Origin of the sequence: Nonomuraea sp. NPDC050404 (genome assembly GCF_040655495.1) — a bacterium.
Taxonomy (GTDB): domain Bacteria; phylum Actinomycetota; class Actinomycetes; order Streptosporangiales; family Streptosporangiaceae; genus Nonomuraea.
Window position 1 is genome coordinate 167,394 of record NZ_JBFAKB010000018.1, and the last position, 54,375, is coordinate 221,768.

Consider the following 54,375-nt stretch of genomic DNA (forward strand, 5'->3'; position numbering starts at 1 on the left):
GTGTACTCGCCGATGCCGGGCAGCGCCAGCAGGGTCGCGTGGTCGGAGGGAACCTCGCCGCCGTGCTCGTCGGTGATGGCGCGGGCGCAGGCGTGCAGGCGCAGTGCCCTGCGCGGGTAACCGAGACGGCCCCAATGGCGTACGGCCTCGCCGGGCTGCTCGGCGGCCAGCGCCTTGGGGGTGGGCCAGCGCTGCATCCAGTCGTGCCAGATGGGCAGGACGCGTACGACCGGAGTCTGCTGGAGCATGATCTCGCTGACGAGCACGCCCCACGGGGTTGCGTCGGCGGCGCGCCAGGGAAGGTCCCGGGCGTTGCCCTCGTACCAGTCAAGAACGGGGGTGTGCAGGAGATTCGGCTCTACCACACGGTCAAGCGTATGGGGTGTGCGAGAGGCTCGGATCAACCGCGCGGTCAAGCGTTTGAGGAGTTGACAGGTCTCGGCGTGTCGTCACTCTAAGTCGCCGCCCGCTCACCATGCTTGCTGTATGGACCCGGATACGATGCGTGGCGACGGCGGTGACATCTACTGGCGCCGCCGGATGAGCGTCCTGGTGGCGGTGCTCGTCGTGGTGGCCGTTGTGGCATGGGCGTGCTCCACCACCGGCAGCGGCCCCCAGCGCACGTCCAGCGCACAGTCCTCACCGAGCAACAGCACCAGCAGCACCGGCTCCGGTACGAGCAGCGAACCGGCCCCCGATCCGCTGCTGGCCGGACTGCGCACGCTCGCCATGGGCACCGCCGCCCCTTCGCCCAGCCCCACCCCGAAGTCTTCCCCCGTGGAACGCCACAGGAACCCCGGGGAGCCGTGCGTGGAGGAGGAACTGGTGCTCAGCCTGCAGGGCGGCAGGGAGCAGATCTACGCGGGCGACGCCCGTCCCGGCTTCATGGTCACCCTGGTGAACACGGGTTCGGTGATGTGCACGGCCGACGTCGGGCCACGGGCGATGGAAGTCCGCATCACCTCGGGCGCCGACCGCATCTGGTCCACGGCCGACTGCGTGAGCGGTGAGGGCGCGGAGGTCAAGGAGTTGCAGCGGGGGGTGCCGTACGTGCGGTCGCTTGAATGGGACCGGCGACGCTCCAGTTCCGACTGCCGGGCCGAGCCTGCCGCCGCGCTGCCGGGGACTTATGTGGCTGTGGCGCGGATGGGGAAGATGCGTACCCCCAAAGGGGTGTTCCACCTGCGTTGACGTCTGCGTTGACGTCTGCGTTGACGTCTGCGTTGACGTCTGCGGTGCGACGTGTCGGCCATGGTGCCGGGCCGTTGGCTCGGGCCTGCTGCGACACCAGGAAACCTGTGGGGTGTGCACCGTTCGGGCCTCCGTTCGGGATGGTTTCAAAACGTTGGACCGCAGGGCTGTGGTGTCACTTGCCGAGGGCGTGGCGGGCGGCGGTCTTGGCGGTGACGGTCTCGATGGCCTTGACGGCGACGTCGGGGGTGTCGTTGTGGATGTAGTGGCCGGCCTTGGCGGCGGTGGTCAGCTTGCTGTCGCGGGACAGGGCGAGCCAGTTGCGCTGGCCGGCGGTCCAGGCCTGCTCCAGCTTCTTGCCGTAGGCGGGGATGGCGGCGAGGTAGGGCTGGCCGTGCTTGAGGACGGCGACCGGGATGTCGCCGGCGGAGCGCACCTTGCCGTCCTTGATGACGAGCTGCTCGGGGTTCTGGCCCTGGAAGATGGCCAGGTTCTGGGCGCGTACCTGGGCGGCGGGGCCCTTGGCGGTCTTGGGGATGATGGTGGAGATGTCGTTGATCATGGTGGAGGGGGTGGCGTCCAGCAGGACCAGGCCCTTGACCTTGTCGGTGTGGGCGGGGGCGTAGCGGGCGGCGATGAGGCCGCCGAGGGAGTGGCCGGCCAGCACTACGGGGCTGTCGTCGGTGATCTGGTCGAGGACGCCGGTGAGGATCTTGCCGGTGGCGGCGAAGTCCTGCGGGCCGGTGGGCTTGTCGCTGGCGCCGGCGCCGAGGCGGTCGTAGGAGCAGACGCGGTTGTTGGCGCTGAGGCTCTTCTGCAGGGCGGCCATCTTGGTGAGGTCGTCGCCGCCGCCGTGCAGCAGGACGATGGTCGGCTGGCCGACGTCGGGGCCGCCGGAGCAGGACACGTTCACCGACTTGCCGTCGACCTGGATCTTCTTGGTGCCGGAGAAGGGGTCCCAGGTCTGCGCCGAGGCGGTGCCGGCGAGTTCGACGCCGACGGCGGTGCAGGCGAGGGTGGCGACGGCGGTGGCCTTGAGAAGCTTGCCGAGCATGGTGAACTCCTGAGTGTTAAGGGGGAGGGCCGCTTGGGCGCTGCGGCCATGACCTAAACACTAGGGATCCGACCACCCCGTGATCGTCACCGCACGGTGGACATTCGCCGGTAGCTCGCATGGGGGACAAGCGAGGAGGGGACCCGGCGCTGAAGGTAAGGCGTGAGAGTCCGGACAGTCCCTTGCCGCTCTCGCTGTGTAGCTGTATCGTCACGTTACGCGGACTGGTCGAGAGTTTCGCGAAGGAGTCCCTACGTGGGCCACAAAGGCGACCCGAAGAAGGACAAACCTCACAAGCCTGACCCGATCACTCCAGAGCAGGGCGACAAGAATCCGAGCGGCGGGCGTCGTGGCGGCGGCAAGGGCGGCAACGGTGGTAGCGGCGGCGGCGGGAAGTGACCCGGCCAGAAGTCGAGTGGCGGATCGAGCGCATGATCGAGGAGATCCCGCTAGCCACTCACCGCACCGAGCACATCAAAGCCGCGATCCGGGCCGTACCGCGACACCCCTTCATCCCAGTCCGCGCCCAAGCACTCCTTGGCGCGGATGAGACCGAGCAGATCATCGACCGCGATGCCGACCCGAAGGCATGGTGGGCCGCCGTCTACAGCGACTCCGTGATCGTCACGCAGATCGCTGACGGGACGGGCGAGATCAGGGCAGGCGCCCGAGAGCCCACGTCTTCGGCGTCCGCACCGAGCACCGTCGCGGACTTGCTGGGGTGGCTGGAACCAGAACCCGGCCACCGGGTGCTGGAAGTCGGCACAGGAACCGGCTGGACAGCGGCGCTGCTGTCACATCTGGTGGGCGACGAGGGGGTGGCGACCTCGATCGAGGTAGATCCTCAGGTCGCCGAGCGCGCCGCGAAGAACCTGAGCGATGCCGGGGTCCAGGCGCAATTGGTCGTCGGCGACGGCGCGGCCGGTTGTCCCGGCCGCGCTCCGTTCGATCGAGTCCACGTCACCTGCGGTATCCGTCAGGTGCCGCACAACTGGATCGAGCAGACCAGGCCGGGCGGCACGATCGTGTTGCCGTACTGCCCCGGCCTCGGGAACGGGCACGGACTGCGTCTCACGGTGTTTCCCGATGGCACCGCTTCCGGGCGGTTCCAAGGCTTCGCCGCGTACATGATGATGCGCAGTCAACGCCCGGCCCATGCCACACGGGACGACGGCAGCGGTCAGTACTCCAGCACCCGAATAGACCCGCGCACGATCGCCTATGCTCCCCCCGGGGCGCTGGTGGCGATGGCGGGGCTGACCGGGTTCCAGGTCACCAGCCGGCAGCAGGGCGATCAGTTCTATGTGTGGGTGGTGGACCAGGATCATCCCGAGGTGTGGACGCTGGTCACCCATGAGCCCGGTCAACCGGAGTTCGAGGTGTACCAACTCGGCGAGCGCTCCCTGTGGGAGGAGGTCACCGACGCCTACTTCCGCTGGGTGGGCTGGGGTGAGCCGAGCCGAGAGCGCTTCGGCATGACGGTCACCCCGGAGTGGCAGCGCATCTTGCTGGACAGCCCGGACCATCATCTGAGCTGACCGGCAGCAAGACGAGAGCCCCCGGCCCTACGGTGCCGGGGGCGATCGGTCGACGCTTCCTTCATCTGCGCTTGACATCACCATCGGTCTGCCAAAGAGGGACGTACGCCAGGCACCAGGAGGAGTGATCTCATGCAACCGTCCAACGCTCACAGGGCTTCGCGGCTTACCTTCTACTGCAAGGACCCCGACTCACACGGGGCTGACGAATGCGAGACGTTCTACTCAACTGACGGAGACTCTTGGATCGCCCAGGGTAAGAGGCGGGGTCCGAAGATCGCTGCTCAGCTTGTGAGCCTGGCGAGTGATGAGACCTTCGTGGAGATCTCAGGCCGCACGATCGACGCGTTCGTCCGAAAGTATGCCAAGGAGCATTATGGAGTTGATCTCAGCCGAGCAGAGATCGGCACTGATCTGGGCGGGCCGGCCATTCCTGAAGCTTGAGCTTCGCGATGGCTATGCCTTCGACGCCGAGTTGTTCAGCGCATGGCAGAGGAGGGACGGAGCAGCCATTGCTCGCTTCGTCGACCCGTGGCGTGACAAGGTGGCGGCCGAGGTTGCGGCCGGAAGGCGTATACGCCGGGTGCGGGTCGTTTCGGAACCGCTCTCTAAATACCAGCGGATGGCCGTCGCCATCGCGGGGCCCGCGGTAGAGGCGGGAGAAGAACTCCGCTGGCTTCCCCGCCGCTCGGTTTCGACCCTCCCGCTTCCTGGCAACGACTGCTTCGTCCTCGACGATCTGGTCATCTTCAACGTGCTCGGCGGGAGCGATGAGCGGACGGAGATTCAGCTCTACCGTGATTCTCATGTCGTGAAGTTCTGCCGGGACGCCTTTGAGGCGGCCTGGAGCATCGCCACCCCGCACAACGTATACAAGCCCTTCTAGACGTACGGTGTCCGACCTCAAGCCGTCGAACGCCGCCAAAATGGCGTTCGGCATCCGTCTCCGCGATCTTCGGCTGGACGCCGAGCTGACCGGCGTGGAACTGGCGGGCCGGTGCGGTTGGCACAAGACCAAGGTCTCCAAGATCGAGCACGGTACGCAGAAACCCACCGAATCAGACGTCAGGGTGTGGGCTACGGCCTGCGGCGCTGTGGGTCAGGTAATGGAGTTGATAGCCACACACCGCGAAGTAGAGCAGATGTGGCTTGAGTATCGGCGCGAGCTTCGGGCAGGTCAGAAGCACATTCAACTCCGCAGCATGGCTCTCTACGAGAGGACCAGGCTCCTGCGCGCTTATGAGGCCCTGTTCATTCCTGGATTCCTGCAGACCTTCCGCTACGCCTTGGTCCAGTTCGAGATACATGCACGGCTGCATGGCCTGCCCACGGAAGACCTTGAGCAGGCTGCGCGTAACCGGCTGGTGCGTCAGCGCCTGCTGGGGACGGGGACGAACTCGTTCTCGTTCGTCCTGGAGGCATCAGCGCTTTATACCGGCATCGGTGGCGCCGAGGTTATGAGTGAGCAGTTCGACCGGCTTCTTGAGGTGACCGCGATGCCGTACGTATCCATCGGGGTCATCCCTCTCGGGCATCAGAGAAGCCTTTATCCCGGCGAAGCGTTCTATTTGTTCGATGAGCAGCATGTCCGGCAGGAGTTCTGGACCGGACTGCTCCGGTCGTCCCGTCCTGATGACATCTCCTACTTCGTTCGAGCGTTCGCGGCGCTTCGAGATCAAGCCGTTTACGGGAGGGCGGCGCGCGAGGAGATCGAAACGGCGCGTAGGCATCTTCGGGGAACTTGAAGCAACCCTCTCACAGCGCGGGCGACGCCGTCCCTAACGTGGAGGCATGGCACTCACGCACCCGATTCCCTTCCCCGGCACGGCGTAAGGACGGGTGCCTCGCTTATGAACGGCCCTGGCTGGGTTTCATGACCAACTCGACCGGTCCGCATCTCAGTCAGGGTTGCAGGTTCGCCAGGTGATCCCTTCTGAAGGGCTGGGGGTGGGAGCCCTGGTCGTTCTTCCGGCCAGGGCCCCGTCATGTTCGTCGACACGATTGGAGTGGTGAGGACCACCACGGTTGCCATCGAGACGCCTGGTTTCGGAGAACGAGGTCGGCCCTGCCGAGGAGCTTGAGGGGTGACGGGTGTTGCGTCCGGGGAGTGTGAGGGGCTGGCAAGCCCCTCACTTCAGGGTGGGGTCCCGCAGGCCAAGCCGGTAACCAGGATTGGGGTGGGTGCTGAGGGCTTTGGACTTCAGACGTAGCGTTCGAGGATTGAGGATTCGGCGAGGCGGGACAAGCCCTCGCGGACGCTGCGGGCTCGGGATTCGCCGACGCCGCCTACCGCCTGGAGGTCGTCGATGCTGGCCGCCAGGAGTTTCTGCAGGCCGCCGAAGTGGTTGACCAGGCGGTCGACCACCGTGGCGGGGAGGCGGGGGACCTTGGCCAGGAGGCGGAAGCCGCGGGGGCTGACGGGGCTGTCCATCTGGTCGCCGCCGCTGTGGCCCAGGACGCGGGCCACGGCCGACAGGTCGAGCAGGTCGTTGCCGGAGAGCTTGTCCAGCTCGTGCATGGCCTCAAGGAGGCGGCGCTGGCGGCGGCCGGAGGAGGCCGGGAGGTAGTCGCGGATGACCAGCTCGCGTTCGGAGTCGACGCCGGCCACCAACTCGTCCAGCTGGAGGGACAGGAGGCGGCCGTCCGTGCCCAGTTCGACGACGTAGCCCTTGATCTCGTCGGAGATGCGGCGGACCATCTCCAGGCGCTGCGCCACGGCGGCCACGTCTCTGACCGTGACCAGGTCTTCGATCTCCAGGGCGGACAGGGTGCCCGAGACCTCGTCGAGGCGGTGTTTGTAGCGTTCGAGCGTGGCCAGGGCCTGGTTGGCCTTGGACAGGATGGCCGCCGACTCCTCAAGGACGTAGCGGATGCCGTCGAGGTAGAGGGCGATGATGCGCATCGACTTGCTGATCGCGATGATGGGCAGGCCCGTCTGCCTGGCCACGCGCTGGGCGGTGCGGTGGCGGGTGCCGGACTCGTCGGTGGGGATGGCGTTGTCGGGCACCAGGTGTACGGCGGCGCGGACGATCTTCTGCTCGCCGTTCACCACGATCGCGCCGTCCATCTTGGCCAGCTCGCGCAGCCGGGTGGCGGAGAACTCGACGTCGAGCTCGAAACCGCCGCTGCACAACTCCTCGACGACCTTGCTGTAGCCGAGCACGATCAGCCCGCCGGTCTGCCCGCGCAGGATCCGTTCCAGGCCGTCGCGCAGAGGTGTGCCCGGCGCTACCGCGGCCAGAGCTTCGCGACGGCGGTCATCCAGACTCCTATCCACCTGACCCCCGTGTCGATCGGTCACGCTCAGCTTAGCCGCGCTAAGTGGCATGCGTGAGGGCGTCCCAGACGTTCTCCGCCTGGACGACCTCGAACCCGGGCGCGAACGCCACGGGCCCCACGGGCACCAGAGAGCGCTGCCCGCCGCGTCTGCGGCCGCCCTCTTCGAGCGATCCGGCCGGTACGAGGGCACGTTTGAAACCGAGCCTGGCCGCTTCGGTCAGCCGCCTGCGTACGTCCTTGACGGGACGCAACTCGCCCGCCAGTCCCACCTCGCCCAGCGCCACCAGCCCCGGCGGCAGCGGTTTGTCACCGGCGGCGCTGGCGACGGCGAGCATGACCGACAGGTCCACGGCGGGGTCGGCGAGTTTGATGCCGCCGACGGTCGCGGTGAACACGTCGCATCCGCCGAGCCGGGCGTTGAGCCTGCGCTCCAGGACGGCGAGGACCATCTGCACGCGGTAGGTGTCCAGGCCGGAGGACGTGCGGCGGGGCTGCTGCGCGTCCGTACGGGCGACGAGGGCCTGGACCTCGGCCGGCAGCGGGCGCGTGCCCTCGACGGTGACGGTGACGCAGGTGCCGGGCACCGGCTCGCTGCGCCGGGAGACGAACAGGCCGCTCGGGTCGGTGATGCCCTCGATGCCCCGCTCGTGCAGGTCGAAGCAGCCGATCTCGTCGGTGGGGCCGAACCGGTTCTTGATCGCGCGGACCATGCGGAGCCTGGAGTGGCGGTCGCCCTCGAAGTTGAGCACCACGTCGACCAGGTGCTCCAGCGTGCGGGGGCCGGCGATGGAGCCCTCCTTGGTGACGTGGCCCACCAGGACCGTGGCCATGTTGCGCTCCTTGGCCAGCCGTACGAGGTTGGCCGCCACCTCCCGCACCTGCGTCACCCCGCCGGGCACGCCGGTGGCCTGCGCCGAGCCGATCGTCTGGACCGAGTCGACCACCAGCAACTGGGGCTGGACCTTCTCCACGTGCGTGACCAGGGCCGACAGCTCCGTCTCCGCGGCCAGGTAGAGCTGGTCCTGGATCGCGCCGATGCGGTCGGCCCGCAGGCGTACCTGGGCCGCGGACTCCTCGCCCGTCACGTAGAGCACGGTCGCGCGCTCGGCGATGCGCGCCGCGGCCTCCAGCAGGAGCGTGGACTTGCCGATGCCCGGCTCGCCCGCCAGCAGCACCACCGCGCCGGGCACCAGCCCGCCGCCCAGCACCCGGTCCAGCTCGGACACCCCGGTCGTGCGCGCGGTCGCCACCTCGGCCTTGACCTGGCCGATGGGCAGCGCGGGAGCGCTGGTCGCGCCCGCCTGGACGACGTTGACGCCCGCGCGGGCGCCATCCTCGTCGACGGTGCCCCACGCCTGGCACTCACCGCACCTGCCGACCCATTTGGTGGTGCGCCAGCCGCATTCGGCACAGCGGTATCCGGGCTTAGGGGCAGTCTTGGCCATGCGGTGCAGGCTAGCGGGTGGCACCGACAATCGACGAGATCCCGGCCTCTCGAAACCGGGTTGCTACAGGCCGAGTTCGGAGACGAGCATGCGCTTGGGCTTGGCGCCGACGATCTGCTTGACCGGCTCGCCGTTCTCGAACAACATCATCGTCGGAATCCCCATCACCCCGTAGCGGGCCATGATCTCGGGATTCTCGTCGGTGTTCAGCTTGCCGATCGTCAGGCCGTGCTCGGACTCGATCTGCTCCAGGACGGGCGCCACCATCCGGCACGGTCCGCACCACTCGGCCCAGAACTCGACCAGCACCGGCTTGTCGCTCGTCAGCACCTGCTCCTCGAAATTGCCCGTGGTCAACGTGATCATCTTCATCCCCTTACGAAGCATCCTGGGCACGCTTGGGAGAGCTGGGCGGCCACCTCTGCGCGGCGGTTGAGCAGCACGCGGATCTCCTGGTCGATCTCGCTGAGCTTGCGCTCGTAGACCTCGACCGACGCGGCGCAGGAGCCGCCGGTGCTGTGGCCCTGGCGCAGGCAGTCCACGAACGGCCGGGTCTCCTCCAGCTTGAAGCCGATGGCGAGCAGGGCTCTGATCTCAGAGACCAGCCTGACGTCGTCCTCGCTGTAGGAGCGGTAGCCGTTGGTGGAGCGGCGGGCCCGTAGGAGCCCGTGCTGTTCGTAGTACCGGAGCGAGCGGGTGCTCACTCCGGTGCGTTCCGCCAGCTCACCGATGCGCATGCCTCCACGGTAAACGTTGACGCCCGTGTCAAGGTCAAGCCCCCGAAGCCCCGAAGCCCCGAAGCCCCGAAGCCCCGAGTCTCAGTAATGGCGCCAGCGCAGGACGTTCGGATAGGGCAGGTCGAGGCCGGGCGTCTCGGCGATGGCCTGCTCGGCCACCTCGGGCGTGAACTCGATGCGCAGCACCGCCTCCAGGTCGGCGCGCCGCTGGAAGGTCATGCGCAGGTCCAGCTCCTTGCGCTGCCAGCCCTGACGGACCCAGAACGCCTCGACCTCGCGGGGCGAGTACGTCGGCACGGTACGCGAGAACCACCGCCCGAACGCCCCCCGCGTCGCGTCCAGGTCCACGACGAAGGCCGCGCCGCCGCGCCGTACCACTCTGGACAACTCCCGCAGGCCCGGCTCGCAACCGGGACCGAAGAAGTACGCCCAGCGCGCGATGACCACGTCCACCCCGGCGTCGGGCACCGGCAGGTTCTGCGCCGTGGCGGCGTGCACGCTCACGTTGGCCAGGCTCGCGCAGCGGCGGCGCGCCAGCGTGGCCAGATCGCCGTGCGGCTCCACGCCGATCACCCGCGCCGCGTCGGCGGCCAGGATCGGCAGGTGGTAACCGGTGCCGCAGCCGATGTCGAGCACGGTGGCGTCGTCCCAGGGGCGCAGGGCGCGCATCGCCGTGTCGGCCGCGCCTTCGGGATCGACGGCGCGGTTCTCAAGCTCGTAGATCTGGGGCGTATTCCAGATATTCGGGCTCGGGATCGCACCTTTCGCTATCCGTGTCATGCCATAACGCTAGGGGCTGACGCGCCAGATCGGCTTCTCCGGCTTAGGCTGGCAACGTGGCTGATGTCATCCGCGTGCCCAATGCGAAGATCGCGTTGTCCACCGCTTCTGTATATCCGGAACGCACTCCTGACGCGTTCGAGCTGGCTGCCCGCCTGGGGTACGACGGCGTCGAGATCATGGTCGGCGCCGATCCGGTGAGCCAGGACATCGACGTGATCGAGCGGCTGTCCGAGCACTACGAGGTACCGGTGCTGGCCATCCACGCGCCCTGCCTGCTGGTCACCCAGCGCGTATGGGGCCGTGACCCGTGGGCCAAACTGGTCAAGGCGCAGAAGGCGGCCGAGCGGCTGGGCGCGTCCACGGTCGTGGTCCATCCGCCGTTCCGCTGGCAGCGCGAGTACGCCCGCGACTTCGAGACCGGGCTGGCCAGAATGCGTGATGAGACAAATGTCACGTTCGCGGTCGAGAACATGTTCCCGCTGCGGGCCAGGGGCAATGACGTGGTGCCCTACTCGCCCGACTGGAACCCGATCGACTACGACTTCCCGCACGTCACGCTCGACCTGTCGCACACCGCCGTGTCCGGCTCCGACGCGATGGAGATGGCCGTCAAGCTCGGCGACAGGCTCGCGCACCTGCACCTGGCCGACGGCGTCGGCATGACGAACAAGGACGAGCACCTGGTGCCGGGCCGGGGCAACCAGCCGTGCGCGCAGATGCTGGAGCGGCTGGCCGGCACCGCCTATTCGGGCCTGGTGGTCCTGGAGATCAACACCCGCAAGGCGGCCAGCCGTACCGAACGAGTCGACGACCTGGCGGAGGCGCTGGCCTTCGCCAGATTGCACCTGGCAGCAAGCACATGAGCAGTACGGGGCCGACCCACCTGGCGGCAAGCACATGAGCAGTACGGGGCCGACCCACCTGGCGGCAAGCACATGAGTACGGGGCCGATCCACCTGGCGGCAGGCACATGAACACAGGGCCGATCAAGAATCTGGGCAGGTCCTTCGACCGCGTGGCGGACGCCTACGACGCGGCCAGGCCCGCCTACCCCGACGAGGTCTACCGCGCCGTGACCGAGGTGTCCGGCGTCGAGTTCGACGGCGCGACCACGGTGGACGTCGGCGCGGGCACCGGCATCATGACGCTGGCGCTGCGGGCGCGCGGCTCGCAGGTCATCGCGGTGGATCCGGGCGAGGCGATGCTGGCCCGCCTGGTGAGCAAGGCCGGCGGCGAGCAGGGCAGGCGGGTCGAGGCCGTGCTGGCGGACGGCAACGCGCTGCCGCTGGCCGACGGGGTGGCCGACCTGGTGACGTACGCCCAGTCGTGGCACTGGCTGGATCCGGCGATCTCGATCGCCGAGGCCAGGCGTGTCCTGCGGCCCGAGGGCGCCATCGTGGGCTGCTGGAACCTCAACCACGCGGCCCAGGCCGAATGGCTGGCCGCCTACGAGGCCAGGCTGGCGCGGGAGGTGCCCGCGTACTGGGGGCCGGCGGTGGAGCAGTGGTCGGTGCCGCCGATCGCCTCGGCCTTCGAGGTGATCGAGGAGCGCTGGATCCCGTGGACCCGGCTGATCGGCATCGACGACTTCCTGCTCGACCTGCGCTCGCACTCCTACATGGCGGCGCTGTCGCAGGAGCGCGCCGACGAGGTGGTCGAGCGGCAGCGCGCCGAGCTGCGCAGGGAGTTCCCGGAGGGCGTGCTGTCGGTGCCGATGCGCGTCTACCTGGCGGTGGGCAAATGAGAGCGGGCAGGATGATGGCCAGGGTGGGCGAGTGACGGTCAAGAGGCGGCCGGGGCGCAGGCCGGGCTCCGCCGACACGCGCGGCGAGATCCTCACCGCAGCCAGGCGGGTGTTCGCGGAGAAGGGCTTCGACAAGGCGACGGTACGCGGCATCGCCAGGGAGGCCGAGGTCGATCCCGCCCTCGTCCACCACTATTTCGACACCAAGGAGGGCATGTTCGCGGCGGCCATGCAGCTCCCGATCAACCCTCAGGAGATCATCCCGATCCTGCTCGAAGGCCCGCGCGAGGAGATCGGCGTGCGGCTGGTACGCCTGATCCTGCGCGTCACCGCCTCCGAGGAGACCCGCGCGCCGGTCCTGGCACTGCTCCGCTCGGCGATGAGCAACGACCAGGCGATCGCCATGATCAGGGAGTTCTTCACCTCGGCCCTGCTGTACCAGGTGGCCGACCGGCTGGAGGTGCCGCACCTGAGGATCGAGGCGGCCTTCTCGCAGATGCTCGGCATCGTCATGGCCAGGTACGTGCTCAAGCTGGAACCGCTGGCCAGCGCCGATCACGACGAGCTGGTCGAACTGCTGGCGCCCACCATCCAGCGGTACTTCACAGGGTAGAGCATTGTTCTGGAGACGGCGATGACCTTAGGGTATGTCGCGTAGTTCAGCAAAGTTACTCGTGGGTAGGATTGCGGTCGTATGCCTGCGCGGCGGGTGACCGTACGCTGACAGCCAAACGTCTCTGTGGGAGGACCCCGTGCTCTGGGTAGCCATCATCGGGCTCGTCATGACCGTCGCGGCGGTGGCGGTGGCCGGCCGCAGGGTCGCGTGGTTGTACAAGCTCGCGACCGTGGGCCCACCCGCGCCGGAACGCACCGAATACGCCAGAACGCACGTCGGCGACGAGATCAAGGCCCAGCTCGTCGAGGTCTTCGGGCAGAAGAAGCTGCTGAAGTGGACGCCGTCGGGCGTGGCGCACTTCTTCGTCATGTGGGCGTTCTTCATCCTGCTGACCGTCTACATCGAGGCGTACGGCGCGATCATCCAGGGCGCGATCACCGGCACGCCCGACTTCCACATCCCGCTCATCGGGACCTGGGGCGTGCTCGGCTTCCTCCAGGACTTCATCGCGGTGGCCTGCGTGCTCGGCCTGGTCGCCTTCGCCGCCATCCGGATCAAGAACTCGCCCAAGACGCTCGGGCGCGGCTCCCGCTTCTCCGGCTCGCACCTCGGCGGCGCGTGGCTCGTCCTGTTCATGATCTTCAACATCATCTGGACGCTCTTCCTGGCCAGGGGCGCGGCCGCGGCCAACGGGAACTTCCCCTACTCCTCCGGCGCGTTCGTCTCGCTCGCGCTCGGCGACGCGCTGCCGCGGAGCGCGCTGCTGGAGGAGATCGCGCTGCTCCTGCACATCGGCTTCATGCTGGTGTTCCTGGTCATCGTGGTGAACTCCAAGCACCTGCACATCTTCACCGCCCCGCTCAACGTGCTGTTCTCGCGCCGCCCTGACGGCCTCGGCGGCGCGCCCGAGATGCGCGTGGACGGCAAGCCGGTCGATTTCGAGGACGAGGACCTCGACCCCGAACGGCTCGGGCGCGGCAAGATCGCCGACACGACGTGGAAGGGCTTCCTGGACTTCTACTCCTGTACGGAGTGCGGCCGCTGCCAGTCGCAGTGCCCGGCCTGGAACACCGACAAGCCCCTGTCGCCGAAGATGCTCATCCTCGACCAGCGCGACCACGCCTTCGCGGTGGCCCCGTACCTGATGGCGGCCCAGGCGGGCGTCGAGCACAAGGACACCGACGTGCTGGCGCTGCTGGAGAAGCCCCTCGTGGGCGAGGAAGGCGTGATCCACCCGGACGTGTTGTGGTCGTGCACCAACTGCGGCGCCTGCGTGGAGCAGTGCCCGGTGGACATCGAGCACATCGACCACATTCTCGACATGCGCCGCTACCAGGTCATGGTGGAGTCGTCGTTCCCGTCCGAGGCGGGGGTGATGGTGAAGAACCTGGAGAACAAGGGCAACCCGTGGGGCATGTCCGAGATGAAGCGGGCCGACTGGATCGAGGAGCTGGACTTCGAGGTCCCGATGGTCGAGGACAAGATGCCCGAGGACACCGAGTACCTGTTCTGGGTCGGGTGTGCGGGGGCGCTCGAAGACCGGGCCAAGAAGACCACCAAGGCCGTCGCCGAGTTGCTGCACATCGCCGGCGTGAAGTTCGCGGTGCTCGGCCCGATGGAGGCGTGCACCGGTGACCCGGCCAGGCGGCTGGGCATGGAGTACCTGTTCAACATGCTGGCCCAGCAGAACATCGAGACGCTCAACGAGGCGGGCGTGAAGAAGATCGTGGCCACCTGCCCGCACTGCTTCAACACCCTGGCCAACGAGTATCCGCAGCTCGGCGGCACGTACGAGGTCGTGCACCACACGCAGTTGTTGTCGAAGCTGGTCGACGAGGGACTGCTCACCCCGATCACCCCGATCGAGGAGAAGATCACCTACCACGACCCGTGCTTCCTCGGCCGCCACAACAAGGTGTACTCCCAGCCACGCGACATCATGTCGAAGGTGCCCGGCGTGCAGACCCAGGAGATGCACCGCCACAAGGACCGGGGCTTCTGCTGCGGCGCCGGCGGGGCGCGCATGTGGATGGAGGAGCGCATCGGCAAGCGCATCAACACCGAGCGCGTGGACGAGGCGCTGACCACGGATCCGGACACGGTCTCCACCGCCTGCCCGTTCTGCATGGTGATGCTGGGCGACGCCATCAACGAGAAGAAGAACAGCGGCGCGGCCAAGGAGTCGCTGGAAGTCGTGGACGTGGCCCAGCTTCTGATCAAGTCGGTGAAGGGCACGTCCTGACGGGAGATGTCGGACTCCTCCACACGCAATGTGGAGGAGTTTCGCATGTGAACGCATGTGGCGCCAAGAAATCCGGCATCCACATAACGGGAAAATCACGGTAACCTCAACGTCGCATGGCCTTATTCGACGGGGAGGGGGCTCGTGATGGGCGTCGTCGTCACGGACGCCGAAGTCACCCTGGCCGACGTGCTCTCCCTCAGACTCGCCATCGACGAACCACTGGAAGACGGCACAGAACTCGTTCTCAGGCATCGCACCACGGGGGTGGAACGCGACGTGCTGCTCGGCAGCCCAGGCAGACGGGCGCGCGAGGCCACGCTGGCGGTCTCGCTGGCGCCGCTGGATCTCAGCACCGGACGCTGGGACGCCTATCTGCGGCGCGACGGCAAGCGCAGCCGGCTGCGCAGCGTCGATCCCGGCTTCTCTCTTGACCATCTCGACGCGTACGCATTGTGCCGGCGCACCCTGGCCTACCGCTCCTACCGCACCCGCAACGGCTTCCTGGCGCTGAAGATCTCTGACGCCGAGCCGGTGGCCGAGGTGCGCTCGATCTGGTTCAGGGAGGGCCGCTTCGAGGTGATGGGCCTGCTGGCCTACACCGGCCTGGAGGACGACGACTCGCGCCACGAGGCCGTGCTGACCCTCGACCGGAGGCAGACCGGCGCCCACCTGACGGCCACGGCCACGGTGCAGGGCGTGCGTTTCCACGCGGCCGTGTCGCTCGTGGACGTGCTGGCCGCCGATCCGGAGGGCGCGGGCATCTGGGAGCCGTCGCTGCGGGTGGACGGGGTGTCCTCGCCACTGCGGCTGGGCTCGCGGCTCGACGACGTGGACGGCAAGCGGCGCCGGCTGCACTACCCGTCGGCCCGGGTGGACGGCGTGCTCATCAGACCCGGCTACACCGCCGACGACGAGTTGCGGATCGAGGTGGGCGGATGAAGGTCACCCTGGTCCTGCCCTCCGCGTACGGCATGCGCGGCGACGTGCGCGCCACACTCAACCTCGCCACCGCGCTCGCCGAGCGGCACGAGGTCGAGGTGATCAGCGTCAGGCGGCAGAAGGAGAAGCCGTTCTTCCCCGTCGGAACCAAGGTGGCCATGCGCAGCGTGGTGGACGCCAGGCCGGGGGTGCGGCATCTGCTGCCGCGCGGCCAGGTGCGCACTGAGGTGGCGTTGTGGCGGGTGTTGCGCAACCTCAAGTCCGACGTGCTGATCACCACCAGGCCGGGAATCGGCGTGCAGGCGGCCAGGCACGCGCCGCGCGACACCATCAAGATCGCCCGTGAGTGGGGCAGGCCGGCCGTGCCCGGTCCCGTCAAACGCTTCTATCCGCGCCTGAGCGCCGTCGTGACGGCCACGGAGTCGGCTCAGGAGGAGTGGGTCAAGCTCCTGTCGGACGGGCCCGCCGTGCTCAGCGTCCTGGACGCGCTGCAGAACGGCCCGTGGCCGCGCTCGCGGATGGACAACAGGATCGTGGCCGCCGGCGGGCGCTGGGTGCCGGTCAAGGCGTACGACAGGCTGATCAGGTCGTTCGCGATCGTGGCGGACAAGCGGCCCGACTGGCGGCTGCGCCTGTACGGCGGCGGGCCCGAGGAGCGGCGGCTGCGCTCGCTCGTGCGCGACCTCAACCTGCACAACCACGTCTACTTCATGGGCACCACGCCGGACCTGGCGGGCGAGTTCGCCAAGGCTTCGATCGTGGCCAACACCTCGCGCAGCGAGGACCTGGGCATGGGCGTGCTGGAGGCCATGGGGTGCGGGGTGCCCGTGGTGGCCTTCGAGGGGGCCAGGGGGCCGCGGGAGTTCGTGGCGACGGGCTACAACGGGGTGCTGGTGCCCGAGAGGGAGAGCGACCTGGAGTTGTTCGCGGCGGCGCTGCTGGCGCTGATCGACGACGAGCGCAGGCGGCGCTCCCTCGCGGCGGGGGCGCTGGACACGGCGGTGCGGCACGCGGCCGACGACGTGGCCGAGCAGTGGGAGAAGCTCATCACCGACCTTCGGTGAGCTCCCCGGATACCTTCTACGGGTACCGTAGAAGCATGCATGGGTACAGCGGTGACAAGCAGGCATATCTGACGCGCCTGCGACGAATCGAGGGGCAGATCAGAGGTCTGCAGCGCATGGTCGATGACGACGCCTACTGCATCGACGTCCTCACCCAGGTCTCCGCGGCGACACGTGCCCTGCAGGCGGTGGCGCTCGGGCTGCTGGAGGAGCACATCTCGCACTGCGTGGCCGACGCGATCAACACCGGCGGCCCCGAGGCCGAGGCGAAGGTGAAAGAGGCGTCGGCGGCCATCGCCCGCCTCGTGCGTTCCTAGCCCTCTCCCGAGAGCCCTCATCCATAAGTCGGATGATCCAGTTGTGCATTGACTAGTTATGTGAAACCCCGGGAACTAGGTCCCCGGGGTCTGGAAATCGTGTTGCTCCTTCAGCGGCTCGCCGAAGTCCGCAATCCGAGCGCGTCGTCGAGTTCGTCCAAGGTCAGCCGCCGCTCGCTGACAGCCACGGCGGTGAGCACCTCGGCGTAGAGCGCAATCTCGTCCAACGCGACACGGTCGTGGACCCGAGAGTCCAGGTCGTCGTGCCCCACCGCGTCGTCCTTCCTTCCGCAGCCCACACCCTCTACGAGGTTACGGCGGAGGCCCTTCCCGCGACATGGCCCATCGGAGTCATTCCTTTCTGCGCGCGTGGTCCCCCGAGGGATCATTTCCCGAATCCGAGATCACAATTCAGCTAAATTGCTGTTATTTGCAGTGATGGAACGCTATGGGCGTGATAAGGATTAAATAACGTTATTTGTGGTTTACGTGTGACCTGTGTGGTGGTCGTCCCGTTCGTGGACGATCCTGCGTACCAGAGCCGACTGTCCCGCCAGCCCGCGGTCCGGCACCTTGGCCCCCGTCAGCCGCCCCCAGGCCAGCCCCATCGCGTACGCGGCCCCCAGCACGGCCGCCGCGCTCCCCCGATCGGGCGGCGCCACCTCCACCACGGGAGGGGACGCGACCGAGACCCCGCCGGAGCGCACGGCGAAGCCCTCGGGCTCCGTCGACTCCCCGGCCGAGGTCCCCGTGAGCCCGGCGTCGTGCAACTCCCCGTACGCCTGCCGCAGCCGATGGTCCAGCCGACCGGGCAACACCATCCTGGAGTCCGACAGATCGGCCAGGAACGTGGCGGCGGCGGCCCGGGGGTCGGGCATGAACGACAACGCGTTCACGAGGTCGTACAGGACGTGGGAGAAGTCCTCCTCGGGGTCGTTCTCCACCAGCAGGGCCCGGCACAACCGGGACGGGCAGCGCGTTAGCCACGCCCGGCGCATCGCCGCGTCATCCTCATGTTCGAACCCGGCCCGGCGCAGTACCGGCTCGACCATGGTGAGCATCGCCAGGGCGCGCGGCCTGAACCGGGTGTCCAGGAGCAGGATCTGGGCGGTGTCGGCGATGATGGCGGCGAGCCTGAGCGCGGCCCTGGGCTGCCCGGCGCGCAGCCGCTCGGCCACCAGCGTGACGAGGTCGAGCAGCGGCGGCGCGGGCAACCAGCGCACCCACTCGTCGCCGGGCAGGGAACGGCGCAGGTACTCACCGAACACGGTGATCAGCCGCTCGTTGCCGTCGAAGGCCGGCGCGTACGCGCACCACATGATCGTGCCCCACACGGCCGCGACCGTGCTCGGCACGTCGGAGGCGAAGATCTCGTCGAAGGCCGTCAGCGGGTAGTCCAGCTCGGACTTGCGGCCGCAGGCGCGTACCAGCACCCTGAGCTGCTCGGTGAGGCCCGCGGGCACGTCGGGACCGACGAACGCCTGGGTGGAGCCCGGCTCGGCGTGGAAGTCGTAGCCGTGCGGCACCACGGCGTCCGGCAGCGCCGCGGCGGGATGGCTCACCCTGCGCGTGCGCGTGCCCCTCGGCGGCGGGGCCAGGTGCCAGCGGCCGTCGGCGGGATCATGCAGGTGCCAGCGCGCGTGCGCCCCGTAGAGCCATCGGTCGCCATCTGGTGTCACAAGAATTCTGGCGGCCAGGACGTGGGCACGGTCGGGCACCGAAAGTCCTTGCCAGCGCGGGTCCGAGACCATCGCGCGGACCTCCGCTTCGGTGGCGGTGAACGCATCCCAGGGTGGCACGGCGGTCATGGTACTGGGGGTACTCGGATCATCCATCAGCTTTACACGGCAGAATGTCCGACATGAGGGCGAAGGTAGCAGGCATGTTGGCAGTCGTAAGCGTGCTCTCCGGTTGCGGTACGGCGACGTCGGTCCAGCCCACTCCCACGGGGCCGGGCATACTCACGCTACAGAACGCCACTCCGCCCGCGCCCGGCGGGGAGGTGGGTGAGGCTTCGACCGAGTTCGACGACGCCGCCGACCTGAAGGTCTGGAAGAAGCTCAGCACGACCGAGAAGGACGTCGACCGGACCGTCAAGTACGACGTGAACAAGACCGCGAAGGGCGCCATGTACCTGGAGCCCAACACCTCGGCCTGGTTCGACGGCTTCCGCGGCCCCTTCGTGTACCAGGAGCTCGCCGGGGACGTCCTCATGCACGCCCGGGTCAAGGTCACGGGCAAGAGCACCGTCAGGCCCAAACGGCTGTTCTCGCTCGGCGGGCTGATGGCCCGCCAGCCCGGCTCCTACGCCAAGCCCAACTGGGTCTCGGTCACCACCGGCACCGGTGAGAAGGCTGGCCAGGTCGAGGCCAAGTACACCAAGGACGGCAGCTCCAAGCCGACCGAGACGCCCGTCAAGGACGGCTGGGTGGACCTGGCGCTGGGCAGGGTCGGCCGGGTGTTCGTCGCGCTGTACAAGGAGAACGGCGGCAAGTGGAAGGTGGCCCAGCGCTATCCCTCGACCCTGCCCGACGTGCTCCAGTGGGGCGTGACGGCCTACACCGACTGGGACAGCTACAGCCTGCTCAAGAAGGACGCGACCAAGGGCAACGCCAAGCAGGTCAAGGGCGTCCCCGACCTCAAGCTCACGGTTGACTTCGTCCGCTTCCTGAGGCCGGAGCTGCCGGAGTACGCCGACCCGCTGAATAACGCGTCGGTGTCGGACGAGGTGCTGATCAAATCGATGACGCCTGCCGGTGCCTGAGCGCCTTGGCCATGTAGCTGTCCGGCGTGCGCACGAAGGAGTCGCGGTCGTCGTCGGTGAGCTCACGCACGATCTTGCCGGGCACGCCCGCGACCAGCACGCCCGCCGGGATCTTCTTGCCGGGGCCCACGAGGGCGCCGGCCGCCACCAGGGTGCCCGCGCCGACGCGGGCGCCGCCCAGCACGATCGCGCCGATGCCGACCAGCGCGCCGGTCTCCACGTGGGCGCCGTGCACCATGGCCTTGTGGCCAAGGCTGACGCGGTCCTCCAGGATCGCCGGCTCTCCCGGGTCGGCGTGCAGGCACGACAGGTCCTGCACGTTGCACTCCTCGCCGATCTCGATCCGTTCGTCGTCCCCTCGGAGCACGGAGCCGTACCAGATGCTCGTCGCCCTGCCCACGCGTACGTTGCCGACCACGATGGCTCCGGGGGCTATGTACGCATCGGGGTGTATGTCCGGGACTGCTCCGTTGTCCAGCGCTGCTATGTACATTCGAGACATCGTAATTCCCGCTCGGGGTATGGCGTTCGGGTTGCGGACGTGGGCAGATGGCAGGAAAGTCGTTTCCTGACGTCCCGTTGCCAGACCCTCACAACCCGCAGTTTTCCCCCGCCTCACGCAAACCACCCTTAGGTAACCCCCATGATGAACCAGCACGAGAGCATTCCTGATCTGATGCAAGAGGACACCTTCGAAGTCGTGATGCGCGGCTACAACCGCCGCCAGGTGCACGACTACATGATCCGCACCCGTAACCAGATAAGGGACCTGGAAGAGCGGCTGGCACGGGCCATCGAGCAGGCGGAGCAGGGCCGCGTCGAGCTGGCCGAGGCCAGGCGGCGCATGGTCGAGACGCCGCAGAGCTACGAGGACCTCAGCCCCCGGCTCGCGCAGATCCTCCGGCTCGGCGAGGAGGAGGCCGCGGCCAAGCGCGAGGACGCCGAGGCCGAGGCCGCCAGCGTCCGCGAGTCGGCCAAGACCGAGTCCGAGCGGCTGGTCACCACCTCCCGCGAGACCGCCGACAAGGTGCTCACCTCCGCCCAGGCCGAGGCCGAGCGGCGGGTGAGCGAGGCGACCCAGGCCGCCGAGCGCATGCTGGCCCAGGCGGGCAGCGACGCCGAGGAGCAGCTCACCTCGGCGCGCACCGAGGCGGAGGAGACGCTCACCTCGGCCCGCACCGAGTCCGAGGAGACGCTGAAGAGTGCGCGCTCGGAGGCCGAGCGGGCGGTGACCTCGGCCAGGGCGGAGTCGGAGCAGCTGCTGGCCGCCGCCAACGCCCAGGCCGAGCAGCTCGTGACGGGCGCGCGCGGCGAGGCCGACTCGATCCTGGCCACCGCCAGGCAGCGGGCCGCCTCGGTGGATGAGCAGGCGGGCCGGCGCGTGGAGTACCTCGGCAACACGCACACGGAGGTCGTGCGGCGCCTGAACGAGATCAGCACGGTCCTCGGCGACCTCATGCGCAGCGAGGCCAACGCCGGCCCCCTGGCCCCCGACGCCAACCCGGCCCCGCAGAACCAGCAGGATCCGCAGGTCCCGCAGAACGTGGATGACCCCGAGCAGACGGTACGGGTCATCGTGCACGACGACGCGCAGGAGCAGCCGCGCAAGGAAGGCATCTCCGACGACACGGACGTGAGCATCGTCCGCCTGTCGGAGGCTCCCAAGTAAACAAGCAGCCGGGCAACCGCGCCCCCGAGTGACCACGGAGCCGGTCAACGTGGGCTCGCGTAACGGCGGGTCACCGGTGACGGGTTCAGCGGCCGTTTCCTGGAGGGCCATCAGCCGGAGTGCGGCGGGTGGCAGGCCACGGCAACGCGTAATAGATGAAGATGAAGGTGATAGATGCGGAAGCCCCCGCCCCCGATCGGGTCGGGGACTTCCGCGTTCGTGGCCCCTCCAAGTTGGGGGCCCGGTACCGGGGCCGCCGAGACGCTGGACCCGGCACCGGGCTGCTCATGGTCAGGGAGGCGCCGGGCCGGCGCGCCACGGATGCCGCTCGCCGGCCCGCCTCTCCTGGTCCCGGAGCTGGTCGCGCAGGCCGTCCGGGTCGTCCGCGTCGATGGTCATCGCACATCCGACATCGCGCTGCGCCGCGCTGAGCGGATGGTGTCTCGTGGCCCACCAGCGGCCCGCATCGCTCCGCCAGATGGTCCACTGGGGGTAGTCCCGGGCGATTTCGGCCAGATGCCGATCAAAGGACATTAATGTCCACCTTTCCCGGGCCCCCAGGCGAGGTTCCATCTCTTAGAAGATGCGCCACCTCTCTAGAGAGCACAATGATCGTGACGGACAGGTCAACCTATCGCTTGACAGATCCTCTTGATTCAGGCGTCGAAGTCGTACTGGAGTACGTATGCCGCCGAGTCCAGCACCATCTCGTTGACCTCGACCGGCAACCCGCCCGACGTGTACGCCGTGCGCGCGATCACGATCACGGGCGTGCCGCCGGGCAGTCCGAGCACCTCGCTCTCACGCGGCCCCGGCATGCGGGCCCGCACCTCCTCGGTGAAGTGGGCCGGTGGCAGGCCCAGGTCGCCCAGCCTGGCGTAGACGCCACCCGGGCCGGTGTCGTCGAGCGTGATCGCGCTGCCCTCGACCAGATGGGCGGGGAAGTAGGAGGTGGCCAGCTGCACCGGCCTGGCGTCCACCGAGTAGCGGCGCCTGCGTACCCATACCTCGCCGCTCTCCAGGACGGCCGCCACCTCCTCGCTGGCTCGCTCCAATACCACCTCTAAGTGATCCACGGTGAACGGCCTGCCACGCGTGTCAGCGTCCCAGATGGCTCGTCCCTGGCCCCACTGCTCTCGTGACAGACGGCGCGAGCCGTGCCTGCGTATCGGTTTGAACAGCCGCACATAAACCCCCGAACCTCGTTTGGGCACCGCCAGCCCTTCGTTGATCAGTACGGCAAGCGCCTGCCTGGCGGTGGCTCGCGCGATTCCGTATTCGGCCATGAGCGCGTTCTCGCCCGGTAGTCGGTCCCCATCGCGCAGCTCGCCGGCCAGAATCCGGGCGCGGAGACCGTCGGCGATGCGTCGATAGATAGGGGGCTCGTGGGGTACCGGGGATTCACTCAACTTTGATCACCCTCTGTCACCAACCAGGTTGTGGCGTCTCCAGAGAACTTGCCCCGTCTCGTCCACGATCGCACAGAAGAAGAGCTTGGTCGCGGGCTGATTTTGAGCGGATCGTGCCCGAGTGGTGAATTCCGCGATGTTTTAGCGGGCCGTAACCGTGGAACGATCCGGCCCGCTATGCTCCCGAGCCCACCAGCGGCGAGTAACCAAAGCGAAGATCGCGGCGCCCGCGGTGTTGAGGAGCACGTCGTCCACGGAGGAGAAGCGGCCCAGGCGCAAGCCGTACTGGAGCACTTCGACCAGGACCGAAAAGGCCGCCGCGACCGCCGCAACGCGAGCGGTCGAGGACATCGCCCGGCTGCGCAGCGGCAGTAGCGCGCCGAGCGCCGCGAAGACCAGCAGGTTGCCTCCGACCTGCACCGACGCCGCCTCCCAGCCCGCCGCGGGCAGGTCCGAGAGGTCGGCGAACGGTATGAGGTTGACTCCCGGGAGCCCCTGCGCCGGAGTCAGGATCATCCATATCCACGGCGCGGTCCCGACCACGATGCCGACGTCGGCGATCGAGGTGCGCAGGGGCGCCGGATGGTGGGCGCGGGTGCGGTGACGGGAGAGCAGGAAGATCGCCAGTGCGGCCACGGGGAGCGCAAAAGTACCAGCAATAATGACGTTTCCCCACAATTCCCACGTCCGCGCCATGGGATCAGGATGACGGTTGATCTAGGGGTACCGGAAGATGTCCTTTCCGACAGGTCTCACCGGGCGGGCAGATGGCGCTCCAGGAAGCCCAGCGCCACCTCCCAGGCCCGCCGCGCCGGCTCCGGCTGGTGGAACATCGCCGACTCGCTGTTGTGGAAGGCGTGCCCGGCCTCCTCCTCGACGTGCATGACCACGTTCGGCCTGCCCTCCGCCGCCTTCTCCACGACGGCCACCCGCTCGCGCGGGATGTACGGATCGCTGCCGCCGAACACCAGCAGCAACGGCGACTCGATGCGCTCCATCAGGCCGGTCGCGTCCGGCACGGCAGAGCCGTAGAAGGACAGCACCGCCTCCAGGCCGATCTGCGTGGCCAGCATGTAGTCCACCGAGCCGCCCAGGCAGAAGCCCAGCGCCCCGACGCCGCCGCGCACCTCGGGCAGCGCGCGCAGATGGGCCACCGTCAGCGCGCAGTCGGAGACGCCGTGCGCCAGGTCGAAGCCCTGGGAGAGCTCGATCGAGGCCGCCGTGCCCTCCGGCGTGTGCTCGCCCACCCAGTTCGGGTGCAGGCGCCAGAACAGGTCGGGCGCGGCCACCACGTAACCGCGGGAGGCCAGTTCGGCGGCGACCTTCTCGATGTAGGGGCCGACGCCGTAGATCTCCTGCACCAGCAGGATGGCGGGGCCGGTCTCCGCGTCGGGCAGCCACACCTTGACGTCGAAGGAGCCGTCGTGGGAGTCGATTCGATCAGTTCGGGTCCGCATGTCCACCAGCATCGCGCATGGCGCGCACCGCGTTGCGGCGAGACGATGCGATCGGAGGTTCCGTGTCTCGCGGAACTTCCTGTTGTCCACGAGCCGCACAGCGATCTATACCAGGGAGAGAGGAGGAACCTGTTGTGCTGACCCATTTCATCGGTGGCCAGCCGGTGGCCGCGGGCACGACGTTCCCCGTCCACGATCCGGTCACGGGAGCGGTGGCCGGGCAGGCGCACGAGGCCGATCCCGAGGTCGTCGACCGGGCGGTGCGCGCGGCGCGGCAGGCGGCGCGCGACTGGTCGTCGATGCCCGTCGGCGAGCGCGCCGGATGGATGCGGCGGCTGGCCGAAGGCATCGAGGCGCGCTTCGACGACCTGGTGGCGGCGGAGATCGCCGACACGGGCAAGTCGCTGGAGCAGACGCGCACGCTCGACATCCCGCGTGGCATCGCCAACTTCCGCGCCTTCGCCGAGATCGCCGCCCAGCGTCCTGAGGACGCCTTCCACCTGTCGGGCATGCTCAGCTACACCGTGCGCAGGCCGCTCGGCGTGGTCGCGGTGATCGTCCCGTGGAACCTGCCGTTCCTGCTGATGACATGGAAGCTCGCGCCCGCCCTGGTCGCGGGCAACACGGTCGTCGTCAAGCCGTCGGAGCACACCCCGGGCTCGGCCGCCGTGTTCGCCGAGATCTGCGCCGAGGCCGGCCTGCCGCCCGGCGTCGTCAACATCATCTTCGGGTACGGCTCCGCCGGCCAACTGCTCGTCGAGCATCCGGGGGTCGACGCCGTGACCTTCACCGGCTCGACGAAGACCGGCTCCACGATCATGAAGTCGGTGGCCGACCGGGTCAAGCCGATCTCCTTCGAGCTGGGCGGTAAGAACGCCGGCATCGTCTTCGACGACGCCGGCCTCGACCGGGCGGTCGAGGGCACGGCGAAGTCCGTCTTCACCAACGGCGGCCAGGTCTGCCTGTGCACCGAGCGCATGTACGTGCAGCGCTCGATCTTCGAGGACTTCTGCGCCGCCCTGGCCGTCCGCGCCCAGGAGGTCGAGCTCCAGCCCATGATCTCCGCTGAACACCGCGAGAAGGTGCTGTCCTACTACGCCTTGGCCCGCTCGGAGGGAGCCAAGATGCGCGCAGGAGGCAGTGTCCCCCTGTTCGGCGATCATCGCGATTCCGGTTATTTCGTGGAGCCGACTGTCGTGACAGGCTTGTCGGAATGGTCCAGGTTCAACAGGGAAGAGATCTTCGGTCCCGTGTGCCACGTAGCGCCCTTCGACAGTGAGGCCGAGGCAATCGACCTGGCCAACGGCAGCGAGTACGGCCTGGCCGCCACGGTCTGGACGGCCGGCCTCGATCGCGCCCACCGAGTGGCCCAGCGCCTGGAGGCCGGGCTCGTCTGGGTCAACACCTGGTACCTGCGTGACCTGCGTACCCCGTTCGGCGGCGTGAAGCTGTCGGGCATCGGCAGGGAGGGCGGCACCCGGTCGCTCGACTTCTACTCAGAACCCACCACGATCACCATCAAACTGGAGCAGCACGATGCATGACGAATGGTCCCAGGCAGTGGACTCGCACGCGCAGGCGGCCGATCGGCTGGTCGAGGCCGCGCGTTCGGGCAAGCCCTGCGCCCCGATCAGGGACCTGGTGGGTACGGCCGCCGACGCCTACGCCGTACAGGAGCTCAACACGCGGCGGGCGCTGGACGCCGGACGACGGCTGGTCGGCAGGAAGATCGGTTTGACCAACCCGGTGGTGCAGGCGAAGCTCGGCATCGACCAGCCGGACTACGGCATGTTGTTCGCCGACCGGTACCACCGCGACGGCCTGCCCATCCCGACCGGGCAGTTCCTGCAGCCGCGGGCGGAGGCGGAGGTCGCGCTCGTGCTCGGCCGGGACCTGAAGGGCGGGCCCTTCACGGTGGCCGACGTGATCAGGGCGGTGGACTTCGCGCTGGCGGCCATCGAGATCGCCGACTCGCGCATCGCCGACTGGGACATCACGCTGGCCGACACGGTCTCGGACAACGCATCGGCCGGCGCGTTCGTGCTGGGCAGCACGCCCGTGTCGCTGGTCGGGCTGGACCTGCGGGCGGCCGGCATGACGATGACCCGCAATGGGCAGGAGGTCTCGACCGGCTCGGGCGAGAGCTGCCTGGGCAACCCGCTCAACGCGGCCGTCTGGCTGGCCGACCGGCTGGCCCGCACCAACTACCCGCTGCGGGCCGGTGACGTGGTGCTGACCGGCGCGCTGGGGCCGGTCGTGCCCGTCGAGCCCGGCGACGAGTTCGAGGCGCGGATCGAGGGACTGGGCTCGGTGCGGGCGGTGTTCGCCAAGTGAGCCAGGTCAGACCCAAGGCCATGCGCGTGCCCGGCAAGGCCACGCCCCGGGGCAGGTTCCCGCACGTCAAGCGGGCCGGGGACTTCCTGTACGTCTCGGGCACGAGCTGCCGGCGCCCCGACGACACGTTCGTGGGCGTCGAGGTGGACAAGCACGGGGCGGCGACCCTGGACATCCGCGCCCAGACCAGGGCGGTCATCGAGAACATCGGCGACATACTCAAGGCCGCGGGCGGCTCGCTGGCCGATCTCGTGCAGATCACCACGTACCTGGCGAACATGAACGACTTCAAGGGCTACAACGAGGTCTACGCCGAGTTCTTCGACGAGGAGGGCCCCACCAGGGCCACGGTCGCGGTGCACCAGCTTCCCCATCCGCACCTGCTGATCGAGATGCAAGCCGTCGCCTACCACCCGCAGGAGCGATCATGATTGCCCCCATCGACTTCACCAAGTGGATCGACGAGCACGCCCACCTGCTCAAGCCGCCGGTCGGCAACAAGGTGGTCTTCGAGGCGGCGAACGACTTCATCGTGATGGTGGTCGGCGGGCCCAACTCCAGGACGGACTTCCACGTGGACCCGTACGAGGAGCTGTTCTACCAGGTGCGCGGCAACATGCACGTCAACGTGATCACCGAGGACGGCCCGGACACCGTGCACATCCGCGAGGGGCAGATGTGGCTGCTGCCGCCGCGCGTGCCGCACTCGCCGCAGCGGCCGGAGGCCGGGTCCGTGGGGCTGGTGGTGGAGCGGATCCGGCCGGAGGGCGAGCTGGAGAAGTTCCAGTGGTACTGCATGGAGTGCGCCGCGCTCGTGCACGAGGTCGAGTTGCAGGTACGCGACATCGTCAAGGATCTGCCGCCGGTGTTCCAGGCGTTCTACGCCGACGACAAGGCCCGCACCTGTGGTCAATGCGGCGCGCTACATCCTGGCAAGGGCTAGATGGTCACCGACGTACACACGCACCACGTGCCCAAGGGCTGGCCCGAGCTGGGCTGGCCGGGCGCGCCGAGGCTGAGGATCGACTCGGAGCGCGAAGCGACGATCCTCGTGAACGACCGAAGTTTCCGGAAAATTCAGGATGACTGCTGGGATCCGGACGTCCGGCTGGCCCAGATGGACAAGGACGGCGTGGACCGGCAGGTGGTCTCGCCCACGCCCGTGTTCTTCGGCTACGACCGGCCGGCCGCGCAGGCCGTGCGGATCGCGGAGGTCTTCAACGACCTGGCGCTGGAGATCTGCCGTGACCCGCGGCTGATCCCGTTCTGCCAGGTGCCGTTGCAGGACCCCGACCTGGCCTGCGCCGAGCTCGACCGCTGCCTGGCGAGCGGACACAGAGGCGTGGAGATCGGCAACCACGTCGGCGACTGCGACCTCGACGACCCGGGGGTCGTGCAGTTCCTGCAGCACTGCGCCCTGCGCGGCGTGCCCGTCTTCGTGCACCCGTGGGACCTGCCCACGGGGCCGCGGGTCGAGCGGTGGATGGCGCAGTGGCTGGTCGGGATGCCGGCCGAGACGCACCTGTCCATCCTGGCGATGATCCTCGGCGGCGTGTTCGACCGTGTGCCCGACAGCCTGAGGATCTGCTTCGCGCACGGCGGCGGCTCGTTCTCCTTCTGGCTCGGCCGCTTCGACAACGCCTGGCACCGCAGGCACGACCTGGTCGGCGTCTCGGAACGGCCGCCGTCCCACTACCTCGGCAGGTTCAGCGTCGACTCTGCCGTCTTCGACGAGCGCGCGCTGCGGCTGCTCGTCGACACTCTCGGGGAGGATCATGTGATGCTCGGCAGCGACTTTCCCTATCCGCTGGGCGAGTCACCCTCGGGTGACCTCATCCGGCGCGCCGGTTTCCTGACCGGCACGGCCCGCGCCAAGCTGCTCACGGCCAACGCCGAGGCGTTCCTGGGCTGAGAGGAGCCACCCCATGCGCGGAACCGTGCTGGGGCTGCCCGCGGTGGGGCTGGCGGTGCTGATGGCCGCCGGTTGCGGCGGGACGGTGCCGCCGTCCGACCAGGACAGGCTTACGGTGAAGATCGGCGCGATCATCTCCCAGACCGGCGTGTACGCCATGCTCGGCGACGACATGGAGACCGCCATGCGCCTCTACCTCGACGACCACGGCGGCCGCCTGGGCGGCAGACCGGCCGAACTGCTGCTGGCCGACGACGCGGGCAACCCCGAACGGGCCACGCAGGCGGTCAGAAGGCTCATCGACGAGGAGGACGTGGACGTCATCACCGGCCTGATCGCCTCGCCCGTCGCCGTCGCGGTGGCCGAGCAGGCGGGCCGCACGCCGGTGGTGGTGGCCAACGCCGGCTCCGACGAGCTGCGCGGCCCGAACCTCTACCGCGTCTCCTACACCAACCACGAGCACGGCCGCGCCGCCGGCCGGTACGCCGCCCAGCGGTACGGGCGGCAGGGCGTGGTGCTCATGGCCTCCGACTACTCCGCCGGCATCGAGACGCTCGCCGGTTTCACCGACGGTTACGGGGCCGAGCCGCTCAAGCGCATCCTCACCCCGCACGGCGCCGTCACCGACCTCAAGCCGTACTTCGCGCAGATCCCGCCCGAGGCCGAGCTGCTGTACGCCTTCTACGCGGGCGGCGAGGCGGTGGAGTTCGCCAGGGCGTTCAAGCTGCTCGGCCACGACCGCAAGATCGAGCTGCTGACCTGCATGAACCTGACCGACGAAGACGTGCTGCAGGCCATCGGCACGGACGCCGAGGGCATCACGAGCGTCGGCATGTACTCTCCGGCGCTGGACAACCCGGCCAACGCCGCGTTCGTCGCCAGGTGGCGGGCCAGGACCGGCCGCAACCCCTCCGCGGTGGCGCTGCAGAGCTGGGACGCCATCCGCCTCATCGACCTGGCGCTGTCCAGGGGCGGCGACCTGACGCGGCGGCTCGGCGAGCTGGGCGAGCTGGCGGGGCCGCGCGGCCCGTTCCGCCTGGACGGTGAGCACAACCCGGTGCAGAGCTGGTACGTGCGCGAGTACCACAATGGCGTCAACAGGGTGATCGCCACCATTCCCCCATGACGATCAGGAGCGAACTTGGATCGCGACCAGTGCCTCGCCCTCGACGCCGAGGACCCGCTGCGCCACCTCAAGGACGAATTCGTGCTGCCCGATGACGTCATCTACCTCGTCGGCAACTCGCTGGGCGCGCTGCCGCGCCGTACCGCGGAACGGGTGCGTCAGACGGTCGAGGACGAGTGGGGAGCGCAGCTCGTCGGCGGCTGGAACCACGCCGGCTGGTTCGAGCAGCCGTTCACCGCGGGCGACCGGCTGGCCCCGCTGATCGGCGCGGGACCCGGCCAGGTCGTGGCGGGCAACACCACCTCGATCGCGGTCTTCCAGGCGGTGGCGGCGGCGCTGCGGCTGCGGCCGGACCGCCGGGTGATCGTCTCCGACACCCGGAACTTCCCCACCGACCACTACATGGTTCAGGGGTTAGCCGGGCTGCTCGGCGACTACGAACTGCGCGAGTTGTCGGAGGAGCACTTCGGCGAGGCGGCCGTGGTGCTGCTGTCGGAGGTGGACTATCGGACCGGCGCGCGGCAGGACGTCTCCTCGGTCACCGCGAAGGCGCACGCGGCGGGGGCGCTCATCGTGTGGGACGTGTGCCACAGCGTGGGCGCCATGGAGGTGGACGTCTCGGCGGGCGACTTCGCGGTCGGCTGCACCTACAAGTACCTGAACGCGGGGCCGGGCGCGCCCGCGTTCCTCTACGTCAACCCCCGCCACCAGGCCACCGCCGAGAACGTGCTGACCGGCTGGTACGGCCACGCCGCGCCGTTCGAGTTCGAGACCGGCTACCGGCCCGCCGAGGGCATCAGGCGCTTCGGGGTCAGCACCCCGCACGTGGTGTCGTTCGCGGCCCTGGAGGCGGCGCTGGACGTGTGGGAGCGGGTGCCGATGGACCGGGTGCGCGCCAAGAGCATGGCGCTGACCTCGCTGTTCGTGGACCTGGTCGGCGACAGGCTGGAGCTGGCCTCACCCGCGGACCCGGCCGCGCGCGGCAGCCAGGTGAGCCTGCGCCATCCCGACGGCTATCCGGTGATGCGGGCGCTGATCGACCGGGGCGTGCACGGGGACTTCCGCGCGCCCGACATCCTGAGGTTCGGGTTCGCGCCGCTCTACATCGGCTACGCCGACGTCCACGACGCCGCGACCACGCTGCTGGAGGTGCTGGACAAGGAGCTGTGGCGGGAGGAGAAGTACGCCGCCCGCCTGGCCGTCACCTGAGCCCGCGCCTGGTCGTCACCTGAGCCCGCGCCTGGTCGTCACCTGAGCCCGCGCCTGGTCGTCACCTGAGCCCGCGCCTGACCTTGGGCCACCGCCTGGCCGCCACCGGGCCCCCGGCTCCTATCTGAGGTCGAGCTCTTTGATCGCTCGCTTGGGCGCGATGATCCGGTAGCTCTCCTCGACCCAGTCGAGCAGCACCTCGGTCTCCGGCAGCTCCGACAGGAAGGGCACGGTCACCCAGCCCGCCTTGCCCAGGCCGTACCCGCTGGGCGCGGCGCCCTCGACGCTGAGGGCGTGGCCGTGCGCCTCGGAGCGCAGCTTCACGCCGAAGGTGGGATCCCACTTCTCGGTGGGCTCGTCCATGCCCAGGAAGACGAAGACCTTCTTGCCGACCTTGACGACGGTCTCGCCCCACGGATGATCCTCGCGGCTCTCCGGCAACCCGAGCGCGAACGTGCGGAGCTCTTCCCGGACGTCGTGCCAATCGCTCATGTTTTCGATATTAGCGCGGGCGGCGGAACTCATCGAGCTTGCCCTCGATGCGGTCCCTGATCCGCTCGCGCGCCTCCATCCTGGGCACGCCCGACATGAGCAGGCTGTCGTAGTCGGTGTCGAGGTGCCGGATCGAGGCGATCACGGCCAGGGTGATGGCGTTCTCGTCGAGCGCCTTGGCCGCCGCCGTCCTGCCCACCCGGCCGCTGCCGCGCAGGGCCGCGTGATCGGCGATCTCGCGGGCCCGCGGCTCGGGGCAGCCGGGGAACAACCGGGCGATCTCGGCGGCCATCCGGGCCTGGAACTCGACGTCCTGCTCGGCCCTGCGCACGCGGTCGCGCTCGCGGCGGCGCAGCCGGACCTCCTCGTCGGCCAGGCAGCGCTCCTCGGCCGCCGCCAGCGCGGCCTCCTCCACCAGCAGGCCCTGACGCTGGTAGACCTTGCGCCGCCGGTTGTACTGCACGACCACCGCCGACAGGCCGCCCTCCTGCTTGGCCCGGCGGCTGAGCGCCGCGTTGCCCGACGGCAGGAACACCAGGTGGTCCATGTCCGCGCAGGTCAGGCAGTGCGGCTGATCGTCCTCCATGATCAGGTATGGCCCGGTGTCGCCGCAGGACGCGCACGTCCAGGCGTTCAGCGGGCTCACCGCCACCAGGTCGGGCGCCTTGCTCTGGGCCTCGGTGAGCCGGCGCACCCTGGCCTCGCTGAGGTCGGGCGAGAGCCAGTGCACCCGGAACGGCTCCTGCGCGTGGGCGACGGTGAACCGCAGCTCGCGGCGGTCGCGGGTGCCGGCCACGTACGGGGTGTCCACCGGCTTTAGCCCCTTGGCCCGCGCCCAGTCGGCCAGCAGCCCGGCCGTGGCGAGCAGGCGGTCCTCGTCCACCGCCGCCAGTTCGGCCAGCGTCGCCGACCTGCCCTGCCGCCAGGTGTCCACGTGCCTGGAGTGCAGCCAGCGCAGGCCCGTCACCACATCGATGAACGTCACGTATTTGCGGGTGGTCAGGGCGATCTCGGCCGCTTCCGCGACCCGCTTCGCCAGGTTCGGCTTACTCACGTACTCAAGTTTGTCGTGTGATGGCGTGACCCGAAGCTTTCCTTTTGGCACTTGCGGCAAGTAACTCCTCTGGATCTGGCCCTGGAGGAATCGTGCGTCTGTTCTGGCCTGCCCTTCTCATCCTCACCACCTCGTGCGGGCTGGCGGAGGAGGGCACGCAACCCGTCGTGACCGGCAGGTTCGGCACCAAGCCCGTCGTCACCATTCCCGACGCCCAGCCGGGGCGCACGCCGCGGATCACAGTGGTGTCCGTGGGCAGCGGAAGACGCACGGTCCCCGGCGACGTGGTGCTCGCCGACGTGGACATCCGGCGCTGGTCGGGCAACCGGCCGCACCTGAGCACGTACGACGGCCACCAGCCCACCACGGTCGTCTTCGACGGCAGGCAGGTGTCGGAGACGTGGCGGCAGGCGCTGATTGGACGCCCTGCGGGCAGCCGGGTCATGCTGGTCAGCCCCGCGGGCGAGGCCATGGGGCCGAACATGCGGCTGACGGGCCTGTCGCCCGCCGACACGCTGGTGCTCGTCTTCGACATCCTGGGCGGCTACCCGGCCGACGCCCGGCTGGTCGGCCGCACGCTGCCGGTCGTCCCCGCCGACCTCACGCCTGCCACGCCGCCGCGCACGATCATCGCCGGCTCGGGCCAGGAGGTCACGGCCGGGTCGAAGGTGGTCATCCAGTACGTGGCCGTGTCCTGGCCGTCGAGGGCCGTCGTGGACTCCTCCTACCGGCGGGGCGGGCCCAGCGCGTTCACGCTCGAACCGGGGCAGGTGCCGGCGGCCTGGGCCGGCGCGCTCACCGGGCAGCGGGTGGGCAGCCGGGTGGCCGTGCCGTCGCCGGGGGATCGGCCCATGATCTACGTCATCGACATCCTCGACACGATCACGCGCCCGTAGATCGACATCCTCGACACGATCACGCGCCCGTAGGCCGGATCGTCATCGGGACACCATGCGGCGGACGAACCGCCTGAGCCTGGACTCCCGGGGTGCGGCGCCCGCGTTGCGCAGGTCCTCCAGCGCCTCGGCCGCGGTGGGCCGCTTGGCCGGGGAGTGGTCGAGCATCCGCCGCACCACCTCGGGCACGTCGGGCCCCTGGGCGTCGCCGCTGGTGGGCAGGTGGCCGGTCAGGAGCTGGAAGGCGATGGCGCCGGCCGCGTACACGTCGGAGGCGGTGGTCATGAGGTCGGGCCGCTCCTGGCACTCCGGCGCCACGTAGTGGGCGTCGAGCACGTTGCCCAGTTCGTGCGCCACGGTGTAGTTGCGCGGGCCTGGCTTGGCGTAGTCGAAGCCGGTCAGCACCGCGTGCCCGTCGTCGGTGACCAGCACGGAGGCGGGGGTGAGCGCCCGGTGCACCACGCCGTTGGCGTGCGCGTGCGCCAGCCCGCGCAGCAGGTCCTGGATCACGCTGAGCGAGGCGCCCTGGCCCAGCGACAGGTGCAGCGCCTGGCCATGCACGTCGTCGAGCACCAGCACGAACCGGCTCTCGTCGTCGATGGCGAAGAAGTCGCGCGAGCGCACCACGCACGGGTGCGGCGGGATGCGGGCCAGCGTCTGGTAGGCGTTGGCGATGCGCTGCCGCTCGGCCGCCCGCGCCTCCTGGTCGGCCAGCGGATCGGCCTGGTAGACGCGCAGCAGCACGGTCTCGCTGCCGGGCAGCGTGGCGTTGAACGCGCGGTATTCGGTGACCTTGGTGTCGCCGCCGAGCTGCTCCTCGACCTCCCAGTTGCCGAACCTGGGCGGGGCGGTGCTGCGGCGTACGGTCTGGTTGAGCGCGTCGAGGATCGCCGTCATGTACGGCCTGGCGTCGGGGCTGCACCCGCGCCTGACCCGCGTCAGGTCGCTCAGCGTGGCCAGCAGGCCGGTCAGGTCGGTGACGTTGACCGCGTCGCGGCCCGCCGGGTCCACCAGTTCGGCGTCGGGCGAGGTGAGCACGACCAGGCTGTCGACGTAGACGCGTTCGAGCTGGGTGGCCCTGGACACCAGCAGGCCCTTGAGCGCCTTCGCGGTGCCCCGCAGTTTGGCCACCGGCGAACCGAACGCCTCCCTGCGCGGCGGGAACCAGCGGGTGCCCGACACCTCGATGCGCCCTCTGGTGCCCTTGACGTCCACGACCACGAGGGAGTGCGCGGTCAGCACGAGCAGGTCCACCTCGAAGACGTCGTGGCCGCGCGGGACCTCGACGTTGTGCAGCAGCAGCCAGTCGGCGGGGGCGTGATCGCGTAGATAAGCGATCACGCGCCGTTCGGCGTCGTTGACCGGACGTCCGCCGCCGACGATCTCTGCCATGCGGACCATCCTCGCACGGTTCTGTGTTGACAACACACTGTCGAAATGACAACATACTGTCATGCAGAACCGCATCGTTCACCATGCCGTGTACGACACCTTCGCCGACTGGGAGACCGGTCACGCGACCGCGCACCTGCGCAACGGGCGCTACCACCGGGAGCCGGGCGGCTACGAGGTCGTCACCGTGGGCCTGACCACCGACCCGGTGCGGTCCATGGGCGGCCTGAGCGTCACCCCCGACCGCGCGCTCGCCGACCTCTCACCGGCCGACAGCGCGCTGCTCATCCTGCCCGGGGCCGACCTGTGGGACACCGGGCAGACGCTGGCGCCGTTCGCGCGCAAGGCCCGCGAGTTCCTCGACGCCGGGGTGCCGGTGGCGGCCATCTGCGGCGCGACGGCCGGGCTGGCCCGCGAGGGCCTGCTGGACGACCGTGACCACACCAGCGCCGTGGCGCAGTATCTGCTGGCGCAGGAGGGCTACGCGGGCGCGAAGCGCTACCTCGACGGCGACGCGGTGCTCGACCGCGACCTCGTCACGGCCGGGCCGACGGAGCAGGTGGCGTTCGCCAGGGAGATCTTCCGGCGGCTCGACGTCTTCCGGCCCGAGGTGCTCGACGCCTGGTTCCGGCTCTTCGCCAAGAGCGACGCCTCCGCCTTCGAGGTGCTGATGTCGGCGTGAGCGAGAGCGGTGACCTGCTGTCGGGGATGGCGCTGGGGGCCTTCCGGCTCAACGGGCAGTTCCTCCGGGTCGCGGAGGGGCTGGCGCAGCCGGCGGGGATGACGGCCGCGTGGTGGCAGGTGCTGGGCGCCGTGCTGCGCGAGCCGTTGCCCGTCGCGGGGATCGCCCGTGCCATGGGGATGACCAGACAAGGGGTGCAGCGGATCGCGGATCTGCTGGTGGAGCGAGGGCTGGCCGAATACCGGCCCAACCCGGCGCATCGGCGCGCCAAGCTGCTGCGGCCCACGGCGGCCGGGCGGGAGTCGATCGACAGGATCACCCCTGCTCATCAGGATTTCGCCGACCGCCTGGTGGGGGAGCTGGGGGCCGAGCAGGCGCGGGAGTGCCTGGAAGTCGTCCGGCGCCTGTCGGCCGCCCTCGACCGCCTGGCCGACCCCGAGGGCCGATGATGGAGCCCCAAAGGGCCGGTTGATCATTGCCCAAAGGGCGGTGAACGATTGGCCCATGGGTCCCGGCGGCAGGTCGGACAGAGGTTGAATGCTCGTCAGCAGAGACCCCGTTGCTCCGGAAGGGAAAAGTCGCGGCCAAAGAATCGAGGCACCCATTTGACCTCGAAAAGGCCGTTCTGCGTTGCGGTTTAGGCGAGTTGCCGCGATTGTTAATTGCGGCACCCATGAGCCATGCGCAAACGACTGCGGCGCTGAATTCCGCGCCTATCCATGGAGGAACGTAAACATGATCCGTCGTATTCTGGCCGGTGCCGCGATCGCGGCCGCCGCCATCGGCGTCTCGGCCACCGCCGCGTCCGCCGACCTCGGCCCCAACACGCACAACGAGGGCGCGAACGTCGCGAGTCAGTTCCAGATCGCCGACGACGTGCTGAACAACGCGCTGAACAACTCGCTGCACGACATCGAGGTCAACATCATCTCCCTGCTGGACGAGGTGAACGCCAGCGTGCTGAACAACAACCAGCCGACGGTGGGCGACCACAACGTCGACACCGACATCGACAACGGCCACTCGCAGGCCCGCTAATCTGATAGCAGAACCAAGGAAGACCGCGTCCGGACCGGACGCGGTCTTCCTCGTTCTCCGCCCCGGTCCGATATAGGGACGGCGGCCGGCCGGGAATGATGCCAAGAAACCGAGGCGGCTTTTTGACCTCGATCAGGGATTTTTGTGTTGCGGCCAGGGTGAGTTACCGCGATTGTTATTCGCGGCACCTATGAGCCCTGCACGAACGTCTGTGGCGCTGATTCCCGCGCCTATCCATGGAGGAACGTGAACATGATCCGTCGTATTCTGGCCGGTGCCGCGATCGCGGCTGTCGCGCTCGGCTTCTCCGCCTCCGCCGCGTCCGCCGGCGTCGGCCCCAACCCGAACAACTCGGGTGCGGCCATCCTGAGCCAGTTCCAGGTCATCGACGACGCTCTGAACGACTCCCTCAACGACGTGCTGCACGACATCGAGGTCAACGTCATCCAGATCCTGGACGAGGTCGACGTCAGCGCGCTGAACAACAACCAGCCGCAGGTCCAGAACCACAACTGGGACACCGACATCGACAACGGCCAGGCCCAGGCCCGCTAGTCCGAGGTGCGGGAGCGGAGAAGTGACCAGGCGCGGTCCTCTCCGCCCGCCCGCTCCCGAGCCGACGAAGAGTCGGCGGCGGAGTCTCGCCGTCCCACGGCGACATGACGCGGCTTAAGGAAAGATGCCAAAAAACCGAGGCGTCTTTTTGACCTCCATCAGGTCTTTCCAGGTTGCGGACTCCGCCGCTTACCGCGATCGTTAATCGCGGCACCACACAGCCCCGCACGAACGACTATGGCGCTGAATATCCGCGCCTTTTCCCACGGAGGAACACAAACATGATCCGTCGTATTCTGGCCGGTGCCGCGATCGCGGCTGTCGCGCTCGGCTTCTCCGCCTCCGCCGCGTCCGCCGACGTCGGCCCCAACCCGTACAACGGCGGCCAGGCGATCCTGAGCCAGTTCCAGATCATCGACGACGCCCTGAACAACGTGCTGAACGACTCGCTGCACGACATCGAGGTCAACGTCATCCAGATCCTGGACGAGGTCAACGTCAGCGCGCTGAACAACAACCAGCCCGAGGTCGGCAACCACAACAGGGACACCGACATCGACAACGGCGCCTCCCAGGCCCGCTAAGACGCGGGTCGTTCAGCGGAGAGCGCACGGCGGCCGGCGATCCGGACCGGAACGCGGCCGACGTCCCTCCGCTGCCCCAGGTGAGTGAAAGAACAGATCGTGGAGACTCGCGAGGCCACGGAACGGCTTTCGAAGCACCGATAGCGTTCAGCGGCCATACGTCCTCGGCACGACCCCGCAAGGCCAGGCCGAGGACGTATGGCGGACGCATCGAACCATTGGTGCCGGCCGTTCGACCGTGCGGCATTGACGCGTTATCCGTGGACCACTTCGATGGCCGCGAAATACCAGTGCCAAAGAATAAAAGCGCCTCCTTGACCTCCATGAGGGGGATTTCGAGTTGCGATATGAATCGTCTCCCACGATCGTTGTTCGCGGCACCTAACCGCCCTGTGCGAATAACCTTTGGGCGCTGGACTTCCGCGCCTTTCCCATGGAGGAACACAAACATGATCCGTCGTATTCTGGCCGGTGCCGCGATCGCGGCCGCCGCGCTCAGCTTCTCCGCCACCGCGGCGTCCGCCGACGTCGGGCCCAACGTCACGAACAAGGGCCAGGCGCTGCTGTCCCAGTTCCAGATCATCGATGACATCCTGAACAATGCGGCCAACGACATCCTGCACGACATCGAGGTCAACGTCATCCAGATCGCGGACGAGATCAACGCCCAGGCGCTGAACAACAACCAGCCGATGGTCGGTGACGGCAACGTCGACACCGACATCGACAACGGCCGCGCCCAGGCTCGTTAAGACGTAGGGCAGTCAGGCAGGGATAGCGCGGCGGCTCCGTTCCGGACCGGGCCGCGTGGTCAACCGTTCTCCTTTCGCCTCAGGTGATCGGGGGCCGGGCCGTGGAGACTCGCGAGTCCACGGAGTCGGCTCCCGGCATACCGGAAACGTTCGGTGGCCGTACGTCCCCGGCACGACCCCCTTGAGGGTCGGCCGGGGGCGTACGGCCGACGCATGTCACAGGCCCATCGCGTCGCGGCCGACCTCCGGCCGGACGAATCCCAGCAGGTCGTCGCGGTCCAGCGGATCGATCCGCACCGAAGCGCCGGTGTGCGGCGCGTGCACCATGCGTTCGGCGTCCACCACCAGCCCCACGTGGCTCGGCCCCGGGCTGCTCGGGTCGCTGTCGTAGAAGACCAGGTCCCCCGGTTCGAGCAGTTCCCTTGGCACCCGTACGCCCGAGCGCCACTGCTCCGAAGTGGTGGTTCCGATGAGGGTTCCGGCCCGCGCGTAGGCGTACTCCGTCAGTCCCGAGCAGTCGAACCCCTTGGTCTTGGCGCCCCGGCCGATGCCGTAGCCGGGTCCGTGCACCCCGCCGCCGCCCCACGCGTACGGGACCCCGATCATCTCCAGTGCGGTCCTGAGCGCGAGCACGCCGGCCGAGGTGCGGCCGGCCAGGGCGGGAGCCGCGTGTGCGGCGCTCACGATCACACACAGAGCCACCAGCACCAGTCTCTGTTTCATGGCTATCAGCGCTCCCGTTTCGAGCCGCGCCCGGAGACGTCACAGTTGTCTTCTCTGTGCCTTTCTCGCCCTTCGTTGCGACAAAACGCCATCCGTTCCAGCCGCAATAAGCTGATATTTCGGCCTTTTGGATGGCTCGAAGCGGTCACCAGGCGTCGCCGCAGGTCGCTGGGGAGATCGTCGGCAAACCGGCTCACCCCGTCGCGGCCCGGGGGAACGGCCGGCGCGCGCGGCGCCCGGACGGCGACATTCAGGATTACCCGAAAAATCGGTCATAAACCGACGAAGATTACATAGCGAAACAAACGTGGTGTAGCCTGGATTTTGGATTAATCGCCGGACGCGATGGTCCGCCGCGTGGGTGCCGGCGCGGCGACAACCCCCAGAACGTGCCGTGTTGGGGGTGGGGAGTGTGAACGTCCAGGAACGGCTGCTCTACCAGGACGACCAGCTGACGATCAGCCTGGCGGCGGCGCCGGGAGTGCCGGCTGTCGCGCTCGTGGGCGAGATCGACGCCTCCAACAGCCCCGCGCTGGCCACCGCCCTGGCGGGTTGCCGGCAGGGCGGTTACATCGTGGTCGACACCGGCGCGCTGACCTTCATCGACGTCTCGGGGCTGCGCGTGCTCGTCATGCCCGGGCTGCCGCCCTCTCAGCGGTGGATCCGCCTGCGCAACGTCACGCCGTACCAGCAGCGGCTGCTGAGCATGATGGGGTGGTTCTACCAGCCCAAGGTCCGCCACGCGCCCCTGTGGGACTGACCATCGCGGCCGAGGTGCCCAGGCCGCTGGGCCCGCCGGGGCGCAGGTCGGGAGGCCGGTTGTGGCGCAGCAGCGACGGCTCGTCGTAGCGGAAGCAGTTGCGGTGCCAGTTGAGGATCCCGGCCAGCCAGTCGCGCGACTCGGTCACGAACGCGTCCACCTCCGCGCGCGCCTCGGCGTCCAGGCCGAAGTCGTCGCACAGAACCGGCAACTCGTTCGCGACGATGTGCTCGAACTGCGCCACCCGCGAGACCTGCAGATCACTGACGATGCCGAGCGCCGCCGGATAGTCGCAGTCGAAGAAGTTCTGCACCACCAGGACGCAGTTGTGCACCTCACCCTCGAACTCGATCTCCTTCTGGTAGGAGAAGACGTCGTTGACCAGCAGCCCGGCGTCCTGCATCGCGTTCTCCAGCGCCACCATGGGGCCGCTGGCGTAGAACTCCGCCGAAATCCCCTTGGAGTGCCGCAGCCGGCACAGACTCATCGTCAGGTCGGCGCCGTAGGTCTGCCGGCGCATCTCCAGGTAGTCCACCGGATCGGGGATGTGGCCCGCGATCTCGTTGGCCAGCTCCCACAACCAGCTCGCGCACATGTCCTCGACCGCCGTGCGCAGTTTGCGCCGATCCTGCGGCGGCATCGGCCCGGCCGTCGCCACCCACACGTCCGCCAGCCCGCGCTCCAGCGGGCTGGCCGGCGGCGGCACGGGCGACAGGTCCAGCGGCATGAACGCCCCGAGCCGGTCCACCGTCACCTTGGCCGCCGCCAGGTTGCGCGTCCTGCCGTAGGCTACGGGGAAGTAGTCGTCCCCGTACGTCCCCCAGGCCAGCCAGCGCGAGGCCAGGTCCAGCTCCTCGGGAGAGGCGTCGGGATGCAGGCCCGCCGCGCACAGCGGCAGATCGATGTCGATCAGCCTGTCCGCGTCCCACACCGCCGGGCCGATCCCGCTCGGGGGTTCGAGTATGCCCATCGCGGCGCACCAGACCACCAGGTTGCGGCGGGCGGCGTCCAGGTGGGGCGAGAGCCTGAGGTCGTACGGCACGCTCAGCTCGGGGATCCGCGAGGGCCCCACCCGCTGGTACGGCACGTGCGTGAAGTTGCGCAGCCGCTTGGCGCCCAGCCGGTCCACCAGCGCCGACATGCCCAGCGGCCGGGCGGCCCGCGCCCGCTCGTTCATGTACCTGCTGGAGCGCATGTGCCATTCGTGCCCGCCCGACTGCCAGTCCTGCAGCCCCTTGACGTAGGCCAGCACGCCGGCGGCGCTCAGCGGGTCCACGGCCTGCTCCACGAACAGCGGCCCCAGCTCGAAGACCGCCGTGTGCTCGAACTGCTGCATGCGCGAGGTCAGCAGGTCGTTGACCGCGTTCGCGGCCTCCTGCGTGCCGCAGCCGAGGAACTTCTCCAGCACCAGCACGCCGTTGCTCAGCTCGCCCTCGTCCCCGACCTCGCGCTGGTAGGAGAACAGGTCGTTACGCAGGTGCACGGAGTCGGAGAAGGAGTCGCGCAGCACCCGCAGCGGCCGGGTGGCCGCGATCCCGGCCGGCACCTCGGCCCGCACGGCGTGCTCGACGAGCCCGGCCGACCAGGGTGCGCCGCCGACCTTGCGGCGCATCTCGATGTACTCGACCGGGTTGGCCACCCGCCCGGTGTTGATGTTGGCCAGCTCCCAGAGCGACTCGTCCAGCAGGTTGCGGGTGCTCTCCGCGAAACGCGCCCGCCAGGCCAGCGACATGCCGGGCACCGTACGCGACCACAGGTCGGCCAGGCCCGCCTCGACCGGGTTGGCCGGCTCCGGCACGGTCAGGTCCGAGCCCATCGGCATGAAGCGGGCCAGCCGGTTCAGGTAGTCCTTGCCGCCCCGCAGGTCGCCGGAGCGTTTGAAGACCTCCAGGAAGTGGTCGTCGAAGAAGAAGACCCACACGTACCAGTCGGTGACCAGGCACAGCTCGGCGGCGTCGCAGTCGGGATGGGTGTAGGAGCACAAGAGCGGATAGTCGTGGGCGTCCAGGTCGGCCTCTTCCCAGACGCCCGAGCCTTCGAGCATGCCCAGCTCGCGGGCCCACCGCTTGGAGTGCGTGCGGGCCGCTTCGAGATGGGGGTTGAGCCGGGCAGGGTACGGCAGATAGAAGTCCGGCAGTTCAAACGGCTGTGACAAAGGTGGCTCCTTCAAGGTCGGCGTCCTCCGCCGGCCGCCCCGCCCGGACGGCCGGCGGAAGGGGCTCAGGTCAGCCGTTCCTGCCGAGCTCGACGTCCTCCAGCAGGGCGAGCGCGTCCGGCACCAGGACGGCGGCCGAGTAGTAGGCGCTGACCAGGTAGGAGACGACCGCCTTCTCGTTGACGTTCATGAAGCGGACCGACAAACTCGGCTGGTACTCGTCGGGGATGCCGGTCTGGTGCAGGCCGATGACACCCTGGTTCTCCTGCCCGGTACGCATGAGCGCGATCGACGTCGTCTGTGTGCCCGACACCGGGATCTTGTTGCACGGAAAGATCGGCACCCCCCGCCAGGCCGACACCCGGTGCCCGCCGACCTCATTGGTCTCCGGGTAGACGCCGCGCTTGCTGCACTCCCTGCCGAAGGCGGCGATGGCCTGCGGGTGGGCCAGGAAGAACGAGGGCTCCTTCCACACCTTGGCCAGCAGGTCGTCGAGGTCGTCCGGGGTGGGCGGCCCCGAGCGGGGGCGGATGCGCTGGCCGAAGTCGGCGTTGTGCAGCAGGCCGAACTCCTTGTTGTTGACCAGCTCGGTCTCCTGGCGCTCGCGCAGGGCCTCGACCGTGAGGCGGAGCTGCTGGTCGAGCTGGCTCATCGGCTGGTTGTACAGGTCGGTGACCCGGCTGTGCACGCGCAGGACGGTCTGGGCGACGCTCAGCTCGTATTCGCGCGGGGACACCTCGTAGTCCACGAACGTGCCGGGCAGCGCGTGCTCGCCGATGTGGCCGGAGGACATGTCGATCGCGGCCTCGCCATAGTCGTTCTGGGCGCGGTCACCGCCGGTACGCCAGTTCTCGACGTGCTCGCGCAGCGCGGAGGACTGCTCGGCGACCTCCTCGAAGTCCCGCCGGGAGAGCGTCAGCACGGTGGTGGCCGTCTTGGTGCGGGCGGTGTAGGCGTGCTGCCCGCCCTGGACCAGGGCCTGCTCGCCGAGGTAGTCGCCGTCGGCCAGCACGCCGAGGTTCTGGTCGTCGCCGTACGCGCCGCGCCCGGCCTTGGCCACCCGGCCGTGGGCGATCAGCACGAGCTCGTCCACCTCGTCGCCCTCCGCGACGATCTGCTGATCGGCCTCGATCTCGCGCTGGGTGAAACGGTCGGCCAGCGCTTCGAGCACCTCCATCTCATCGAAGCCGCGCAGCATCGGCAGCTCGGTCAGCTCCGCCGGGATGACCCGGACATCGGACCCCGTGGTGCTGAAGGTGATCCGGCCGTCCCCGAGCGTGTACGTCAGCCGCCGGTTCACCCGGAACACGCCGCCCGAGCACTGCACCCACGGCAGCAGCCGCAGCAACCAGCGGGAGGTGATCTCCTGCATCTGCGGCGGCGTCTTGGTCGTCGTGGCGAGTTGCCTGGCGGCATCGGTGCTGAGGCTCAGCTGCCCGTTGCCGCCGTTTTCAGGCGCGGTCGTGTGCGTTGTTTCGGTCATCGTGGTGCACCGCCAATCTCGGTGTGGGGCCTAGCCGGGCCTGCGGTTGGAACGGAGTTCGAGCGGGAGCGAGAAGGTCAGGGTCTCTTCTGTGAGGGTCACCGGCTCCACGTCGGCGTATCCGCCGGCCGCGAGCCAGTCGAGGAGCTGGGTGACCAGCAGGTCGGGCACGGAGGCGCCGGAGCTGACCCCGACGGTCTCGACGCCGTCGAGCCATCGCTCGTCGGCGTCGGCGGCCCGGTCCACCAGGTAGGCCGCCTTCGCGCCCGCGTCCAGCGCGACCTCCACCAGCCGCCGGGAGTTGGAGGAGTTGGCCGAGCCGACGACGATGACCAGCTCGCACCGCGGCGCGATCGCGGCGATCGCCTCCTGGCGGTTCTGGCTGGCGTAGCAGATGTCGTCGCTGGGCGGATCGACCAGGTCGGGGAAGCGTTCGCGCAGCTCGCCGACGGCACGCATGGTCTCGTCCACCGACAGCGTGGTCTGCGACAACCAGCTCACCTTTTGCGGGCGACCGGGGGAGACCTCGCCGGTCCTGGCAGGGTCCACGACGTGGATGCGTTCCGGGGCCTCGCCGAGCGTGCCCTCGATCTCCTCGTGCTCGGCGTGGCCGATGAGCACGATCTCGTATCCGTCCTCGGCCATCCGCACGGCCTCTTTGTGCACCTTGGTGACCAGCGGGCAGGTGGCGTCGATGGTACGCAGCCCGCGCTCCCGCGCCGCCCCCTTCACCGCCGGCGAGACGCCGTGCGCGGAGAAGACGACCAGCGCGTCGTCGGGAACCTCGTCGAGCTCCTCGACGAAGACCGCGCCGCGACGGGTCAGGTCGTCCACCACGTGGGTGTTGTGCACGATTTGCTTACGCACGTAGACAGGTGGCCCGAAGCGCTTCAGCGCCTCCTCCACCGTCAAGATCGCACGTTCGACGCCCGCGCAGTAGCCGCGCGGGGCCGCCAGAAGTACCCGGCCCATGATGGGTGACCCCTCTACTTGGTCCGGTGCGCGAGCTGGTCGGCCATCTGGGCAAGCACGCCGGCGGCATCCGGCTTGATCGGCGCCTCTGCCAGGGCCGACATGGCCTCGCGCACGCGTTGTTCGATCATCTGTTCGACCTTGGCCAGCGCGCCGGTGTCGCGGAAGGTCTCACGCATCCGCTCGGCGTGCTCCTCGGTCAGCGCCGGGTTGCCGTGCCAGGCGCGCAGGTGGGTGAGCTGGCCGGGGGAGGCGTGCTGCACGGCGTGGGCGTACATCACGGTCTGTTTGCCCTCGCGCAGGTCGTCCAGCGCCGACTTGCCGGTCTCCGCCGCCGCGCCGAACGTGCCGAGCACGTCGTCGCGGAGCTGGAACGCCTCGCCCAGCGGCACGCCGAAGCGCGAGTACGACTCCAGCAACTCCTTCGAGGCGCCGGCCAGCGCGCCGCCGATCTGCAGCGGACGCTCGACGGTGTACTTGGCGCTCTTGTAGCGGATCACCGTCAGCGCCTCCGCCTCGGTCGCGCCGGAGCGGAGCTGGGCCAGGACGTCGAGGTACTGGCCGCTGATGACCTCGGTGCGCATGGCGTCGAACAGGTGGTGCGCCGCGCGCAGCCGGGTCGCGTCAACTCCGCACGACGACAGCAGCGCGTCCGACCAGGCCAGGCTGAGCGTGCCGAGCAGGATGCCGCCGGCCCGCCCGAACGCCTCGGCTCCCGGGCCGCGGTGCAGGTCGGTCAGGCTCCTGTGCACGGTGGCGTGGCCGCGGCGCAGCTGGCTGCCGTCCATGATGTCGTCGTGGATGAGCAGGCCCGCGTGGCACAGCTCAAGGGCGGCCGCGGCGCTGATGATCTCTTCGCAGTCGTCCCCGCCGGCGCCGCGCCAGCCCCAGTAACACAGATGCGGCCGCACACGCTTGCCGCCGCTCAGGATGAAGTCGACCAGCAGGCCGTACGCGGTCTCCACGCCGGGGTCGGACACGGGGGTCCGCCAGTTGTCCAGGAAATCGCTCAGACGCCGATCAATCCGTGCACCAAGGGGTTGCTGAGTGAAGCCCACCGGCATGCGCGCGGCTCCTTCTGTTCAGTCAGTCACTACCCCTAGTTACTCATTGAATACGGAGCGTGTAAAGTGTCTTTTGTGGCTCAACTCTTCTTTTGCCACTGCAAACCCAGTGTCAGGGGATGTCATGAAGACCCTGCTGCCCTACGTTTCCACCCCCGATGACCTGCAAGCCCTCCCCGCCCGGCTCCTTCCCGGGCTGGCCAGGGAAATCCGCGACTTCCTGATCGACAAAGTGAGCGCGAGGGGCGGCCACCTCGGCTCCAACCTCGGCATCGTCGAGCTCACGATCGCGCTGCACCGGGTGTTCGACTCACCCGAGGACCTGATCGTGTTCGACACCGGACACCAGGCGTACGTCCACAAGATCCTCACCGGCCGCCGCACCAGCTTCGACGCGCTGCGCTGCCGGGGCGGCCTGAGCGGCTACCCCAGCAGGGAGGAGTCACCCCACGACCACCTGGCCAGCTCGCACGCCTCCACCGCGCTGTCCTACGCCGACGGCATGGCCAAGGCCCGCGCCCTGGCCGGCGACGACCGGCGGGCGGTGGTCGCCGTGGTCGGCGACGGCGCGCTCACCGGCGGCGTGGCCTGGGAGGCGCTCAACAACCTGGGCGCGGCCAGGCACCGCCCGGTCATCGTCGTGCTCAACGACAACGGCCGCTCCTACGCGCCGACGGTCGGCGGCTGCGCCGGCCACCTCGACCGGCTGCGCGCCGCCCCCGGCATCACCGTCTTCGAGAACCTCGGCCTGCGTTACCTCGGCCCGGTGGACGGGCACGACATCGAGGCGCTGGAGCAGGCCATGCGCGCGGCGCGCGAGTTGCGCGAGCCGGTGGTGGTGCACTGCCTGACCCGCAAGGGTCACGGCTACGAGCCCGCCGAGCAGGACCTCGACGAACACCTGCACGCCATCCCGGTCACCGACCCGGCGACCGGGCAGCCCGTCGCGCCGCGCACGCCCACCTGGACGCACGCCTTCGCCGAGCACCTGTGCGCGCTGGGCGAGCGGCGTCACGACCTGGTCGCCATCACCGCGGCCATGCCGGGCCCCACCGGGCTGGCCGCCTTCGGCCGGCGCTTCCCCGGGCGCATGTTCGACGTCGGCATCGCCGAGCAGCACGCCCTGGCCTCGGCCGCGGGCATGGCCATGAGCGGCCTGCACCCCGTGGTCGCGATCTACGCCACCTTCCTCAACCGCGCGATCGACCAGGTGCTGATGGACATCGCGCTGCACCGGCTGCCGGTGACGCTGGCACTCGACCGGGCCGGGATCACCGGGCCCGACGGGCCCAGCCACCACGGCATGTGGGACCTGGCCGCGCTGGCGCTAGTGCCCGGAATGCGGGTGGCCGCCCCGCGCGACGTGGTCCGCCTGCACGAGTTGCTGGAGGAGGCCGTGGAGCACGGCGGCCCCACGGCGCTGCGCTTCCCCAAGGCGGCGGCGGAGGCGGAGATACCGCCGGCCGGCAGCGTCGGCGCGCTGGACGTGCTGGCCGCCGGCGGCGGCGACGTGCTCATCGTGGCCATCGGGCCGATGGCCGGGCCGTGCCTGAGCGCCGCCGCGATGCTGGCCGCGACGGGCCTCGGCGTGACCGTGGTCGATCCGCGCTGGGTCATCCCGGTCTCGGCGGACCTGGGCAAGCTGGTCTGCGCCAGCCGGCTGGTGGTCACGGTCGAGGACGGCGTCGCCTCCTCCGGGGCCGGCGCACTGGTCCGGCAGGTCTGCGCGCCGGGCCCGCGGATGCTCAACCTCGGTCTGCCGTGCGAGTTCATCGGCCAGGGCAGCAGGTCCGAACTGCTGGCCGAGGCCGGGCTCACCGGTCAGGGCATCGCGTACGCGATCAGAAAGGAACTGAACAGATGGCCCCTGTAAGTCTCGGGCTGCCCGCCGCCCGCCGTCCGCGTCGCGTCTCCCGCCAGGTCATGGTGGGCGGCGTGCCGGTCGGCGGCGACGCCCCCGTCACCGTGCAGTCCATGACCACCTCGGTCACGGCCGACGTCAACGCCACGTTGCAGCAGATCGCCGAGCTGACCGCGGCGGGCTGCCAGATCGTCCGGGTGGCCGTGCCGTCCCAGGACGACGCCGACGCGCTGCCGCAGATCGCCCGCAAGTCGCAGATCCCGGTCATCGCCGACATCCATTTCCAGCCGAAGTACGTCTTCGCCGCCATCGAGGCGGGTTGCGCCGCAGTGCGCGTCAACCCCGGCAATATCAGGAAATTTGATGACAAGGTGGGAGAGATCGCACGGGCTGCGCGCGATCGGGACGTGCCGATCCGGATCGGGGTCAACGCCGGGTCGCTCGACCGGCGGCTGCTGGCCAAGCATGGCAAGGCCACGCCGGAGGCGCTGGTGGAGTCGGCGCTGTGGGAGTGCTCGTTGTTCGAGGAGCACGGGTTCACCGACATCAAGATCTCGGTCAAGCACCACGATCCGCAGGTGATGGTGGCCGCGTACCGGCTGCTGGCCAGAAGGTGTGACTACCCCCTGCACCTCGGCGTGACCGAGGCGGGGCCGCTCATACAGGGCACGGTCAAGTCGGCGGTGGCCTTCGGCATCCTGCTGGAGGAGGGGATCGGCGACACGATCAGGGTGTCGTTGTCCGCGCCGCCGGTGGAGGAGGTCAAGGTCGGCATCGGCATCCTGGAATCCCTCGGCCTGCGGGAGCGGCGACTGGAGATCGTCTCCTGCCCGTCGTGCGGGCGGGCCCAGGTGGACGTCTACACGCTGACCGACCGGGTGACGGCGGCGCTGGAGGGGTTCCCGTACCCGCTGCGGGTGGCGGTCATGGGGTGCGTGGTCAACGGTCCCGGCGAGGCCAGGGAGGCTGACCTGGGGGTGGCCTCGGGCAACGGCAAGGGCCAGATCTTCGTCAAGGGCGAGGTGGTCAAGACCGTGCCCGAGTCGCAGATCGTGGAGACGCTGGTGGAGGAGGCCCTGCGCATCGCGGAGGAGCGGGAGTCCCTGGCGGGCGAGACCGTGCAGGAGGCCCAGGCCGGGGAGGGGGCTCCCCGGCCTGGGGGTTCTTCCTAGATCCGCTGCCAGAGGGCGGGCACTATGGGAGGTTCCCAGCCCACCTGCGAGGTGTGACCCTGCAGGCATCGGTACGTGGCGCCGCCGTAGGTGACGGTGGCGCCCGTCGCGTAGGGCGTGTTGGGCGCCCAGGTGCCGCCCGGGTTCGTCGGCGTGATGGTGGGTGAGGGGCCGCCGCCCTGGGTGGCCAGGGTCAGCCCGTAGGTGGACAGGATCTCGTTGACCGGCTGGAAGTACGTCGTGCCGCCCGAACTACAGTTGCCCGAGCCGCCCGAGGTGACGCCCTGGGCCTGGTCGCCCGAGATGAACGAGCCGCCCGAGTCACCGGGCTCGGCGCAGACGCTGGTCCTGGTCACGCCGCTGACCGTGCCCTGCGGGTAGGTGACGCTGGTGTTGAGCTGCTGCACCGAGCCGCAGCGCCACTGGGTGGTCGAGCCGGAGCGGCAGATCGACGCGCCGGGCTGGGCGACGGCCGAGCCGCGCACGGGCAGGATGCCGGCGCTGTAGCCGTTCACCACGCCTACGGGGGTCCACTGCGTGTTGACCTCGATCCAGGCGTAGTCGTTGCCGGGGAAGGACGAGCCGCGGAAGGTGCCCTGGGCCACCCGGTTGTGGCCCGTGGTGCTCGCGCCGGTGTTGCCGCAGTGGCCGGCGGTCACGAAGCCGCCCTGCGAGCCGGCCCGCGTCACGGAGAAGCCGACCGAGCAGCGCGAACCGGTGCCGATGTAGTAGGCGTCGCCGCCGCGTACGTCGTAGTAGGTCTCCGGGCGCTCGTCGGAGCGCACCACGCGGACGGCCGAGGGGTCGGCGCCGCTGGTCCGTACCCAGGCGGCGGCCTTGGACGGGGTGGAGGTCAGGACGACCACGGTGTTGCCCGGGACGTCCACGTACCAGACCGGCGCGGTCTTCGGGGCCTTGGCCGACGCCTGGTCGAGGGCGGTCTTGACCTGGTCGAGCCGGTCGAGCGAGCGGGTGACCACCCTGGCCTGGACGCCGGCCGCCGCGAGGTCGCCGGCCTTGGACGGGTCGGTGGTGGCGGCGACCGGGGTGGCGGTCGGGCCGGTGACCCAGGTGCCGGCGTAGGCCGAGCCGAGCAGGGCGCGCAGGCGGGGCTCTACGCCGGCCGCGGCGGCCTCGTTCACCAGCCGTTGCCCGGCCTGTTCCGTGGTGACGCCGAGGTCGCGGGCGAGCGCGTCCACCAGGCCGGGAGGGGGATCGGACATGATGGACGCGCTCGTCCTGGCCTGGTCGAACAGGGTGTCGTCCGGGCCGCTCCGCGCCGCGAAGGCGACGGCCGGGACGGCGATCAGGGTGGTGACGGCCAAGGCGATTCCCGCCGTCAGGGTCTTTCTGGGGAGCATGTGAACTCTCCTCGTACTGGGGGGTGCCGCCACCGTACGAGACCCGATACGAGGAGTGGTCGTGTCAAATGACCCCTATCACGGTGTTATGGCGGACCGCTCCTGGCCAGGGATTTGCTCGTTGACGAGCTCGAACGTCATGCCGTGGCTGCTGGATACGGTGATCACCTTGCGCTGGAGCATCGCGCTCACCCGGGTGGCCACCTCCTGAAAGTTGGCCTGGTTGCCGGGGGTGTCCACGCCGGCCAGCCGGGTCGAGCCCTTCTCCAGCAGTTCCTTGGCGAGCCACTCGGACATGGAGACGACGAAGCGCGCCTTCTCGTCGGGAGTGAAGGGTGTGGGCTCTCTGCGTTCCATGCGGCGCAGTCTAGGGCGCGGGCCAGGAGCCGGGAGCTGTTTGGAGTGCTATGTGCGGGTATGCGGCTTTTGTGCTCCGAGCGTTGAGGAGACGAGCATGAAAGCGGTCACCTGGCACGGCAAGCGCGACGGACGCCGACCCGCTCGGGGTGATGGATCTGACCACTCACCGGTTGCCGCTGGAGCAGGCGCCGCAGGCGTACGAGACGTTCCAGAAGAAGGCCGGCGGAGCCGTCAAGATCGTGCTCGCGCCCTGACCCTGCGCTCATTTCTTGGCACGGAGCGGTGGGGAGCGCGCTCGTGCCTTGACACGGAGCGGTGAAGAATGTGTTCGCGCCCTGACATGGCAGCTCAGTGGGGTTTCGGGGCCTTCTTGGGGGGCAGCGGAGCACGCATGAGAGTCGTTGTGGTCGGCGCCACCGGGAACGTCGGGACGAGCGTGGTTCGCGCGCTGGCCGCCGACCGCGACGTGACCTCGATCGTGGGTGTCGCGCGCCGCCTGCCGGGCTGGCGCGTCGAGCGCACCGACTGGCGGCAGGCCGACGTGGCGACCGGCGACCTGACGCGCATCTTCGACGGCGCGGACGCGGTGGTGCACCTGGCGTGGTTGTTCCAGCCGACCAGGGATCCCGCCACCACCTGGCGGGCCAACGTGCTCGGCAGCATGCGCGTCTTCCGCGCGGTGGCGGAGGCGGGCGTGCCGGCGTTGATCCACGCCTCGTCCGTGGCGGCGTACTCGCCGGGGCCCAAGGACCGGCCGGTGGAGGAGAGCTGGCCGACGCACGGCTGGCCGGAGGCCGCGTACGGGCGGGAGAAGGCCTACGTCGAGCGGGTGCTGGACGTCTTCGAGCACGACCACCGCAACATCCGGGTGGTACGGATGAGACCCGGCTTCATCTTCCAGCGGGAGGCCGCGACCGAGCAGCGCCGGCTGTTCGCCGGGCCGTTCCTGCCGAGCCGGCTGATCAGGGCGGGCCGGGTGCCGTTCGTGCCGGACATCCCCGGGCTGCGGATGCAGGTGCTGCACGCCGCGGACGCGGCCGAGGCCTACCGGCTGGCCGTCACCAGACCCGTGCGGGGCGCGTTCAACATCGCCGCGGAGCCCGTGCTCGACGCGCACGACCTGGCGAACCTTTTGGGCGCCCGTACGGTGCCGGTCCCGCGCGGGCTGGCCAAGGCGGCGGTGGCCGCGGGGTGGCACCTGCGGCTCGTGCCCGCCGCGCCGGGGCTGCTGGAGATGGCCCTGCGAATTCCGGTCATGAAGATAGAACGGGCGAAAGAAGTGCTCGGCTGGCGGCCACGGCACTCGGCGCAGGAGGCCGTACGGGCGCTCCTGGACGGGTTGCACGAGGGTGCGGGCATGGACACTGCGCCGCTGGCTCCGGAAGGCGGTCCTGTCGCCCGCGTACGTGAACTCGCCACGGGAATTGGCGGACGTCCCTAACCAGACGACTGCGTGTAAGTTCCGCACACCGGGGAAGAGGAAGGGCACGCGAGGTCCTGAAGCGCGGCCTGTGTGTCGGAACGGCACGGAGGAGCGCATGCGTACCTTGATCGTCCAGACCTTCACCCTCCAAGACGTCAGCAAGCTGCGGCACGTGGTGGCCGAGACGGCCGAGCAGAACGGTCTGCACGGTCCCCGGCTGGACGATTTCGTACTGGCCGTGCACGAGAGCGTGGTCAACGCCGTCGAGCACGCGGGCGGGCACGGGAGTTTCAAGTTGTGGACCGTCGATGGAGTCATCCGGTCCGAGACCAGCGACCGGGGGGCCGGCATCCCCGACGGGTACGTCAACGGCCTCAAACGGCCGTCCGACCACTCCTACACGGGCCGGGGGATCTATCTGATCAGGCGGTTGTGCGACGCGGTCGACTTCCGCACCGGGCCAGGTGGCACCACCGTTCTGCTCACCATGCGGTTACCGCTCCAGGCCGGTCTGCACGCCCGCAGGAGCATGCGGCGCATCAGGGTCGCCTCACCGGGAAGAGGCCCGTTCGGCGGCTTCACCGCCTGATCCCCCGCGCGCGGGAGCCCGGCCATCCTGCCAGGTAGTCTCGATGTGTGAGCGGCGAGCAGCTTTCCCCGGAGATCATCTCCCCGGTTCGGCGCCTGGGGCGGCGGGAGTTCGATTTCGAGCGCCAGGTCGCCATCATGGCCATCGTCAACAGGACGCCCAACTCCTTCCACGACCAGGGCCGCACCTTCGAGCTCGACAGCGCGGTGGCGGCGGCGACGAAGGCCGTGGCGGAAGGGGCCGACTGGGTGGACATCGGCGGCTTCGCCTTCAGCGCCGCCCAGTCCCGGATCGGGGTGGCCGAGGAGATCGACCGGGTCGCGCCCGTCATCGCCAGGGTCAGGGCCGCCACCGACGCCGTGATCTCGGTCGACACCCACCGTCCCGAGGTCGCCAGGGCCGCCGTCGAGGCCGGCGCCGACGTCATCAACGACACCAACGGCCTGCGCGAGCCTGGCCTCGCCGAGGTCGCCGCGGAGACCGGCGCGAGCGTGGTGGTCACGCACAGCCTCGGAGGGCCGGGCCGCCGCGTCTTCCGGCCCAGCTACGCCGACGTCGTCAGCGAGGTGGCGGACTTCCTGCGCGAAAGGATCGCCTTCGCGTTGAAGGCCGGCATCGCCCCGGACAAGATCATCATCGATCCCGGGCACGACCTGAACAAGAACACCTTCCACTCGCTGGAGATCACGCGCCGGCTGGAGGAGATCACCTCGATCGGCTACCCGACGCTGGTGGCCCTGTCCAACAAGGACTTCATCGGCGAGACGCTCGACCGGCCGCAGGGGGAGCGCAAGGAGGGCACGATCGCCGCCAACGTGGTCGCCATCCTCAAGGGCGCCCGCATCCTGCGCGTGCACGACGTGGCCGCGACGCTCGCGTCCGTCCGCATGACCGAGGCCGTGCTCGGCTGGCGCGGCCCCTTGGCACCAAGGCACAACCTGGCATAGGAGGTCGGTACGTTGACAGAGCGTAAGCCCACGGGGATGCCCTTCGAGAGCTGGATCGACCGGCAGATCCGGGAGGCGGAGGAACGCGGGCAGTTCGACGACCTGCCGGGCAGCGGCAAACCGCTTCCGGGGCAGGGCAGGCACCTTGACGAGATGTGGTGGATCAAGCAGAAGATCGAGAGCGAAGGGCTCTCGATGCCGCTGCCACCCACGCTGGCGCTGCGCAAGGACGCCGAGGAGGCCCTCAAGCAGGCCCGCGGCGCACGGTCAGAGGCCGAGGCCAGGCGCATCATCGAGGAGATCAACGACCGCATCCGCAAGGCCATCAGAACCGGCCTGTCGGGCCCACCCCTCAACCTGATGCCCTACGACGTGGACGAGATCATCTCGGAGTGGCGTCAGGAACGCCGCTAGAGGTCGGCCCTGAGGCACCGGATCGTGGTGAGGTCCGGACCTGCCCTGAGGCACCGGATCGTGGTGAGATCCGGTGCCTGCCGAAAACCGTTTGCCGTGTTCGGCCCGCCCGTGCAAGCCTCCGTTGTGGGTGAGCCCGGCGTGGGAGGCGCGAGTGAGCTGGTCCTCGATCATGAACGTGACGTTCGACTGCTCCGACGCCGAGTCCCTGGCGCGCTTCTGGAGCGAGGTCACCCGCTGGCCCCGCACGAAGGCGGACATGCCGGGCAACCCCTTCTGGTGGGTGGGCCCCGAAGGGGACACCTACCCTCACCTGGTCTTCGTCGAAGTGCCCGAGCCCAAGCACACCAAGAATCGAGTTCACCTCGATCTCATGCCGCAGGACGGATCCCAGGAGCAGGAGGTCGCCCGGCTCGAAGCGCTGGGCGCACGCGTCGTGGACGATCGCCGGGGCCTTACCCCGGGCGGCTGGGTCGTGATGGCCGACCCGGAGGGCAATGAGTTCTGCGTCGAGGGCGGCGAGTAGCCGGATCCGTCATCCGCCTCCGCCCCTGGCCATGGAGTCCAGCAGCCAGTTGTAGCGCAGGCGCAGTGCGCGCTCCCAGGCGGCCGCGGCGGCACCGAGCCCGAGCACGAGGTTGAGCCAGATCGGCAGCCGGATGGGTGAGGTGAAGGTCCCGAAGTTCTCAAACACCGGGGGGAATTTGAAAGCCACCTCGATGAGCTGCGGAATGAGCAGAAGCAGCGGGATGACGAGCAGGATCAGCGAGCAGAAACCGATCGCCCGGCTCAGCCCGGGGCGCTCGCGGTCGAG

General features: G+C 69.2%; 61 protein-coding genes (2 of these 61 running past the window's edge). 36 read left to right on the forward strand and 25 right to left on the reverse strand.

Annotated features, from left to right (window positions below; translation table 11 throughout):
• Positions 1-365, reverse strand: partial view of an A/G-specific adenine glycosylase gene (locus tag AB0I81_RS40675; RefSeq protein WP_360668805.1) — the 5' end (the start) only. The gene continues 511 nt to the left of window position 1, outside the view; 365 of the gene's 876 nt are visible here — the first part of the coding sequence; its start codon is at positions 363-365; its stop codon lies off the left edge, out of view.
• Positions 366-486: 121 nt separating this feature from the next.
• Between AB0I81_RS40675 and AB0I81_RS40680 the strand changes: the two genes are divergently transcribed.
• Positions 487-1,191, forward strand: coding sequence for a hypothetical protein (locus tag AB0I81_RS40680; RefSeq protein ID WP_360668808.1), 705 nt, complete (start codon positions 487-489; stop codon positions 1,189-1,191).
• 175 nt (positions 1,192-1,366) lie between these two features.
• Here AB0I81_RS40680 and AB0I81_RS40685 read toward each other — a convergent pair whose 3' ends face one another.
• Complete coding sequence (locus AB0I81_RS40685) at positions 1,367-2,245, reverse strand: alpha/beta hydrolase (RefSeq protein ID WP_360668811.1); 879 nt, start codon at positions 2,243-2,245, stop codon at positions 1,367-1,369.
• A gap of 255 nt (positions 2,246-2,500) precedes the next feature.
• On the opposite strand from AB0I81_RS40685, the gene AB0I81_RS40690 reads away from it, so the two are divergent.
• The 4 genes from AB0I81_RS40690 (at position 2,501) to AB0I81_RS40705 (ending at position 5,528) form a co-directional block, all read left to right on the forward strand.
• Entirely contained in the window at positions 2,501-2,644 is a 144-nt protein-coding gene (locus tag AB0I81_RS40690) for a hypothetical protein (RefSeq protein ID WP_360668813.1), read from the forward strand.
• A complete protein-coding gene (locus AB0I81_RS40695) occupies positions 2,641-3,783 on the forward strand; it encodes a methyltransferase domain-containing protein (protein ID WP_360668816.1) in 1,143 nt (380 codons plus the stop codon). Before AB0I81_RS40690 ends, AB0I81_RS40695 begins: the two co-directional genes overlap by 4 nt.
• A gap of 376 nt (positions 3,784-4,159) precedes the next feature.
• Positions 4,160-4,669: a DUF6879 family protein gene (locus AB0I81_RS40700; protein ID WP_360668820.1), complete on the forward strand. Its 510-nt coding sequence runs from the start codon at positions 4,160-4,162 to the stop codon at positions 4,667-4,669.
• 7 nt (positions 4,670-4,676) lie between these two features.
• Positions 4,677-5,528, forward strand: a complete 852-nt coding sequence (locus AB0I81_RS40705) for a helix-turn-helix transcriptional regulator (RefSeq protein ID WP_360668823.1) — start codon at positions 4,677-4,679, stop codon at positions 5,526-5,528.
• A gap of 455 nt (positions 5,529-5,983) precedes the next feature.
• Here the strand turns inward: AB0I81_RS40705 and disA are convergent, their stop codons facing one another.
• The 5 genes from disA to AB0I81_RS40730 all read right to left on the reverse strand — a co-directional run bounded on the left by disA (position 5,984) and on the right by AB0I81_RS40730 (position 10,024).
• On the reverse strand, positions 5,984-7,060 hold the full coding sequence (gene disA, locus AB0I81_RS40710) for a DNA integrity scanning diadenylate cyclase DisA (protein ID WP_360668826.1): 1,077 nt from the start codon (positions 7,058-7,060) through the stop codon (positions 5,984-5,986).
• Positions 7,061-7,100: 40 nt separating this feature from the next.
• Complete coding sequence (gene radA / locus AB0I81_RS40715) at positions 7,101-8,507, reverse strand: DNA repair protein RadA (RefSeq protein ID WP_360668829.1); 1,407 nt, start codon at positions 8,505-8,507, stop codon at positions 7,101-7,103.
• A gap of 63 nt (positions 8,508-8,570) precedes the next feature.
• The gene (gene trxA, locus AB0I81_RS40720; protein WP_360668832.1) at positions 8,571-8,873 is read right to left on the reverse strand and encodes a thioredoxin; all 303 of its coding nucleotides are present in this window, start codon (positions 8,871-8,873) and stop codon (positions 8,571-8,573) included.
• A gap of 2 nt (positions 8,874-8,875) precedes the next feature.
• Complete coding sequence (locus AB0I81_RS40725) at positions 8,876-9,244, reverse strand: MerR family transcriptional regulator (protein ID WP_360668835.1); 369 nt, start codon at positions 9,242-9,244, stop codon at positions 8,876-8,878.
• Between the two features lie 81 nt (positions 9,245-9,325).
• Positions 9,326-10,024 (reverse strand): class I SAM-dependent methyltransferase, encoded by a 699-nt coding sequence (locus tag AB0I81_RS40730; RefSeq protein ID WP_360668838.1) that lies wholly within the window; start codon positions 10,022-10,024, stop codon positions 9,326-9,328.
• A 56-nt stretch (positions 10,025-10,080) separates the two neighbouring features.
• Here AB0I81_RS40730 and AB0I81_RS40735 point away from each other — a divergent pair, with 56 nt between their 5' ends.
• The 7 genes from AB0I81_RS40735 (at position 10,081) to AB0I81_RS40765 (ending at position 16,952) form a co-directional block, all read left to right on the forward strand.
• Positions 10,081-10,890, forward strand: a complete 810-nt coding sequence (locus tag AB0I81_RS40735) for a sugar phosphate isomerase/epimerase (RefSeq protein WP_360668840.1) — start codon at positions 10,081-10,083, stop codon at positions 10,888-10,890.
• A gap of 107 nt (positions 10,891-10,997) precedes the next feature.
• Entirely contained in the window at positions 10,998-11,771 is a 774-nt protein-coding gene (locus AB0I81_RS40740) for a class I SAM-dependent methyltransferase (protein WP_360668843.1), read from the forward strand.
• Positions 11,772-11,802: 31 nt separating this feature from the next.
• Complete coding sequence (locus tag AB0I81_RS40745; protein WP_360668846.1) at positions 11,803-12,384, forward strand: TetR family transcriptional regulator; 582 nt, start codon at positions 11,803-11,805, stop codon at positions 12,382-12,384.
• Between the two features lie 139 nt (positions 12,385-12,523).
• Complete coding sequence (locus tag AB0I81_RS40750; protein WP_360668849.1) at positions 12,524-14,629, forward strand: (Fe-S)-binding protein; 2,106 nt, start codon at positions 12,524-12,526, stop codon at positions 14,627-14,629.
• Between the two features lie 147 nt (positions 14,630-14,776).
• Entirely contained in the window at positions 14,777-15,571 is a 795-nt protein-coding gene (locus tag AB0I81_RS40755) for a hypothetical protein (protein ID WP_360668852.1), read from the forward strand.
• A complete protein-coding gene (locus AB0I81_RS40760) occupies positions 15,568-16,635 on the forward strand; it encodes a glycosyltransferase (RefSeq protein WP_360668855.1) in 1,068 nt (355 codons plus the stop codon). Before AB0I81_RS40755 ends, AB0I81_RS40760 begins: the two co-directional genes overlap by 4 nt.
• 35 nt (positions 16,636-16,670) lie before the next feature.
• Positions 16,671-16,952: a metal-sensitive transcriptional regulator gene (locus tag AB0I81_RS40765; RefSeq protein ID WP_080044376.1), complete on the forward strand. Its 282-nt coding sequence runs from the start codon at positions 16,671-16,673 to the stop codon at positions 16,950-16,952.
• Between the two features lie 110 nt (positions 16,953-17,062).
• Here the strand turns inward: AB0I81_RS40765 and AB0I81_RS40770 are convergent, their stop codons facing one another.
• Positions 17,063-17,224 (reverse strand): hypothetical protein, encoded by a 162-nt coding sequence (locus AB0I81_RS40770; RefSeq protein ID WP_020540796.1) that lies wholly within the window; start codon positions 17,222-17,224, stop codon positions 17,063-17,065.
• A 213-nt stretch (positions 17,225-17,437) separates the two neighbouring features.
• Entirely contained in the window at positions 17,438-18,760 is a 1,323-nt protein-coding gene (locus AB0I81_RS40775) for a hypothetical protein (protein WP_360668860.1), read from the reverse strand.
• Positions 18,761-18,834: 74 nt separating this feature from the next.
• Between AB0I81_RS40775 and AB0I81_RS40780 the strand changes: the two genes are divergently transcribed.
• A complete protein-coding gene (locus AB0I81_RS40780) occupies positions 18,835-19,716 on the forward strand; it encodes a hypothetical protein (protein ID WP_360668863.1) in 882 nt (293 codons plus the stop codon).
• Here the strand turns inward: AB0I81_RS40780 and AB0I81_RS40785 are convergent.
• The gene (locus tag AB0I81_RS40785) at positions 19,688-20,218 is read right to left on the reverse strand and encodes a gamma carbonic anhydrase family protein (RefSeq protein ID WP_360668866.1); all 531 of its coding nucleotides are present in this window, start codon (positions 20,216-20,218) and stop codon (positions 19,688-19,690) included. The two genes, AB0I81_RS40780 and AB0I81_RS40785, sit on opposite strands and share 29 nt — an antisense overlap.
• Positions 20,219-20,359: 141 nt before the next feature.
• On the opposite strand from AB0I81_RS40785, the gene AB0I81_RS40790 reads away from it, so the two are divergent.
• Positions 20,360-21,385 (forward strand): hypothetical protein, encoded by a 1,026-nt coding sequence (locus AB0I81_RS40790; RefSeq protein WP_360668869.1) that lies wholly within the window; start codon positions 20,360-20,362, stop codon positions 21,383-21,385.
• Positions 21,386-21,676: 291 nt separating this feature from the next.
• Here AB0I81_RS40790 and AB0I81_RS40795 read toward each other — a convergent pair whose 3' ends face one another.
• The 4 genes from AB0I81_RS40795 to AB0I81_RS40810 all read right to left on the reverse strand — a co-directional run bounded on the left by AB0I81_RS40795 (position 21,677) and on the right by AB0I81_RS40810 (position 24,251).
• Positions 21,677-21,919, reverse strand: a complete 243-nt coding sequence (locus AB0I81_RS40795; RefSeq protein WP_360668872.1) for a hypothetical protein — start codon at positions 21,917-21,919, stop codon at positions 21,677-21,679.
• A gap of 122 nt (positions 21,920-22,041) precedes the next feature.
• Positions 22,042-22,794 carry a GntR family transcriptional regulator gene (locus AB0I81_RS40800; protein ID WP_360668874.1) on the reverse strand — a complete coding sequence of 251 codons (753 nt, stop codon included), beginning with the start codon at positions 22,792-22,794 and terminating at the stop codon, positions 22,042-22,044.
• Positions 22,795-22,935: 141 nt separating this feature from the next.
• Positions 22,936-23,490, reverse strand: a complete 555-nt coding sequence (locus AB0I81_RS40805; RefSeq protein ID WP_360668877.1) for a VanZ family protein — start codon at positions 23,488-23,490, stop codon at positions 22,936-22,938.
• Positions 23,491-23,546: 56 nt separating this feature from the next.
• Positions 23,547-24,251, reverse strand: a complete 705-nt coding sequence (locus AB0I81_RS40810; RefSeq protein ID WP_360668880.1) for a dienelactone hydrolase family protein — start codon at positions 24,249-24,251, stop codon at positions 23,547-23,549.
• 134 nt (positions 24,252-24,385) lie between these two features.
• Between AB0I81_RS40810 and AB0I81_RS40815 the strand changes: the two genes are divergently transcribed.
• The 7 genes from AB0I81_RS40815 to kynU are packed head-to-tail and all read left to right on the forward strand — an operon-like array spanning position 24,386 to position 30,832.
• Positions 24,386-25,795, forward strand: a complete 1,410-nt coding sequence (locus AB0I81_RS40815) for an aldehyde dehydrogenase family protein (protein WP_360668883.1) — start codon at positions 24,386-24,388, stop codon at positions 25,793-25,795.
• Complete coding sequence (locus AB0I81_RS40820; RefSeq protein ID WP_360668885.1) at positions 25,788-26,585, forward strand: fumarylacetoacetate hydrolase family protein; 798 nt, start codon at positions 25,788-25,790, stop codon at positions 26,583-26,585. Before AB0I81_RS40815 ends, AB0I81_RS40820 begins: the two co-directional genes overlap by 8 nt.
• On the forward strand, positions 26,582-27,016 hold the full coding sequence (locus AB0I81_RS40825; RefSeq protein WP_360668887.1) for a RidA family protein: 435 nt from the start codon (positions 26,582-26,584) through the stop codon (positions 27,014-27,016). The genes AB0I81_RS40820 and AB0I81_RS40825 overlap by 4 nt, the downstream gene beginning before the upstream one ends.
• A complete protein-coding gene (locus AB0I81_RS40830) occupies positions 27,013-27,528 on the forward strand; it encodes a 3-hydroxyanthranilate 3,4-dioxygenase (RefSeq protein WP_360668890.1) in 516 nt (171 codons plus the stop codon). Before AB0I81_RS40825 ends, AB0I81_RS40830 begins: the two co-directional genes overlap by 4 nt.
• Positions 27,529-28,497, forward strand: coding sequence for an amidohydrolase family protein (locus tag AB0I81_RS40835; RefSeq protein WP_360668893.1), 969 nt, complete (start codon positions 27,529-27,531; stop codon positions 28,495-28,497). It abuts the gene before it with no gap.
• A gap of 13 nt (positions 28,498-28,510) precedes the next feature.
• Positions 28,511-29,623: an ABC transporter substrate-binding protein gene (locus AB0I81_RS40840; RefSeq protein ID WP_360668896.1), complete on the forward strand. Its 1,113-nt coding sequence runs from the start codon at positions 28,511-28,513 to the stop codon at positions 29,621-29,623.
• A gap of 15 nt (positions 29,624-29,638) precedes the next feature.
• Positions 29,639-30,832: a kynureninase gene (gene kynU, locus AB0I81_RS40845; RefSeq protein ID WP_360668898.1), complete on the forward strand. Its 1,194-nt coding sequence runs from the start codon at positions 29,639-29,641 to the stop codon at positions 30,830-30,832.
• 120 nt (positions 30,833-30,952) lie between these two features.
• Here kynU and AB0I81_RS40850 read toward each other — a convergent pair whose 3' ends face one another.
• Complete coding sequence (locus AB0I81_RS40850) at positions 30,953-31,324, reverse strand: MmcQ/YjbR family DNA-binding protein (protein ID WP_360668901.1); 372 nt, start codon at positions 31,322-31,324, stop codon at positions 30,953-30,955.
• Positions 31,325-31,334: 10 nt separating this feature from the next.
• On the reverse strand, positions 31,335-32,378 hold the full coding sequence (locus AB0I81_RS40855) for a DUF2293 domain-containing protein (protein ID WP_360668904.1): 1,044 nt from the start codon (positions 32,376-32,378) through the stop codon (positions 31,335-31,337).
• 92 nt (positions 32,379-32,470) lie between these two features.
• Here AB0I81_RS40855 and AB0I81_RS40860 point away from each other — a divergent pair, with 92 nt between their 5' ends.
• Positions 32,471-33,274 (forward strand): FKBP-type peptidyl-prolyl cis-trans isomerase, encoded by an 804-nt coding sequence (locus AB0I81_RS40860; RefSeq protein WP_360668907.1) that lies wholly within the window; start codon positions 32,471-32,473, stop codon positions 33,272-33,274.
• 42 nt (positions 33,275-33,316) lie between these two features.
• On the opposite strand, the gene AB0I81_RS40865 is transcribed toward AB0I81_RS40860, so the two are convergent.
• Entirely contained in the window at positions 33,317-34,666 is a 1,350-nt protein-coding gene (locus tag AB0I81_RS40865) for an NERD domain-containing protein kinase family protein (RefSeq protein ID WP_360668909.1), read from the reverse strand.
• 61 nt (positions 34,667-34,727) lie between these two features.
• On the opposite strand from AB0I81_RS40865, the gene AB0I81_RS40870 reads away from it, so the two are divergent.
• The 6 genes from AB0I81_RS40870 to AB0I81_RS40895 all read left to right on the forward strand — a co-directional run bounded on the left by AB0I81_RS40870 (position 34,728) and on the right by AB0I81_RS40895 (position 38,277).
• Complete coding sequence (locus tag AB0I81_RS40870) at positions 34,728-35,348, forward strand: type 1 glutamine amidotransferase family protein (protein WP_360668912.1); 621 nt, start codon at positions 34,728-34,730, stop codon at positions 35,346-35,348.
• A gap of 26 nt (positions 35,349-35,374) precedes the next feature.
• Positions 35,375-35,797, forward strand: coding sequence for a helix-turn-helix domain-containing protein (locus AB0I81_RS40875; protein ID WP_360669103.1), 423 nt, complete (start codon positions 35,375-35,377; stop codon positions 35,795-35,797).
• Between the two features lie 286 nt (positions 35,798-36,083).
• Positions 36,084-36,386 carry a hypothetical protein gene (locus AB0I81_RS40880; protein WP_360668915.1) on the forward strand — a complete coding sequence of 101 codons (303 nt, stop codon included), beginning with the start codon at positions 36,084-36,086 and terminating at the stop codon, positions 36,384-36,386.
• 252 nt (positions 36,387-36,638) lie between these two features.
• Positions 36,639-36,941 (forward strand): hypothetical protein, encoded by a 303-nt coding sequence (locus AB0I81_RS40885; RefSeq protein ID WP_360668918.1) that lies wholly within the window; start codon positions 36,639-36,641, stop codon positions 36,939-36,941.
• A gap of 281 nt (positions 36,942-37,222) precedes the next feature.
• Positions 37,223-37,525 carry a hypothetical protein gene (locus AB0I81_RS40890; protein ID WP_360668921.1) on the forward strand — a complete coding sequence of 101 codons (303 nt, stop codon included), beginning with the start codon at positions 37,223-37,225 and terminating at the stop codon, positions 37,523-37,525.
• A 449-nt stretch (positions 37,526-37,974) separates the two neighbouring features.
• Positions 37,975-38,277: a hypothetical protein gene (locus AB0I81_RS40895; protein ID WP_360668924.1), complete on the forward strand. Its 303-nt coding sequence runs from the start codon at positions 37,975-37,977 to the stop codon at positions 38,275-38,277.
• Between the two features lie 216 nt (positions 38,278-38,493).
• Here the strand turns inward: AB0I81_RS40895 and AB0I81_RS40900 are convergent, their stop codons facing one another.
• Complete coding sequence (locus AB0I81_RS40900) at positions 38,494-39,000, reverse strand: C40 family peptidase (protein WP_360668927.1); 507 nt, start codon at positions 38,998-39,000, stop codon at positions 38,494-38,496.
• A gap of 412 nt (positions 39,001-39,412) precedes the next feature.
• Here AB0I81_RS40900 and AB0I81_RS40905 point away from each other — a divergent pair, with 412 nt between their 5' ends.
• Entirely contained in the window at positions 39,413-39,760 is a 348-nt protein-coding gene (locus AB0I81_RS40905; RefSeq protein ID WP_360668930.1) for an STAS domain-containing protein, read from the forward strand.
• Here AB0I81_RS40905 and AB0I81_RS40910 read toward each other — a convergent pair.
• From AB0I81_RS40910 to AB0I81_RS40925, 4 genes are all read right to left on the reverse strand, one after another.
• A complete protein-coding gene (locus AB0I81_RS40910) occupies positions 39,678-41,915 on the reverse strand; it encodes a terpene synthase family protein (RefSeq protein ID WP_360668932.1) in 2,238 nt (745 codons plus the stop codon). The two genes, AB0I81_RS40905 and AB0I81_RS40910, sit on opposite strands and share 83 nt — an antisense overlap.
• 70 nt (positions 41,916-41,985) lie before the next feature.
• Positions 41,986-43,398 carry a family 2B encapsulin nanocompartment shell protein gene (locus tag AB0I81_RS40915; RefSeq protein WP_360668935.1) on the reverse strand — a complete coding sequence of 471 codons (1,413 nt, stop codon included), beginning with the start codon at positions 43,396-43,398 and terminating at the stop codon, positions 41,986-41,988.
• A 30-nt stretch (positions 43,399-43,428) separates the two neighbouring features.
• Positions 43,429-44,370, reverse strand: a complete 942-nt coding sequence (locus AB0I81_RS40920; RefSeq protein WP_360668938.1) for a 4-hydroxy-3-methylbut-2-enyl diphosphate reductase — start codon at positions 44,368-44,370, stop codon at positions 43,429-43,431.
• Positions 44,371-44,384: 14 nt separating this feature from the next.
• Positions 44,385-45,434, reverse strand: coding sequence for a polyprenyl synthetase family protein (locus AB0I81_RS40925; RefSeq protein WP_360668941.1), 1,050 nt, complete (start codon positions 45,432-45,434; stop codon positions 44,385-44,387).
• A gap of 124 nt (positions 45,435-45,558) precedes the next feature.
• Between AB0I81_RS40925 and AB0I81_RS40930 the strand changes: the two genes are divergently transcribed.
• Positions 45,559-47,307, forward strand: a complete 1,749-nt coding sequence (locus AB0I81_RS40930) for a 1-deoxy-D-xylulose-5-phosphate synthase (protein ID WP_360668944.1) — start codon at positions 45,559-45,561, stop codon at positions 47,305-47,307.
• Complete coding sequence (gene ispG / locus AB0I81_RS40935) at positions 47,295-48,467, forward strand: flavodoxin-dependent (E)-4-hydroxy-3-methylbut-2-enyl-diphosphate synthase (RefSeq protein ID WP_360668947.1); 1,173 nt, start codon at positions 47,295-47,297, stop codon at positions 48,465-48,467. Before AB0I81_RS40930 ends, ispG begins: the two co-directional genes overlap by 13 nt.
• On the opposite strand, the gene AB0I81_RS40940 is transcribed toward ispG, so the two are convergent.
• Both AB0I81_RS40940 and AB0I81_RS40945 read right to left on the reverse strand, forming a co-directional pair.
• Positions 48,464-49,828, reverse strand: coding sequence for a trypsin-like serine protease (locus AB0I81_RS40940; protein WP_360668950.1), 1,365 nt, complete (start codon positions 49,826-49,828; stop codon positions 48,464-48,466). The two genes, ispG and AB0I81_RS40940, sit on opposite strands and share 4 nt — an antisense overlap.
• A gap of 78 nt (positions 49,829-49,906) precedes the next feature.
• Positions 49,907-50,185 carry a hypothetical protein gene (locus AB0I81_RS40945; protein WP_360668952.1) on the reverse strand — a complete coding sequence of 93 codons (279 nt, stop codon included), beginning with the start codon at positions 50,183-50,185 and terminating at the stop codon, positions 49,907-49,909.
• Between the two features lie 394 nt (positions 50,186-50,579).
• Between AB0I81_RS40945 and AB0I81_RS40950 the strand changes: the two genes are divergently transcribed.
• The 5 genes from AB0I81_RS40950 (at position 50,580) to AB0I81_RS40970 (ending at position 54,087) form a co-directional block, all read left to right on the forward strand.
• On the forward strand, positions 50,580-51,629 hold the full coding sequence (locus AB0I81_RS40950) for an NAD-dependent epimerase/dehydratase family protein (protein ID WP_360668955.1): 1,050 nt from the start codon (positions 50,580-50,582) through the stop codon (positions 51,627-51,629).
• A gap of 97 nt (positions 51,630-51,726) precedes the next feature.
• The gene (locus AB0I81_RS40955) at positions 51,727-52,200 is read left to right on the forward strand and encodes an ATP-binding protein (RefSeq protein ID WP_360668958.1); all 474 of its coding nucleotides are present in this window, start codon (positions 51,727-51,729) and stop codon (positions 52,198-52,200) included.
• Positions 52,201-52,247: 47 nt separating this feature from the next.
• Positions 52,248-53,147 carry a dihydropteroate synthase gene (gene folP / locus AB0I81_RS40960; RefSeq protein ID WP_360668961.1) on the forward strand — a complete coding sequence of 300 codons (900 nt, stop codon included), beginning with the start codon at positions 52,248-52,250 and terminating at the stop codon, positions 53,145-53,147.
• 12 nt (positions 53,148-53,159) lie between these two features.
• Entirely contained in the window at positions 53,160-53,561 is a 402-nt protein-coding gene (locus AB0I81_RS40965) for a DUF1992 domain-containing protein (RefSeq protein ID WP_360668963.1), read from the forward strand.
• A 154-nt stretch (positions 53,562-53,715) separates the two neighbouring features.
• Positions 53,716-54,087 (forward strand): VOC family protein, encoded by a 372-nt coding sequence (locus AB0I81_RS40970; RefSeq protein ID WP_360668966.1) that lies wholly within the window; start codon positions 53,716-53,718, stop codon positions 54,085-54,087.
• 9 nt (positions 54,088-54,096) lie between these two features.
• Here AB0I81_RS40970 and AB0I81_RS40975 read toward each other — a convergent pair whose 3' ends face one another.
• On the reverse strand, positions 54,097-54,375 hold the final stretch of the coding sequence (locus tag AB0I81_RS40975; RefSeq protein WP_360668969.1) for a hypothetical protein. 393 nt of this gene lie beyond the right edge of the window; the window shows 279 of its 672 coding nt (coding positions 394-672); the start codon falls outside the window, past its right edge; the stop codon is at positions 54,097-54,099.

Coding starts and splice junctions, on each gene's coding strand:
- AB0I81_RS40680 (WP_360668808.1), top strand. CDS start 487: ATGGACCCGGATACGATGCGTGGCGACGGCGGTGACATCTACTGGCGC.
- AB0I81_RS40685 (WP_360668811.1), bottom strand. CDS start 2,245: ATGCTCGGCAAGCTTCTCAAGGCCACCGCCGTCGCCACCCTCGCCTGC.
- AB0I81_RS40700 (WP_360668820.1), top strand. CDS start 4,160: ATGGAGTTGATCTCAGCCGAGCAGAGATCGGCACTGATCTGGGCGGGC.
- radA (WP_360668829.1), bottom strand. CDS start 8,507: ATGGCCAAGACTGCCCCTAAGCCCGGATACCGCTGTGCCGAATGCGGC.
- trxA (WP_360668832.1), bottom strand. CDS start 8,873: ATGATCACGTTGACCACGGGCAATTTCGAGGAGCAGGTGCTGACGAGC.
- AB0I81_RS40725 (WP_360668835.1), bottom strand. CDS start 9,244: ATGCGCATCGGTGAGCTGGCGGAACGCACCGGAGTGAGCACCCGCTCG.
- AB0I81_RS40730 (WP_360668838.1), bottom strand. CDS start 10,024: ATGACACGGATAGCGAAAGGTGCGATCCCGAGCCCGAATATCTGGAAT.
- AB0I81_RS40740 (WP_360668843.1), top strand. CDS start 10,998: ATGAACACAGGGCCGATCAAGAATCTGGGCAGGTCCTTCGACCGCGTG.
- AB0I81_RS40755 (WP_360668852.1), top strand. CDS start 14,777: ATGGGCGTCGTCGTCACGGACGCCGAAGTCACCCTGGCCGACGTGCTC.
- AB0I81_RS40760 (WP_360668855.1), top strand. CDS start 15,568: ATGAAGGTCACCCTGGTCCTGCCCTCCGCGTACGGCATGCGCGGCGAC.
- AB0I81_RS40765 (WP_080044376.1), top strand. CDS start 16,671: ATGCATGGGTACAGCGGTGACAAGCAGGCATATCTGACGCGCCTGCGA.
- AB0I81_RS40775 (WP_360668860.1), bottom strand. CDS start 18,760: ATGACCGCCGTGCCACCCTGGGATGCGTTCACCGCCACCGAAGCGGAG.
- AB0I81_RS40780 (WP_360668863.1), top strand. CDS start 18,835: ATGTTGGCAGTCGTAAGCGTGCTCTCCGGTTGCGGTACGGCGACGTCG.
- AB0I81_RS40785 (WP_360668866.1), bottom strand. CDS start 20,218: ATGTCTCGAATGTACATAGCAGCGCTGGACAACGGAGCAGTCCCGGAC.
- AB0I81_RS40790 (WP_360668869.1), top strand. CDS start 20,360: ATGATGAACCAGCACGAGAGCATTCCTGATCTGATGCAAGAGGACACC.
- AB0I81_RS40795 (WP_360668872.1), bottom strand. CDS start 21,919: ATGTCCTTTGATCGGCATCTGGCCGAAATCGCCCGGGACTACCCCCAG.
- AB0I81_RS40805 (WP_360668877.1), bottom strand. CDS start 23,490: ATGGCGCGGACGTGGGAATTGTGGGGAAACGTCATTATTGCTGGTACT.
- AB0I81_RS40810 (WP_360668880.1), bottom strand. CDS start 24,251: ATGCGGACCCGAACTGATCGAATCGACTCCCACGACGGCTCCTTCGAC.
- AB0I81_RS40820 (WP_360668885.1), top strand. CDS start 25,788: ATGCATGACGAATGGTCCCAGGCAGTGGACTCGCACGCGCAGGCGGCC.
- AB0I81_RS40830 (WP_360668890.1), top strand. CDS start 27,013: ATGATTGCCCCCATCGACTTCACCAAGTGGATCGACGAGCACGCCCAC.
- AB0I81_RS40835 (WP_360668893.1), top strand. CDS start 27,529: ATGGTCACCGACGTACACACGCACCACGTGCCCAAGGGCTGGCCCGAG.
- AB0I81_RS40840 (WP_360668896.1), top strand. CDS start 28,511: ATGCGCGGAACCGTGCTGGGGCTGCCCGCGGTGGGGCTGGCGGTGCTG.
- AB0I81_RS40850 (WP_360668901.1), bottom strand. CDS start 31,324: ATGAGCGATTGGCACGACGTCCGGGAAGAGCTCCGCACGTTCGCGCTC.
- AB0I81_RS40865 (WP_360668909.1), bottom strand. CDS start 34,666: ATGGCAGAGATCGTCGGCGGCGGACGTCCGGTCAACGACGCCGAACGG.
- AB0I81_RS40870 (WP_360668912.1), top strand. CDS start 34,728: ATGCAGAACCGCATCGTTCACCATGCCGTGTACGACACCTTCGCCGAC.
- AB0I81_RS40875 (WP_360669103.1), top strand. CDS start 35,375: ATGGCGCTGGGGGCCTTCCGGCTCAACGGGCAGTTCCTCCGGGTCGCG.
- AB0I81_RS40880 (WP_360668915.1), top strand. CDS start 36,084: ATGATCCGTCGTATTCTGGCCGGTGCCGCGATCGCGGCCGCCGCCATC.
- AB0I81_RS40885 (WP_360668918.1), top strand. CDS start 36,639: ATGATCCGTCGTATTCTGGCCGGTGCCGCGATCGCGGCTGTCGCGCTC.
- AB0I81_RS40890 (WP_360668921.1), top strand. CDS start 37,223: ATGATCCGTCGTATTCTGGCCGGTGCCGCGATCGCGGCTGTCGCGCTC.
- AB0I81_RS40895 (WP_360668924.1), top strand. CDS start 37,975: ATGATCCGTCGTATTCTGGCCGGTGCCGCGATCGCGGCCGCCGCGCTC.
- AB0I81_RS40900 (WP_360668927.1), bottom strand. CDS start 39,000: ATGAAACAGAGACTGGTGCTGGTGGCTCTGTGTGTGATCGTGAGCGCC.
- AB0I81_RS40915 (WP_360668935.1), bottom strand. CDS start 43,398: ATGACCGAAACAACGCACACGACCGCGCCTGAAAACGGCGGCAACGGG.
- AB0I81_RS40920 (WP_360668938.1), bottom strand. CDS start 44,370: ATGGGCCGGGTACTTCTGGCGGCCCCGCGCGGCTACTGCGCGGGCGTC.
- AB0I81_RS40925 (WP_360668941.1), bottom strand. CDS start 45,434: ATGCCGGTGGGCTTCACTCAGCAACCCCTTGGTGCACGGATTGATCGG.
- AB0I81_RS40930 (WP_360668944.1), top strand. CDS start 45,559: ATGAAGACCCTGCTGCCCTACGTTTCCACCCCCGATGACCTGCAAGCC.
- ispG (WP_360668947.1), top strand. CDS start 47,295: ATGGCCCCTGTAAGTCTCGGGCTGCCCGCCGCCCGCCGTCCGCGTCGC.
- AB0I81_RS40940 (WP_360668950.1), bottom strand. CDS start 49,828: ATGCTCCCCAGAAAGACCCTGACGGCGGGAATCGCCTTGGCCGTCACC.
- AB0I81_RS40945 (WP_360668952.1), bottom strand. CDS start 50,185: ATGGAACGCAGAGAGCCCACACCCTTCACTCCCGACGAGAAGGCGCGC.
- AB0I81_RS40950 (WP_360668955.1), top strand. CDS start 50,580: ATGAGAGTCGTTGTGGTCGGCGCCACCGGGAACGTCGGGACGAGCGTG.
- AB0I81_RS40955 (WP_360668958.1), top strand. CDS start 51,727: ATGCGTACCTTGATCGTCCAGACCTTCACCCTCCAAGACGTCAGCAAG.